This window comes from Devosia sp., assembly GCF_036563435.1.
In the GTDB taxonomy this organism is placed as follows: Bacteria; Pseudomonadota; Alphaproteobacteria; order Rhizobiales; family Devosiaceae; genus Devosia.
Window position 1 is genome coordinate 399,117 of record NZ_DATCMJ010000001.1, and the last position, 56,453, is coordinate 455,569.

Consider the following 56,453-nt stretch of genomic DNA (forward strand, 5'->3'; position numbering starts at 1 on the left):
CCGGACTTGACCACGAGGACGCCTTCGTCGATCAGCGGCTGCAGAACGCTCATGGCGCCGTCATAGAAGAAGAAGGCGTTGTTGTCGTCGGGCGAACCGCCGAAGAGCTCGATGTTGAACGGACCCTTGTTCTCGGGATAGCCGAGACCCTTGAGGATCGAGTTGGCCTGCAGCACGCCAACCTGGAAGTTGTCGAAGGTGGTGTAGTAGTCGACATTGGCGGTGTCGCGGATCAGGCGGTCATAGGCGATGACCTTGATGCCGGCGGCGCCCGCCTGCTCCAGCGCAGCGCTGAGCGTGGTGCCGTCGAGCGCGGCGATGATCAGGGCCTTGGAGCCCTTGGTGATCATGTTTTCGATCTGCGACAGCTGGTTGGGAATGTCGTCGCCGGCATATTGCAGATCGACGGTATAGCCCTTGGCTTCGAGCGCAGCCTTGAGTTCGGCGCCGTCCGAGTTCCAGCGCAGGGTGGTCTGCTCCGGCATGGCGATGCCGATCGAGCCCTTGTCCTGGGCCAGAACCGGACCGGCCGCGGCAAGGGCGAGAGCCCCGGCCACCAGGCTGGTGGTGATCGATTTCAGCAAATTCATTGTGGTCTCCCTTCAGAATGGTCTGGTGGGAGATGCTGCGTCCGGACATGAGCAATCACGCTCCGGTTCGCCGCTGGCGCGCCGGGAACAGGTGATTGATCAAGCCTTCCGTCAAGCTCCTCGTGGCGTCTTGCGCCCAGGCCCTCCCAAGCCAGCAAGGCGAGATTAGAAGAAGGGGCAGACTTGCGCAAGCAAATTGAGGTACGTGCATCGGGCTGCCTGAAAACAGTAAAGGCGCCCTGGCTGTCGAGCCGGTCGCCTTGTTGCCTTCGGCAGATCTTGCGATCCAAACTGCCCATGCAGCATGCCCTCAAGAGTTGGGCCCCGCCGGAGGCGAGGCCCAGTTTCGTCTTACTGGATGTCTTCGGGCTTCAGGTAGCCCGAGTCGATCACCAGTTCCTGGTAGTTGGTGGCGTCGACTTCGTAGGGGGTCAGGAGCACCGACGGCACAACCTTGACGCCATTGTCATAGGTGGTGGTGTCGAGGTTTTCCGGGGTACCGCCCGAAACCAGCGTGTCGACGAGGTCGGCAGTGGTCTTGGCCAGTTCACGAGTGTCCTTGTAGATGGTCGAGTACTGCTCGCCAGCCACGATCGCCTTGACGGACGGAGCTTCCGCATCCTGGCCGGTGATCACGGGCCATGGCTGATCGGCCGAGCCGTAGCCAACGCCGCGCAGCGACGAGATGATACCGCGGCTCAGGCCGTCATAGGGAGCCAGAACGCCATGGACAACCGAGCCGTCCGAGTAGTTGGCGGAGAGGATGTTGTCCATACGGGCCTGTGCAACAGCACCGTCCCAACGCAGGGTACCAACGGTGTCCATGCCCTGCTGGCCGGACTTCACGACGATGTCGCCCGAGTCGATCATCGGCTGCAGAACGGACATGGCGCCATCATAGAAGAAGAAGGCGTTGTTGTCGTCCGGCGAACCGCCGAAGAGTTCGACGTTCCACGGCTTGGTGTCGGGGAAGCGTTCCTTGAGGCCCTTCACGAGCGAGTTGGCCTGGAGCACACCGACCTGGAAGTTGTCGAAGGTGGTGTAGAGGTCAACGTTCTCGGTTTCGCGGATCAGGCGGTCATAGGCGACAACCTTGATGTCCGCATCGGCGGCCTGCTGCAGAACAGCCGACAGCGTGGTGCCGTCGATCGAGCCGATCACGAGGGCCTTGACGCCCTTGGTGACCATGTTTTCGATCTGGGCGAGCTGGTTCGGGATGTCGTCTTCCGCGAACTGCAGGTCCACGGTGTAGCCCTTGGCTTCAAGAGCAGCCTTGAGCTCGTTGCCGTCCGAGATCCAGCGCAGCGAAGACTGCGTCGGCATGGCAATGCCGATCTGGCCCTTGTCCTGGGCGAAGACTGCAGTGGAAGCAGTCAGGGCCATGGCGCCGACCGCCAGCACGGTGGCAAGCGTATTGATGATCTTCACGTCTCGACTCCCTTAGTTATTCGAGTTCAGAAGCTTTGGAATGGTCGTCAGGGGAGAAGCCTGGGCAGACATGCACACGCCAGTGGCGCAGATGAGCGCGGCGGACACCTTGCGGTGCGAAGCCGATCTGTCTTGCATGAAGTCCTCCTGCTTGACGGCAGCTGCCGCCGGGCCCTCCCAAGCCCACGGGCCGGAACCTAGGATAATCAGATAAGGCTGTAAAGCCGATTCCCGTGCTCCGGGCAGCGTGGCCGGAGGTTTCTCAGTTAAGGATAACGGCCTTCTGCCAGTGATTGCGCCCCTGAGGAGTTGTCGCTAACCTTACCAGACCGCATGAGGTACGTGCCCGACCAAGATCGCGAAGCGACATGGGCACCGCAAAGGTATCAGATACCTGAGGAGGGATCGTGAGCGTCGGCGAGGGAGACCTGCGCGTCGAGCAGCCCAGCGCAGCCATGGCTGTGTCGGAGGCGCTGGCCCGCATCATTCTAACGGAGATGAGCCCCGGCATCAGCCTGCCCAGCGAAGCGGACCTGGCGGCGCGCTACGACGTGAGCCGCCTTACCATTCGCGAGGCGGTGAAACTGCTCGAGGGGCGCGGGCTCTTGGCCATCGCCAAGGGCCGTCGCGCGGTGGTGCGGGAGCCCAGTGGCGCCGCCTTCGGGGACTTCCTCACCACGGTCAGCCGCTACGATTCCAAGGGCTTGCTCGACCTGATCGAAGTGCGCCTCTCGCTTGAAGTGCAATCAGCCACGCTCGCGGCAAAACGGGCGACGCGCGCCGGCATCGCCGCCATCGAGAGCGAATTGCAGGGCATGCGCGAGGCAGCGGGCGCGCCGGGCCAGCCCATGTCCCGCCAGCAGGAAGGCGAGTTCCATTCCCATGACCTCGGTTTCCACGAGGCGGTAGCGCTGGCGAGCGGCAATCGCGTTCTTGGTTACCTGTTCGAGGCCATGTCCGTGCCATTGCGGGACGGATTTTTCATCAGCCGGCGGGGCAATGATCAGCGCGGGCAGACGCTCCACGACACAATCGCGGCGCATCAGCGTATCCTCGATGCCATCAAGGCGCGCTCGAGCCGCGCTGCGGCAGACGCCATGCGCAGCCATCTCAAGGACAGCCAGAGCGACCTGCGCGCCGCACTCAACCAGCCGCCGTTGCGGCGCCATGGCGTCGAGTAACGACAAACGGGCTTGCAGGCCGACGCTACTTGGCTGAAAACTCCCCCCGAACTGACGGGCGGCTCATGGCGCAGCGAATAGACACATCCAGCACCAGGCTCGACGACGCAGCGCGCGCCGGCTGGCTGTACTATGTCGCCGGCAATACTCAGGAAGAAATTGCCGCAAAGCTCGGCATATCGCGGCAGTCGGCACAGCGCCTGGTGTCGCTTTCGGTCAGCGAAGGCTTGATCAAGGTGCGCCTCGACCACCCGATCGGGCGCTGCATGGACCTGGGGCAACGGTTGAAGACGCGCTTCGCGCTTGACCTGGTGGAGGTCGTGCCCTCCGACCCGACCAGCCAATCCACCACGATCGGGCTGGCGGAAGCCACGGCGGCCGAGATCGAGCGCTGGCTGCGCCGCCCCGAGCCGATTGTCATGGCGGTGGGCACGGGCCGTACGCTCAAGGCCGCCGTGGAGCAGCTCATGCCCATGGAGGCGCTCCACCACAAGGTGGTCTCGCTCACCGGCAATATCGCCCCCGACGGCTCGGCCGCCTATTACAACGTCATCTTCAACATCGCCGACGCGGTCAAGGCGCGCAGCTTTCCCATGCCGCTGCCGGTGATCGCCTCCTCAGCCCGTGAGCGCGAGCTGCTGCATGCGCAGCCCATGATTCGCGAAACGCTGGCGCTGGCGGCCAAGGCCGACGTCACCTTTGTGGGCGTGGGCCATATCGACGCCGATGCGCCGCTTTACCTCGACGGCTTCATCACCGATGCCGAACTCGCGGCGCTGCAGAAGGCGGGTGCCGTGGGCGAGATCTGCGGCTGGAGCTTTGACAAGGATGGCCGGTTAATCGAGGGAATCATCAATGACCGCGTGGCCTCCGCGCCCCTGCCCGCCCTCGACGGATCGCTGGTGGTGGCCATTGCCATGGGCAAGCGGAAGCTGCCCGGCATCCGCGCCTCGCTGAACCGGCACCTGGTCAACGGCCTGATCACCGACGAGCGCAGCGCCGAGAGCCTGCTCGCCGACTAAGCACCTGATCGGACAATCTATTTTCCTCCCGAACTCGCCGGGCGGGCCGCTGCGCCACGCTGTGGGCGCATAGCAGGCTTGACTCTTGTTCATCGCTGAGTGAACATTTGCCCACGGCTGGAACAAATGCCCGTTCTAGCCTCGGGAGGTATACAATGAAACTGACACCGCTTTTCGTGGGCGCGTTTACCCTTGCGCTGGCAACATCGGCCTCGGCGCAGACGCTCACCATCGCCACCGTCAACAATGGCGACATGGTCCGCATGCAGGGCCTGTCTTCGGCCTTCACCGAAGAGACCGGCATCGACCTCAACTGGGTCGTGCTGGAAGAAAATACGCTGCGCCAGAACGTCACCACCGACATCGCCACCAATGGCGGCCAGTATGACGTGATGACCATTGGCACCTATGAGGCCCCGATCTGGGCCAAGCAGGGCTGGCTGAGCCCGCTGACCAACCTCAGCAGCGATGCCGACTACGATGTCGACGACCTGCTGCCGCCGATCCGCGACGCCCTTTCCTATGAAGGCGAGCTCTATGCGGCGCCCTTTTATGGCGAAAGCTCCTTCATCATGTACCGCAAGGACCTGATGGAGAAGGCCGGGCTCGAGATGCCCGCCGAACCGACCTGGGAATTCATCGGCGAGGCGGCGCGCGCCATGACCGACCGCGCCAATGACATCAACGGCATCTGCCTGCGCGGCAAAGCCGGCTGGGGCGAAAACATCGCCTTCCTTACCGCCATGTCCAATAGCTTCGGCGCCCGCTGGTTCGACGAGAACTGGCAGCCCCAGTTCGACTCGCCACAGTGGAAGGAAACGCTCGACACCTACCTGTCGCTGATGGCCGATGCCGGCCCGGCCGGTGCTTCGAGCAACGGCTTCAACGAGAACCTGACGCTGTTCCAGCAGGGCAAGTGCGGCATGTGGATCGACGCCACGGTCGCGGCGTCCTTCGTGACCAACCCGGACGATTCCACCGTCGCCGACCAGGTCGGCTTTGCCCTGGCGCCCGATACCGGTCTCGGCAAGCGCGGCAACTGGCTGTGGGCCTGGTCGCTCGCCATTCCGAACTCCTCGCAGAACAAGGAAGCCGCCGAGCAGTTCATCAACTGGGCGACGAGCAAGGACTATCTCGCGCTGGTGGCCGAGAACGAAGGCTGGGCCAACGTGCCGCCGGGCACCCGCACCTCGCTCTACGAAAACCCGGAATACCAGGAAGCGGCGCCCTTCGCGCAGATGACGCTCGACGCCATCAACGCGGCCAATCCCAATGAGCCCACCGTCGATCCGGTGCCCTATGTCGGCGTCCAGTATGTCGCTATTCCGGAGTTCGCCGGCATCGGCACCAATGTGGGGCAATTGTTCTCGGCGGCTCTCGCCGGCCAGATGTCGGCCGACGACGCCCTGGCCCAGGCCCAGGAAGCGACGACGCGCGATATGACCCGGGCTGGGTATATCAAGTAGCCATTACTCAAAGCGTGGGGATGCTCCGGCACCCCCACCCACCCTCCCCCTGAGAGGGGGAGGAGCCGATCGTGCCTCTGGCAGCATCCTGCCACCGAGTGGAGCCACCCCTCCCCTCCCAGGGGGAGGCTGGGTGGGGGTTCTCTCCACAAAGGAGATCTAAACAATTGGCCACCGCCCAAACCCGCACGCTTTCGCGCATCATGATGGCGCCGGCCGTCATCGTGCTCTTTATCTGGATGATCGTGCCGCTGGCGATGACCCTGTGGTTCTCGTTCCAGAACTACTCGCTGATCAACCCCATGCTGACCGGCTTTGCCGGCTGGGCCAACTACCTCTATGTGATCGGTGACCCGAGCTTCACCCAGTCGCTGGTCAACACGCTGATCCTCGTGGGCGGCGTGCTCGCCATCACCGTGATCGGCGGCACGTTCCTGGCGCTGCTGCTGGACCAGCCGATCTGGGGCCAGGGCCTCCTCCGCATCATCGTCATCTCGCCCTTTTTCGTCATGCCGCCGGTGGCCGCGCTGATCTGGAAAAACGGCTTCATGCATCCCGGCTACGGCATGCTGGGGCACCTCTGGAAGGCCTTCGGCCTCCAGCCGGTCGACTGGTTCAACCAGTATCCGCTGTTTTCGGTGATCGTCATCGTGGCCTGGCAGTGGCTGCCATTTGCCACGCTGATCCTCCTGACCGCCCTCCAGTCGCTGTCGGAAGAGCAGCGCGAGGCCGCGGAGATGGACGGCGCCAATGCCGTCAACCGCTTCCGATTCATCATCCTGCCGCACATGGCGCGGGCGATCACCATCGTGATCCTGATCCAGACCATCTTCCTTCTGGGTATCTTCGCCGAAATCCGCGTCACCACCGGCGGCGGCCCGGGCTATGCCTCGACCAACATCACCTTCCTGGTGTTCCGTACCGGTATCTTGTCCAACGACATCGGCGCGGGTTCGGCGGGCGGCGTGGTCGCCGTGGTCATCGCCAACATCGTCGCCTTCTTCCTGATGCGGGCCGTGGGGAAGAACCTGGATGCGTAGCGCACTCGGTCACTCCCTAGACCTCATGGTGAGCCTGTCGAACCACGAGATCGCAGCCACCGATCTCGCCACGACCTCGTCCTTCGACAAGCTCAGGATGAGGTCTACTGAAGTTCCTGCGAGGGAAAGATAATATGGCCCGTAACGTTTCCGTCCGGACCCGCATCGGCTTCACCGCCCTCGCCTGGATCATCGCGCTGATCCTGTTCTCACCCATTCTTTGGGTCGTGCTCACCGCCTTCAAGACGGAAGCCGAGGCCATTGCCAACACGCCGACCTTCCTGCCGCAGACTTGGACGCTGGAAAACTTCGGCGCCGTGCAGGACCGCTCCGACTACATCAAGCACGCCACCAATTCGGTGCTCGTGTCGGTGGGCTCGACCCTCCTGGGTCTCGTCATCGGCATTCCCGCCGCCTGGGCCATGGCCTTCGCGCCCACCAAGCGGACCAAGGACGTCCTGATGTGGATGCTCTCCACCAAGATGATGCCGGCGGTGGGCGTGCTGATCCCGATCTACCTGATCTTCCGCGACCTGCGCCTGCTCGACACGGTGCATGGGCTGACGCTGATCATGACCCTGATCAACCTGCCGATCATCATCTGGATGCTCTACACCTACTTCAAGGAAATCCCGGTCGACATCCTCGAGGCCGCGCGGATGGATGGCGCCGAGCTGTGGAACGAGATCGTCCATGTGCTGGTGCCCATGGCCGTGCCCGGCATCGCATCGACGCTGCTGCTTAACGTCATCCTTGCCTGGAACGAAGCCTTCTGGACCATCACGCTGACTTCCGGGCGTGCGGGGACACTGACGGCGTTCATCTCGAGCTTTTCCTCACCCCAGGGCCTGTTCCTCGCCAAGCTCTCGGCGGCATCGCTCTTGGCAATCGCCCCGATCCTGCTGATGGGCTGGTTCAGCCAGAAGCAGCTGGTGCGTGGGCTGACCTTTGGGGCGGTGAAGTGATGATGGGGGAAGGCACTGATCGTAGGCTCCCCTTCCCCTTGAGGGGAGGGGTGGGGGTGGGGGTTCCGGCTCATCCGCAGGCTCCGCGCTCATGGAGCCGCCAGAACCCCCACCCTCGATCCCTCCCCTCAAGGGGGAGGGAGGCGCTAGCCCTGCTCTCCTTGCTCAAGAACATCACCGAAGGACTTTGAAAAATGGGCTCCATCTCCCTCCGCAACGTCAAGAAGTCCTTTGGCGAAGTCCAGATCATCCCGGACATCTCGCTCGATATCGAGGACGGCGAATTCGTGGTTTTCGTCGGTCCGTCCGGCTGCGGCAAGTCTACGCTGTTGCGGCTGATCGCCGGGCTCGAGGACACGACATCGGGCCAGATCCTGCTCGACGGCGAGGACATGACCAAGGCGCCGCCGGCGCGGCGTGGGCTAGCCATGGTGTTTCAGTCGTACGCGCTTTATCCGCACATGACGGTGCGCGACAACATCGCCTTCCCGCTCAAGATGGCCAAGGTCGGCAAGGACGAGATCGACCGCAAGGTCGACTATGCCGCGCGCACGCTCAACCTCTCTTCCTATCTCGATCGCCGGCCCCGCGCCCTCTCGGGCGGCCAGCGCCAGCGCGTCGCCATCGGCCGGGCCATCGTGCGCGAACCCAAGGCCTTCCTGTTCGACGAACCCTTGTCGAACCTCGATGCCGCGCTGCGCGTCAACATGCGGCTCGAGATCACCGAGCTGCACCAGCAGCTCAAGACCACCATGATCTACGTAACCCATGACCAAGTGGAAGCCATGACCATGGCGGACCGCATCGTCGTGCTCAATGCCGGCAATGTGGAGCAGTTCGGCTCCCCCCTCGAACTCTACAAGAAGCCCGCCAACCGTTTCGTCGCCGGCTTCATCGGCTCGCCCAAGATGAACTTCGTCGATGGTCCGGAAGCGGGGAAGCACAACGCCCATGCCATCGGCGTGCGCCCGGAGCACTTCGCCCTGTCGAGCGCGCCGGTGACCGGCGCCTGGAAGGGTAAGGTAGGCGTGGCAGAGCAGCTGGGCTCCGACACCTTCCTCCATGTGCACGTGGACGGGCTGGAGCTGATGACGGTGCGCACCGATGGCGACCAGACCTTCAGTCATGGCGACGATGTGTATCTCACGCCCGATCCGGCGCGGATCTACCGCTTCGATGCGGCGGGGAAGGCGATTTGAAGCACAACCACGGCGTCATTCCCGCGAAAGCGGGAACCTCCCTTTCGGAGCCACAAGAGAGATTCCCGCTTTCGCGGGAATGACGCCGGGGCAGAGCCGGATGTGAGAATAGGACGACCAGAATGACCATCAAACTCTCCGCCGCCGCCCTGCCCGGGATCGCCACCGCCACCGTACCTGCCTATGATCGCGCTGCGCTTACCCCTGGCATCGTTCACTTCGGGGTGGGCAATTTTCATCGGGCGCATCAGGCGGTCTATCTCGATGCCTTGTTCAATCGTGGCGAGGGCCATGACTGGGCGCTGATCGGAGCAGGCGTGCGCGAGGCCGACGAGGCCATGCGGCAAAAGCTTAGGCAGCAGGATTGGCTGACCACGGTGGTGGAGCAGGAAGCCGATGCGAGTTCCGCGCGTATCACCGGCGCGATGATCGATTACCTCCAGCCCGGCGACAGCGCTGCCGTCATCAGCCAGCTCGCCGATCCTGCCATTCGCATCGTTTCGCTGACCATCACCGAGGGCGGCTACTACATCGATCCGGCTTCGCAGAAGTTCGACCCGACGCATCCCGACATCGCCCATGACGCTGCCCATTTCGACGAGCCGAAGACGGCCTTCGGGCTGATTCTGGCGGGTCTCGTCAAACGCCGCGAGGCGGGCGTCACGCCCTTTACCGTCATGAGCTGCGACAACATTCCGGGCAATGGCCATGTCACCGAGAACGCGGTAGCCGGGCTTGCCGCACTGATCGACCCCGCGCTGGCCGAGTGGGTCAAGAGCTCGGTCGCCTTCCCCAATGGCATGGTGGACCGCATCACGCCCGCCACATCCGAGCGCGAAAAGACGCTTCTTGCCGACAACTTTGGTATCGACGATGCCTGGCCGGTGTTGTGCGAAAGCTTCAAGCAGTGGGTACTCGAGGACAACTTCCCGGCGGGACGTCCGGCGCTCGAAAAGGTCGGGGTGCAGTTCGTTCCAGACGTGGCGCCCTACGAGCATATGAAGATCCGCATCCTCAACGGCGGACACGCCACCATTGCCTATCCGGCGGGCCTAATGGACATCCACTTCGTTCACGAGGCGATGGAGAACCCGCTGGTTGCCGCCTTCCTGCGCAAGGTGGAGCAGGACGAAATCCTTCCCGTCGTGCCGCCGGTGCCCGACACGGACCTCGGTGAGTACCTGGCGCTCTGCGAGCGGCGCTTTGCTAATCCCAAGATCGGCGACACGATCCGGCGCCTGGCGCTGGATGGCTCCAACCGGCAGCCCAAGTTCATCATTCCCTCGGCGCTAGACCGGGTCAGTGCCGGGCAATCGGCCGTGGGCCTGGCCCTAGTATCGGCGCTTTGGTGCCGCTATTGCTTCGGCACAACCGAAAGCGGCGCGGAGATCGAGCCCAACGATCCCAACTGGGACCGCCTGACGCGGCAGGCCAAGCTCGCCAAGGACGATCCCAAGGCCTGGCTCTCCATGGTCGATATCTATGGCGACCTGGCGCGGCAGCCGAGCTTTGTGGTCGCCTTCAGCAACGCGCTGACGACGCTCTGGGCGATCGGGACAAAGGCGACGCTGGAGCGGTATCTGGCGGAGGAGCTTTAGGGAACGTTCTGGGGACGCGCGTCACCTCGGGCTTGACCCGAGGGCTCTCCACTTGCAAAGCGGCCGGCAAGTGAAGTCTCCTCGGGTCAAGTCCGAGGATGACGATCTCGCCTCTGGCACGACCTTGCCACGGCCACCGCCCAAGCTTCCCCCTCCTCCAGGTGCCCCCTAGCCGCCCTCTGGCGCTTCGGCTACCTTCGCGCCCAACCGAGAAGAGGGCACGGTCTATGCAAAGCCTCCTGGTGGCAGTGGACGTGGGCACGGGGAGTGCCAGGGCGGGGGTTCTGACGGCGCAGGGCGTGTTGATCGGCCGGGCTGAACACCCAATCGCCATGAACCGCACCGACGCCAATCACGCCGAACACGATAGCGAACAGATCTGGCAGGCCGTCTGCACGGCCGTGCGCGAGGCCATGACGGCTGCGAAGGCTGAACCGGTCGCGGTGGCGGGGATCAGCTTCGACGCCACGTGCTCGCTGGTGGTGCGCGACGCTCGGGGTGCACCGGTGAGCGTCTCGACCAATGGGGAGGACCGCTGGGACACCATAGTTTGGCTCGATCATCGCGCGCTGGCGGAAGCGGAAGAGTGCACCGGCACCGGCCATGAAGTCTTGACCTATGCCGGCGGCGTCATGTCGCCCGAAATGGAAGTGCCCAAGCTGATGTGGCTCAAGCGGCACATGCCGCAGAGCTGGACCCGTGCCGGCATGATGCTGGACTTGTGCGATTTCCTGTCCTGGAAAGCCAGCGGGTCGCTCGACCGGTCGCAATCGACGCTGACCTGTAAGTGGACCTACCTGGCGCATCGCGAGCAAGGTTGGCAGCACGATTTCCTGGCAGAGGTGGGTCTCGATGACCTGCTGGAAAAGGCGGCCCTGCCCGCTCGTGCCAGCCCCGTCGGCACCGACCTCGGCCCGCTGACGACAAAGGCAGCTGGGGAACTCGGCCTCACTATCACCTGCCGCGTCGGGGCTGGGCTGATCGATGCCCATGCGGGAGCGCTGGGCCTGCTCGGGGCCTTCACGCCCGATGTCAGCACCATCGACCGGCACCTGGCGCTGATCGCCGGAACCTCCAGCTGCGTTATGGCCCTGTCGGCCGAGGACCGCCCGACCACCGGCGTATGGGGCCCCTATTTCGGCGCGGTGCTGCCCGGCGTCTGGCTCAACGAAGGCGGGCAATCGGCAACGGGCGCCCTGCTCGACCACCTGATCCGCTGGCATGGCGCCGGTGGCGAACCGACCGCCGAGATGCACCGGCGCATTGCCGAGCGCGTCGCGACGCTGCGGGCGCAGGAAGGCCCAAGCCTTGCCAGCCGCCTTCATGTTCTGCCCGATTTCCATGGCAATCGTTCACCCTTGGGTGACCCTTTCGCGCTGGGTGTGATTTCGGGATTGACGCTGGACAGCGACTTCGACTCCCTCTGCCGCCTGTATTGGCGCGCCGCCGTATCGATCGCCCTTGGCGTGCGGCATATTCTCGAGACGCTCAATGGGCGCGGCTACGCCATAGACACGTTGCATGTCGCCGGCGGCCACACCAAGAACCCCATCCTGATGGAGCTCTACGCCGACGCCACCGGCTGCACCGTTGTCGAGGCCGAGGCGGGGGATGCGACGCTGCTGGGCGTGGCCATGGTGGCCGCGACGGCGGCCGGCCTTTACCCCAGCCTCGAGCGGGCCTGCATCGCCATGCAGCAGTCCGGGCGGGAACGCGCTCCGGATCCCGGAGCGCGCAGGCAGTTCGACCGGGATTACCGGATCTTCCTTGAAATGCTGCGGCAAAGGCAGGCGCTGGACGCCATGGCGTGAGCCGGGTCATTTCATCAAACTGTCCCTACAGCAGGCGCGGAACCAATATCGCGGTCGCCCCGTTACTTGGCCATGCGCAATAGCGCGGCTAAGGGAGGTAGTTGATGACCAGCCTGGACATCAAGGCACTGGAGAATGCGGGTCGCGATACTCTGGTGTGGGTCGACGGTTACGATGGGCAGACGCACCAAGCGCATGTCCTCAAATCCCTTGCCCCGGCCCTGCTGATCCTGGCGATCGCCGCCTGCCTCCTTGTCGCTATGCTCTAGCGGCACCTCAAAGCGTCACAATAACAAGGAGAGCTCCCATGGGCTTGGGTACAATTCTCATCATCATTCTGATCCTGCTGTTGATCGGCGCGCTGCCCAATTGGGGCTATTCGCGCGGTTTCGGCTACGGACCATCCGGTATTCTGGGTGTGGTTCTCGTGATCGTCCTGATCCTGGTTCTCATGGGACGTATCTAGCACCCGGCACACAAAACAGGCGCAGCCAGCAACTGGTTCTCAGATCATGAGACGCGCCCGCGGGTTGAAAGTCGCCCCCCTTTCACCCGCCCCTTGCCACCCCAATGTGCCTCGCGCGCATTGGGGTGTCTTCTTTGGGCAATGGAACCGGGCCAGAATAGCTGCGTTGATGCCACGCCAACCATAGGAGCGTCACATGGCCCAGACTTCCGATCTTGCCCCCGACAACGAAGCCACAACCGCAGCCGCAGCGCGCGTCAACCGCGCCAGCGCCAAGGCGCGCGAGGCCCAGCTCGAAGAGCAGGTTGCGCAACTGCAGAACGATCTCAAGGGCATTGCAGCGACCCTGGCCAAGCTCACGAGCGATCGGGTCAACGAGGCCAAGGCCGTCGCCAAGAACGAGGCGCATAATCTGCAGCGCCACGCCGAAAATGCCGTGGATGAGGTGCAGTTGCGCGCCATGGACATGGAAGAGCAGCTCAAGGCCTCGATCCGCGAAAAGCCGCTGACCGCCGTCGCCAGCGCCCTGGGGATCGGCTACCTGCTCGCCCTCCTGACCCGCCACTAGGCCATGAACCTCCTGGTTCCGCTTGCCGGCCTGCTTGGATTCGAGATCAAGTCGATCACCAAGCAGGTCCGCAATGCCATCATCATCAACGTTGTCATTGCGCTGTTCGGCTCGGTCGGTCTGCTGTTCCTGGTGGCCGCCGGTTTCCTCGCCCTAGGCGATGCCGTTGGGGTCATCTACGCAGCGCTGATCTTTGCGGCAGCCTTCCTGGTGCTCGCCATCGGCGTCTACCTGGGCAGCATGATCTCGAGCAACCGGCACAAGCGCGAAGTCGCCGAGCGGAGGCGTTCGACCGAAAGCACGGCCTTCGTGACCACCGCTGCGGTGACGGCCCTGCCGACGCTGATGAAGTCGCCGGCACTTCGTACGCTTGCCCTGCCGGCAGCGGCCCTCGCCGCCTATATCTGGCTCGGTCGCAATCACAAGACTGACGAATAGTCGGAGCCGCCGCCTGGGCGGCGGCTCTATACCTGCTGCTCGGGCAGCGGCATCCATACGCGTGCGACGACGCCTTCCGGCTCGAAGCTGAGCTTGACCTCGCTGTCGAGCACCTTGGCAAGACTCCGCTCGATCAGCCGCGTACCCAATCCCACTTCCTTTGGTGGGGTGACCTGCGGACCACCCGTTTCCCGCCAGGTGAGGGACAGCCCGCGAACCGGCTCCTCGACCACGTCCCACTTGATTTGCACAACGCCTTCCGGTCCGGCCCAGGCCCCATGGCGGTGAGCGTTCGTGGTAAGCTCATGGAGGATCAGGCCAAGGCCGAGGGCATGGTCAGCCGGCAGGGCAACGTCATCGCCCTTTATATCGGCGCGATCGGGGTTGGTGCGGAAGCGGGGACCCAGTTGGGATCCGATGACTTCAAAGAGCTGCACACCGCTCCAGTCACGATCGGCAAGCAGCACATGGGCGTCGGAGATGGTGCGCAACCGACCGGAGAAGGCATCGATGAAGTCCTGCGGATCCGGGTTCTGCCGGATGGTCTGGCGGGCGACCGACTGGATCATCGCCAGCGTATTCTTGACCCGGTGGTTGAGCTCGCGCAGCAGCAGGCGCGTATGCTCGGCCGTGAGCTTGCTTTCCGACACGTCGATGGCGGCGCCCATCATCACCAGCGGCTTGCCTTCGGCATCGCGCTGGTAGACGCGGCCGCGCATGGTCAGCCAGCGGTTGGAGGCGGCAGAGCGCGCCTCGGCCTCGAAATCGACGCCCTCGTCGAAGCTGGCCCGGATTGCGGCCCGGAGCTTTTCAGTGTCGGCTGGATGGGTGGCGGCGAGGACGTCATTCACCTGGATCGCCGTATCCTCGGGCAGGTCATACATGCGGCGGAACATGTCGTTGCAGGTGAGCTCGCCGCTGGGCACATCCCAGACCCAGCTTCCCACCTGCCCTGCTTCCAGCGTCAAGGCGTGGCGCCATTCCTCGCGCATCAGGGCTGCGGCAGTGCGGCGGCTGACGCGTGCCTCGCTCTTGAGTTCGCAAAGGGAGGCGGCCAGATGCGCCAGCTCGACCAGCTGTTCGCCCAGCATGGGAGAAATCTCGTCGCGCGCGCGCTGGTCGAGGGCATAGATGGCGCCCACTTTCTGGTTGCCCACCGTGATGCTGGCGCCGGCACAGAAGCGCAGGTTGGGGTGTTCGGCAAAGGTGCTAGGGTCGAAACGGGTATCTTCGGCGGCATTGGAGACGATCAAGGCGGCGCTGGGCTCCAGCGCCAGGGCATGGGCGCCGACCGAATGGCCGCCGGGCAGGTCCAGCACCGGCGCCGGCCCGAAGTGACCCAGCACATGCTGCTGGTGTTCGCCGAGCAGCGCCACGACGGCCGAACTGGTTCCAAGGACCTGCGCAGCCATGCGGGCCAAGCGAGCGAAGTCCGCGTCGCCAGGTTCGTCGGACAGCAGAGCCGCCACAGCTTCGAGCCTTGCAGGGTTACTCAGAACGTGCTGCACATCGGCCGGAAAAGAACGGCTGCTATCTGTCACTTCTGAACTTCACGCTGGGGTACCCTAACGCTGCATAGATGCAGCCGCCAATCCTGCGAAACGCAATGGAGGCCGGAGGGTTCCACATCTTCAATGCTGGTCGTCGGCGGGAACGACGACCTTGAGCCCGCGCGGGTGGATGCGCAAGGTGACCGCATGGTCGAGGTCGGTGAGTTCCCCGTCGACGACCGCCTGCGCTCCGCCCTTGCGCCTGGGGAAGGCGAGCCTAACCTCCTCCACTTCCCTTTCGGAGACCATGGAGCTCTCGCGCCAGGTGCCAAGGAACAGCTTGGCGACCAGACGCAGGAGCGACCCTGTGGTCAGCGGCGCTGCGATATAGACGCCGAGGACTCCTGCCTGGAGACCGCCGGCATGGATCTGCCCGTCGCCGAGCGGATTGTTGGAGACCGCGATCCCTGAGACCACGCGCCGCTCGATGCCCTGCCTGGTCTGGAGCTCGACCTCGAAACGCGGCGGGCGCATCGCTGCGGCGGCAATGGCGCGGAGGCTCGCCAGCATCTTGCCGATCCGGCTGCGGTAATGCATGCCGTCGCGGATGCGAACCAGCCGCGCATGGACGCCCACACCGAACTGGTGGACGAAAGGCCGGCCGTTGGCGGTGGCGATGTCGATCTCCCCGATGGTGCCGGCGGCAACGGCATCGACCGCCTCGTTCAGGGTCAGCGGCAGCTTGAGGGCGCGGGCGAAGAGGTTCATCGTCCCGGCCGGCAGGATGGCCAGGGGACGGCCGCTGGTAAAGGCGATCGCCGCGGCCGTGGAAATGGTGCCGTCGCCGCCGGCGACCAGCAATGCATCTGCATCGTCGGCGGCGGCGCGCTCGAGTTCCGCGGTTACGTCGCGGCCGGCGACGACACGGCAGTCGACGCTATGGCCATGGCGCGCGAGACTGGTGGAGATAGTGGCGCAAAAATCGTCGAGATCCATGGTGCGCAAGGTACCGCCGTCGCGGTTCAGCACGGCGATGAAGCGCACCGATGTTCCCCTCTGCCTAAACCGCCCGTTCGCTGGCTAGCGACGGCATTGGCACCGTAACGCGCAAGCCCCCGCCTTCGGCCGGTTCGTAGCGCGGATGGCCGCCGAATTGATTGGCCAACTGGTTGACGATCACTGAACCAAGGCCACCTTCACCCGGCTGCCTGTCGCTGGCAAGACCCACGCCGGTATCGGTGACGGTCAGCGCCGGAATGCCCTCCTCGTTGCGTTTGAGCGCGCAGATGATCTTGCCACAGCGGCCATCCGGAAATGCGTGCTTGAGCGCATTGGTCACCAGTTCGCCCACCAGAATGCCCATGGTGGTCGCATCGCGGGTGCCCACCACCACCGGCTCGAAATCGCCTTCGATCACGATGTCCTTGGCATCGGCTGCGGTGAGGACGATGTCGTCGACCACAGCGCCGAGGAACTCGTCGGCGCGGGCCGTTTCCATGTCGTCACCCAGGCGCAGGCGGCGGTGGGCCGAGGCAATGGCATGCACCCTGGTGCGCGCAGACTCAAGCGCTTCCTTGACCTCTTCGGACCGGCTGCGCAGCAGTTGCAGGCCGAGGAGCGAGGACACGGTTGCGAGCGAATTGCCGATCCGGTGATTGGCATCCTGCAGCAGTGCCTCAACGCGCTGCCGTTCCTGCTCGGCATGGTGGCGAGCCTCTTCCAGTGCCTGGGTGCGTTCCTGCACCCGCGCTTCAAGGAGGGCGTTTTCGCTATGGAGCCGGCCGGCGCTGTGGGTAAGCTCGCTGACACGGCGCTGCGTGCGCGTGAACAGGGCCCAGGTCAGGGTGACCGCGCCGGCGAGCGCCGTGATGATGGCGGCCACCAGGCTACGCCGATAGCCATCAATGGCGTGGTTGCGTTCGATGAGCTTGCTGTTCTCTTCGTCAACGAACTGCTGCAGCTTTTCCTGGAGCCGCGCGGTGACGCGTTCGCCGGACTGCTCCAGCGCGGTGCCGGCAGTGCCCTGGCTCTCAACCAGTCCGACACTGCGATCCATCTCCTCGGCCTTGGCGACGATTTCGGCGGCGATGCTGCGCACCTGTGCCGCCTGCTGGTTGTCATCCGCGGCAAGGGCGGCCAGGCGCATCAGGCGGTCGCCGATGGTGACAGACAGCGCGCGATAGGTCTGGCTGTAGCTCGTTTCGCCGGTCAGCAGGAAACCGCGCTGCGCACTTTCGGCTTCGCTCAACACGGTGCGCAGCTCGGAAGCCTCGTTGCGCACTTCATAGGTGCGCACGACGTCGGTGATCTGTCCGTTGATGCCCTGGAGCAGGATCAGGGCGGCAAGGGCCGCGAGAACCACAAGGGCAAGGGAGGTGAACACGGCAACGCGCTTGACCAGGCGTCCATTCCAGCCAATTACCAGCCGCCGGGCAGGTTGCGGTTCAGTCAAGTCGATCGCCGTCATCTGTCGCATGCTCGCAGCACACTGATTGCATGATTCTGGTTAACCACGCCGGATGGCTTATTTGAGGCGAGCTAAGTCTATATCAGGGGACGCTTTCTTGCCACCGGGCCTTCCCAGCTGGCCGCCTCCATCAGCCCTTCGATATCGAGAACCTCGCAGGAGCGATCGAGCCAGCGGATCAGGTTCCGGTCCTGCAGTTTTCGCAGCGTCTTGTTGGTGTGAACGATCGAGAGGCCCAAGGTGTCGGCGACGTGCATCTGGGTGATGGGCAGGTAAAGCACGCTGGGCGATGCCAGGCCAACCGAGGCGGCGCGGTGATAGAGAAAGGCGATCAGGTAGGCGGCGCGTTCCACCGCCGAACGCCGTCCAAGGCTGAGCAGATGGTCGTCCAGCATGCGCTCTTCCTGCGCCGCCAGCCAGGTGATGTCGAAGCTCAGGCCAGGGTGGTTGCGAAAAAGCTCGTGGAGCCGGTTGCGCTCGAATACGCAGAGGACCAGCGGCGACAGCGCCTCGACCGAGTGCTGCATCTCGCCGATGACCGAGCCCTGCAGCCCGATCAGGTCGCCCGGCAGGAGGTAATTGAGGATCTGCCGCCGACCATCGGAGAGGGTCTTGTAGCGGAAGGCCCAGCCGGACAGGAGCGTATAGAGGTGGGAGTTGTGGCTGCCCTCGTCGAGCAGCGTCGTGCCGGTTTCCGCAACCAGTTCACCCATCTTGAACGAGGAGACGAAGCGCAGCTCTTCCGGCTCGAAGTCGCGGAAGCTGGGCATGGCACGGAGGGGGCACTGCTCGCACGGCACCCGGCGTCCGGAACTGGGTAGAACAAGACTCAAGGATCACACCGTAGGTGTCAGCGGCTGCGGCAAGCAATTGGCCGTAGCCATCGCCCTCCTACATGTCAAACTTAAATGACAGAAGCACGCATCCGCCGCATGGAAGGGACCCAAGCGCGCGGAAAAACAATGCTCAACGGACGGCCTGCCCTCATCGTGGAGGAGGAATTCCTCATTGCTCTCGACCTTCAGCGCATGCTGGAGAGCCTTGGCGTTGGCGAAACCCTGTTCGCGCGCAATGCCGAGGAAGCGCGGCGCCTGACCGCACAGCGTGCCGACATTGCCATTGCCATCGTGGAATTGCGGATCGACCAGCCCGAGAACCACGCATTGGCCGGAGAGTTGAGGGCCAGGGCCGTGCCCATGGTCGCCATGACCAGTGATACGCGCCTTTTTACCAGAAACCTTGAAGACGCGCCTGTTCTGCGCAAGCCCATTCCGGAAGAGGCTTTGGCAAGCGCTGTTCGGACAGCGCTTGCCGGTTCACGCTAGAAGCTGTGGTTGGACGTGGTGACCTGGGCCGACACCGCGTCAGGACCGTAATCGGCTTCGCCGCTGATCTTGAGAATGTCCTGCAGGCGCGTGCGCGCCCGGCTCACGCGGCTCTTCATGGTGCCCACGGCGCAATCGCAGATGGCCGCGGCTTCCTCGTAGGAAAAGCCTGAGGCGCCGATGAGAATCACCGCTTCGCGCTGATCATCCGGAAGTTGCGACAGGGCCTTCTTGAAGTCCTGCATGTCCATGGAGCCATACTGGGCCGGATGGACCGACAGGCGCTCGGTAAAGGCGCCATCGCTGTCCTGCACCTCACGGCCGCGCTTGCGCATCTGCGAATAGAATTCGTTGCGCAGGATGGTGAACAGCCAGGCCTTGATATTGGTGCCCATCTCGAAGCTGGTCTGCTTGGCCCAGGCCTTCATGACCGTGTCCTGCACCAGGTCGTCGGCCTTGTCGTGCTTGCCGGTAAGGGAAACGGCAAAGGCGCGCAGGCTCGGGAGCGTTGCAAGCATTTCGCGCTTGAACGAAGTCGGCTCGGTCATGGCCGCTACTCTCCGTCACGCGCTGGGTTCTTGGCCTGCTGGGCCTGCTCTGCACTGTCGAGCTTTTCCAGCAGGTCGAGAAGCTGCTCGGGCACGCCTTCGTCCTGAACAGCTCCATAAAGGGCGCGCAGACGATTGCCGATGTCCGTATTCGGACCTAGCCCATCATCTGCCCGCCCCGCCTGCGTACGCATACGTTGCTGGCTCACCAGTTTGTCCTTCATCATGCCGTAAATAGCCGTCAATTCGTGATTGCCCCACTTAGGGTGAGGAAATGCGCCTTCGGAAAAAAAGTTCCCTCCCCTTCGGAACTTTCTTTTTCGGGCGCCGTTTTGCGGTTTCGTGCTGTCACGAGCCTTAAGCGTCACTGGGAGTTCAGACTAATGACATTGTCTACGCGGATTGCTCCGCATCTGCCGTACCTGCGGCGGTTTTCGCGCGCCGTTACCGGGTCTCAGACCTCTGGTGACGCCTATGTGGCGGCGACACTGGAAGCTCTCATCGCCGACATTTCGCTGTTCCCCCAAGCTTCGAACGATCGCATCGCGCTTTACAAGCTGTTTTCCGCGCTCTTTTCTTCCTCGGCCGTCAAGGTTCCTGAACCGACCTCGACCTTCGCCTGGGAAAAGCGCGCCGCCAGCAACCTGGCAAACCTCGCCCCACGCCCCCGTCAGGCCTTCCTGCTGGTCGCCGTGGAAGGCTTCACCCATGCCCAGGCCGCTGAGATCCTTTCGGTGTCGGATGCGGAATTCTCGTCTCTCCTGGACGAAGCCTCTGTCGAGATCTCGCGCCAGGTTGCCACCGACATCATGATCATCGAGGACGAACCGCTGATCGCGATGGATATCGAGCAGCTGGTGGAAAGCCTCGGCCACAAGGTGGTGAGCGTTGCCCGCACCCACAAGGAAGCGGTCAACCTGTTCAACCAGACACAGCCGCGCATGATCCTGGCCGATATCCAGCTGGCTGATGGCAGCTCGGGCATCGATGCGGTCAACGACATCCTCAACACCCATTCGGTGCCGGTGATCTTCATCACCGCCTTCCCCGAACGCCTGCTGACCGGCGAGCGTCCGGAACCGACCTTCCTCGTCACCAAGCCGTTCAATCCGGACATGGTGAAGGCGCTGATCAGCCAGGCGCTGTTCTTCGACGAGGGCTCGCGCGCCGCCGCCTGATCGGGGCACCAGCAGAGTTGGTGAAGGCCGGGTTTTCCCCGGCCTTTTCTTTTGCCTTACAGGAACCTGACCACAGCCACTCCGTTGATATGACACTGGTTTCGAAAGGCTGCAAAGATGCTGTACTACGCTCTTGTCTTCCTGGTGATTGCCCTCATTGCTGGCGTCTTGGGGTTCGGTGGTATCGCCGGCGCGTCAGCGGGGATTGCCCAGATCCTGTTCTTCCTGTTCTTGGCATTCCTCGTGATTTCGCTGGTCATCGGCTTCTTCCGCCGCACCTGACTTTCAGCATGTGCCTCTGGAAGGCATAAGGCATGTGACTCCCGACGCGTCCGGGGCACCTGAAGGGTTTTGCAGATGTCCCCTCTTCCACCCCCCGCCGAGGCGCCCGAGAAGCTGCGCGCGCTATTGCGCGGGCTAGCAATCCGCGGGGTCTGCGTGTTGCACCAGACCCCGGACCACCGCTTCGACATCGCCGAGAATGCGCCGGCGGCCTGGCCGGTGACCGATCTCGTCGGTCGACAGGAGGCGGATGTATTTCCCTCGCCCGTCGCTCGCCTGATCCGCGAGTCACACGACCAGGTTACCCGCAGCGGGGAACCCCGCACCGTGGAATTCGAGATCGGCGAGGGCCTGAGGCGGCACCTCTACGAGATGGAGCTGCAGCGCGACGAAACGGGCGTGCTGATCGTCGTGGCCGATGTCACAGAGACGCGGCGGCGCGAAGCGGCGGTGACGGCCCTGCTGCGTGAGGTCAGCCATCGCTCCAAGAACCTCCTCGCCATCGTGCAGTCGGTCGCGATGCAGACTGCCAACCACAGCCGCACCATCCAGGATTTCCTCGACAAGTTCCGCGGACGGCTGCATGCCCTGTCGAGCACGCAGGACCTGGTGACTGAAAGCGACTGGCGCGGCACCTATCTTCATGCCCTGGTCACGGCCCAGCTTGCACGGGTCGGCAGCAGCCAGCTCGCCCATGTCTGCATTACCGGGGCCAATCCCCTGCTCGGGCCCAACGCTTCGCTCCATGTTGGTCTGGCCATGCACGAACTCGGCGCCAATGCCGTGCTGCATGGGGCACTAGCCGAGAACGCCCGCGGCGAAGTTAGGATCGAGGCGCGCATCGCCGATAGCCCAGATCAACCCGCTGACCTGATAATCGAATGGATCGAGGTGGGCGTCGGCGTGGCCGAGGGCGGGCTCCGGCCGCGCTTCGGAACTTTGGTACTGGAGCGCATCGTGCCGCTCTCGGTGGGCGGCACGGCCCAGTTCCAGGTCATGCCGGAAAGCGTCCACTACCGCCTTGTCGTGCCCGCCGATCAGTTCGAGGTCTGAGCCGGAAACACGGTGTCGATCCGTCCGGTGAGGGCGTAGGCGAGCAGGCCGATCCATTCCTTGAGCGCGACCGTCGTTATGTTGAGGCTGTGCACCGGATTGGCAAAGTCGAAGGTAAAGCTCTCGGCACCCGAACCGCGATAGTCGGTGGGCCACGGCACCACCTCGATGCCGACGCGACGGAAGAGCCCGACAGAGCGCGGCATGTGGAATGCCGACGTGACCAGCAAGGCCGTGCCCTCCCTGTCGCCGAGGAGATCGGCGGTCAATTCGGCATTCTCGTCGGTATTGCGCGCCTGCGCCTCCAGCTGCAGCCGTTCGGGCGCGATGCCCATAGAAAGGAACAGGCGTTCGGCCGTCACCGCTTCCGCCTCGCCACCGTCGAGGAGCCCTGTGCCGCCCGTGAAAACAATGGTCGCTTCGGGATAGCGCATGGCCAGGATCACCGCTTCCGTCAGGCGATCGCCCGCCTCGTTGAGTTCGGCGACGCCGCGCGCGGTGCTGACTCGCGCCAGCGTCGATCCGCCCAGGACGATAATCGTGTCGACACTTTCGGGCATGGTGGCGGGTCGCTCGAAGCGCTGTTCCAGCGGCCGGATGAGCAGGGCGCCGAAAGTAGTGAAGCTCGACAGGCAGAGCACCAGTACGGCCAGGACCTGTGCTGCTATGGCCAAGCGCCGGCGTCCGAGCCAGAAGCAGAAGAGCGCAAGCAGGGTCAGCAGCGCGACGATGCTGAGCGGTTGGGCCAGGACCCAGAAGACCTTGGACAGAAAATAGAACATGGCAGCTCCACAAGGAGAGGCAGCAGGGCACATCCCCAGGCACGTCACGCGATCACGCGTTTTCTCCTTGCTATCTCCCCCGCTTTTGCTTTTCTAGCGGGCGGTCGAGATTGCCAGCCTCATGACTAGGCAATCACCGTATCTGAATGCGCCCGCCTGTGGGCCGAAGGTGAAGATGGCGCAAGCTGCCGCTCAAGCGGACAAGTCCCCGGTCGTGTCGATAACCGGTCTGCACAAGTCCTTTGGTGAGCTCGAAGTTCTCAAGGGCATTTCCTTTTCGGCGCGCGAGGGCGAAGTCGTTTCGCTGATCGGCTCGTCCGGTTCCGGCAAGTCGACCTTGCTGCGCTGCATCAACATGCTCGAAGTGCCCGATCGCGGCACCGTCATGATCGATGGCGAAGAGATCGCGCTGCGCGGTGCCGGCTCTCGCCGCCACATCGCCGACGAAGGGCAGATCCGCCGCATCCGCTCCGAACTGGGCATGGTGTTCCAGAGCTTCAACCTCTGGGCGCACATGACCATTCTTGAAAACGTCATGGAAGCGCCGCTGATCGTGCAGCGCCGCCAGCGCGCGGAAGTGGAACAGCAGGCGCTCGAAACGCTCGACAAGGTCGGCATACGCGACAAAGCGGGCAGCTATCCCAACCAGCTTTCAGGCGGGCAGCAGCAGCGCGCCGCCATTGCCCGCGCGCTCTGCATAAATCCGCGCGTCATGCTGTTCGACGAGCCCACCTCGGCACTTGATCCTGAACTGCAGGTCGAGGTGCTGCGCGTTATCAAGGTGCTCGCCGACGAGGGGCGGACCATGATCCTGGTGACCCATGACATGGACTTTGCCCGCAGCATCAGCGATCGTGTGATCTTTCTCCACCAGGGGCTTATCGAGGAGGAAGGGGCGCCCGAGGAAGTGTTCGGCGCCACCAAGTCGGCTCGCCTCAAGCAGTTCCTCAACGCCAGCCATCACCCTTAGCCAAACCGACCCGGAAACCGGGCGAAGACACAACAAGGAGACGTTTATGAAGAAGCTCATTCTAGCGGCCGCTGCGCTACTGGCGCTCGGCTCGGCACCTCAGGCGCAGGAAACCGTGCGGATTGCCACCGAGGGCGCCTATGCCCCGTGGAACTTCCTCAACGACGCCGGCGAGCCTGCAGGCTTCGAGATCGAGCTGGGCAATGCCATCTGCGAAAAGGCCGGCTTTACCTGCGAGTGGATCATCAATGATTGGGATTCGATCATCCCCAACCTCCTGGCCGGCAACTACGATGTGATCATGGCCGGCATGTCGATCACCGACGAACGCCGCGAAACCATCGACTTCAGCGACAACTACTTCCCGCCCGATCCGTCCAAGTTCGCTGCAGCCGCTGGCGCCGGCCTGGACCTCAGCGCGCTTGAAGGCAAGCGCATTGGTGTCCAGGGCGGCACGATCCAGGCCGCCTATGCCGAAGAAAACTACGGCAGCAACAACACCGTCGTCTCCTTCGGCACCGCCGATCAGGCCATGGCTGACCTTGCCGCCGGCAATCTCGACGCCATCCTTGCCGATGGCGCCTATCTCGATCCGGTGATCGCCGCATCGGGCGGCGCAATGGAGTTTGTCGGCGAAGACATCATGATCGGCGACGGCTATGGTGCCGGCCTGCGCAAGGACGAAGCCGAGCTCAAGACCAAGTTCAACGAAGCCCTGGCAGCCCTCAAGGCAGACGGCACCGTGGACAAGCTCATTGCCCAGTGGTTCGAGGGCCGCGGCCCCTTCTTTACCGAGTAACACGTCTGCCGGGGTGGGTTCGCCCACCCCGGACTCCCTCCAGGGCCTGCCGATGCTTCCTTTCCCGAAAGCCAGTTCATGAGCGACGACTTCGTCTTCTGGCTGGGCTACCTGACCAATGGCAAGCACCTGACCTGGTATGCGAGCTTCCAGTTCACCATTTTCGCCGCGCTTGCCGGCGGCGCGCTGGCCATCGTCTTCGGCCTGATCGGCGCCACGCTCAAGAATTCGCGCCACGCGCCGCTGCGCCTTGTCGGCACGATCTATTCCTCGATCGTTCGCGGTGTGCCCGATGTCCTTTTCTTCCTGTTCTTCCCGCTGGCCTTCGAGCAGGGCGTGGAATGGCTGGTGGCGACGCAGGTCTGTACGCCCGAATTGATCGCCGCGCAGTCGGCGGCCTGGCCGCCATGCAAGGAAGCCAATTGGTTTCTCGGCACGCCTGAATACCTGATCCTGGCTTCGGTCTCGCTGGGGCTGGTCTATGGCGCCTTCGCCACCAATGTCATCCATGGCGCCCTGCGCTCGGTGCCCAAGGGGCAACTCGAGGCGGCACGCGCCTTCGGCATGTCGGCAAGGCAGGTGCTGTGGCGCGTCCACATTCGGCAGATGTGGGTCTACGCCCTGCCCGGCCTCTCCAATGTCTGGATGCTGATCATCAAGGCCACGTCCCTCCTGTCGCTGCTGCAGATCGCCGACATCGTCCTCTGGGCTGACCGGCTCGGGGCGCCGAACTTCCTTCCTGCTGTCGGCCTCGTGCATGAGGACTGGCGCTGGCGCTATTACCTCGTGCTTTTCGTGTTCTATATCCTCGTGACCTGGCTCTCGGAAAAAGGCTTCGATGCCATCACAAGACGCGCCGGCCGCGGCATCGTGAGCGAGGCCCGCTGATGCAGCGCTTCCTTGAAGAACTCGCGATCTTTGCGCCGGCAGTGGTGTTCAACCTCTATTTTGCTGCCGCCTCCATCCCCCTGGGTTTCCTCTTCGCCATCATGCTGGCGCTGGGCAAGGCCTCGGGCAATCCGCTGATCAACCGCCTGAGCCGCGGCTATATCTACGCCTTCCGCGGGTCGCCGCTCTTTATCCAGTTCTTCATGCTTTATTCGCTGGCGCTGTCGTTCAACGTCTCGCTTTGGAAGCCGCTCGACATTTCCTGGTTCGTGCTGCACCCGCTGTTCATCGGGCCGCTGGTGCTGACGCTCAATACCGCCGCCTATACGGCCGAGATCTTCTATGGTGCGCTGCGTGCGGTGCCGCGGGGAGAACTGGAGGCGGCGCGGGCCTATGGCATGAGCCGGCGGCAGCAGTTCCGGCAGGTGATCTGGCCCAATCTGATCCGGCTGGCCTGGCCCGCCTATACCAACGAGATCGTCTTCCTGTTCCACGCCACCGCCATCGTCTACCTTGCCCTGCCGGTGATCGGCCTGCAGAAGGACCTGATGATCACGGCAAAGGAGCTGTTCGAGCGCGACTACAATGCGTTCCTGCACTTCTCGGTGGCCGCGGTCTACTTCCTGGCCGTGTCGCTGGTTGTCTTCTTCCTTTGCGGCCTGGTCTACAGCCGCCTCATGCGCCACATGCCGGCCGGGCCACGCCTGCGCTTCGTGCCGACCTGGTGGCGATAGGAGACAAGATGAAGATCATCGCCGACCTCTGCATCGTGCCCATGGGCTCTGGCCCATCGGTGTCGCACTATATCCGCGAAGTGCGCGACATCATCGATGCGTCGGGCCTTGTCTACGAGATGCACGCCAACGGCACTAATATCGAGGGGGAGATGGCGGAGGTCAGCGCTACGATCGAGGCCTGCTGCCAGCGCCTCCACGCCATAGGCGTGGAGCGCATCTTTTGCACCATGTCCTTCTCGACCCGCACCGACAAGGCGCAACGCATGGCCGACAAGCTGGCGAGCCTTGGCTAGAAGGCGCTAGCGCGCCAGACCCCATTTGGCGTGCTCCAGCGCGGTCATGACCCCGCGCAGTTCTGCCAGCCCCTTCATGCGGCCGATGGTCGGATAGCCCGGCTGCGAACGCCGGCCGAGGTCGTCGAGGATGTCCTGCCCGTGGTCGGGACGCATGGGGATGATGTAATCCTTGCGCCCCTCCGCCTTTCGGCGGCGCTCCTCGCGGACTACGGCGGCAATCACCGCGACCATGTCGGTATCGCCGGCCAGATGCTCGGCCTCGTAGAAGGAGCCGAAAACGGCATCGGTGTCGCGCCTGACGTTGCGCAGGTGGAGAAAATGCACCTTGCTGGCAAAGCGCTCGAACATGGAAGGCAGGTCGTTGTCCGGGCGAGCGCCGAGCGAGCCGGTGCAGAAGGTCATGCCGTTGGCCGGGCTGTCGACGGCGTCGAGGATATGGGCGTAGTCGTCTGCCGTGGACATGACGCGGGGCAGGCCCAGAAGGGCAAATGGCGGATCGTCGGGGTGGCAGCAAAGGCGCAGGCCCAGATCCTCGGCGGTGGGAACGACCTGCTCGAGGAAGTCGATGAAATGCCTGCGCAGCTGGTCCCGGCTGATCTCGCCATATTCAGCCAAGTGCGCGCGAACGTCTTCCAGCGTCATCGACTCGGTCGAGCCCGGCAGGCCCATGGTGACGTTGCGTGCCAGCTGCTTGCGGGCCGCGTCGTCCATATCGGCAAAGCGGCGCTCGGCCTCGTCGGCGATGGCATTGGTATAGTCTGCTGGAGCGCCGGGGCGTTCCAGAACGTGAATGTCGAATGCGGCGAAATCGTTGATGTCGAAGCGCATGCAGGAGCCGCCATTGGGGACGGTCCAGCGCAGGTCTGTGCGCGTCCAGTCCAGCACCGGCATGAAGTTGTAGCAGATGACCTCGATGCCGCAATCGGCGAGGTTGCGCATCGAGATCTTGTAGTTCTCGATATGCTCGCGCCAGCTGTTCTTCTGCTTCTTGATGTCCTCGCTGACCGGGAGGCTTTCGACGACGTCCCAGGTGAGGCCGGAGGGGGTACCGTCCTTGCGGGTGGCGATTTCCTGGTGCCGCTTGCCAATCTCCTCGGGCGACCAGACCACGCCGTTGGGGATGTGATGCAGGGCGCTGACGACGCCCTCCGCCCCCACCTGCGTGACGTCGTCGATGCTGCACAGGTCTTTGGGTCCGAACCACCGCCAGGTCTGTCGCAAATCAGGCACTCCATTCTTGTATGGTAGTGCTTGCCATAGCTTCCTTGCGGCTGGAAGCCTTATTCGTTGGCCACAACCAGCAAATTGTCGACGTGGCAGGGCGTGCCGGCACGGCACCAGCAGGCAAGGTTCTTGCCCCCGAGTTGCCGGCGCAGCTCGGTGAGGTCCGGTGCTGGTTTCGGTCCTGCAAATTCACCGCGCAGCCACTTGCCGTGACGCGCCACGGCCTCCGCCTGAGCCTGCATGCGGTCGACGCCAAGTTCCTCGGCGACGGCGTCGATGGTGAAAGGATTGCCCCAAGGACCCGGCCGCGCCACCGACTGTGCAGGCAGGCCGTTCAGCGCCTGCGAAAGCGCCTGGAGATCGAAGCCAGCGCGGCGGGACAGGACGATCCGCTGCGGCTTCATTTGCGCATCTGCGGGTCGAAGACAAACTTGGGCATTTCCCACTTGAAGTAGATGGCGACGACGCGCAGCGGGAAACCCACGGCAAGGGCCACCAGCACCATGAGGTCGGTGGCAATGCCGGCCAGGAGCCCAAGGTAGTAAACGATGCCGGTGACGATCGACACGGTGGCGTAGAGTTCACTGCGGAACACCAGCGGCACGTCGTTGCAGAGGACGTCACGCAATATGCCCCCGACGATGCCGGTGACCATGCCCGAGACGATGACGATGATGGGATGGGCGCCCGTATCGATGGCGACATTGCAGCCGACGATGGTGAAGACGACGAGGCCCAGCGCATCGAGCAAGAGGAAAGGCCAGCGCAGGCGGTAGACGAGGCGAGCCGTGGCGATGGTCAGGAGGGCCGCGCCGCAGACAAGAACGAGGATATAGGGATTGCCCACCCAATAGAGCGGGAAATGGCCGAGGAAGACGTCCCGCGCCGTGCCGCCCCCCAGGGCAGTAACGCAGGCGAGAATGCAGACGCCGAACCAATCCATGCTGCGCCGGCCCGCCGCAAGCGCCGCCGTCATGGCCTCGGCCGTGATGGCCACGTAAAACATGATGCTCAGCATGCGCGCTGATATCCCTGACGTCAAAACCGGCTGTTGTTGACCCGGTTTAGCGAGGAAGCTCGGGGGAAGCTAGGGAGAGCTGCCGATGCGGGCACCCAAAACCGTTGCGTCGCTGGAAGAACTGGGACGCGTCCGTCTCAGCCCCAACTTCTTCCTGCGCGACTTCCTCCATTCCGAGATCGCCCAGATGCATGGTTTGCGCAATGTTCCCGATGATCTGGACCTCGCTATCGCTGCGGGCAAGGCCCTCTGCAAAAACCTGCTGGAGCCGCTGCAGGAGCGCTTCGGCCGCATCTCGATACGGTCGTCCTACCGTTCGCCCGAGGTCAACCGGTTCGGCAACGAGAACGGGTTGAACTGCGCTACCAACGAGAAGAACTACGCCCATCATATCTGGGATCGGCGCGACGCCGCGGGCCGCATGGGCGCAACGGCCTGCATCGTCGTCAACCGCTTCATTCCCTACTACGAGCGCACGGGCGACTGGGAAGCCATGGCCTGGTGGGTGCATGACCACCTGCCCTATTCGGCAATGGAGTTCTATCCTCGTTACGCTGCCTTCAACCTCAACTGGCGCGAAGAGCCGTTGCGCCGGATATCCAGCATGATCCCGCCGCGACGTGGCGTGCTCACCAAGCCCGGGATGGGGAACTGGGAGGGGCGGCACGAGGCGGCGTATGCGGGGATGCTGGAAGAACTCGGGAAGTGAAGCAGCCCCGGCCGTCACCCTCGGGCTTGACCCGAGGGCTCTGTACTTAAAGCGTAGTCCAGCGAGGGAAGAGCCCTGGGGTCAAGCCCGAGGGTGACGATCGAGGTGTTGGGCGATCCCGGTAGGGTACGATCGAGGTCAGACAAAGTCCTGCCGCATGGGGGTGAAGACGTCCACCAGCCGGCCGCGGGTGAGGGCCACGACGCCATGTTCGAGGCCGGAGGGCACGATGAAGCTGCCGCCCTGCTCGACAACCTGGGTTTCGCCGTCGATGGTGACCTCAAACCGGCCCTCTGCAACATAGCTGACCTGGACATGCGGATGGCTATGGAGCGCGCCGACGGCGCCTTGCTCGAAGCCGAACTCCACCTGCATCAGCTCGGGGGTGTGGATCAGCACGCGGCGGGTATTTCCCGGCTGCAGTTCGACCCAGTCGGTTTCGTTCGGTTGCGCAAAGAACTTTTGGTCAGACATGATCACCTCGCCAGCCAGCCGCCATCCACCGGGATGACGGCGCCATGCATGTAGTTGGAGGCCTGCGACAGAAGAAACACTGCCGCATCGCCAATATCGGACGGTTCGCCCCAGCGGCCCGCCGGTATGCGGCCAAGGATGGCGGCGGAGCGGTCAGGATCGGCGCGCAGGGCCTCGGTATTGTTGGTTTCGATATAGCCGGGAGCGATGGAATTGACGTTGATGCCCTTGGCCGCCCATTCGTTGGCGAGGAGACGGGTGATGCCCAAAACGCCGCTCTTGGACGCCGTGTAGCTTGCGACGCGAATGCCGCCCTGAAAGCTCAACATCGAGGAGATGTTGACGATCTTGGCTTGTCGGCCGGCCTCGAGCGCCCGCCTGCCCAGGGCCTGGGAGAGAAAGAACATCGTCTTGAGGTTGATGTCCATCACCTGGTCCCAGTCGGCCTCGGTGAAGTCGACGGCATCGACACGCTTGATGATGCCGGCATTGTTGACCAGACCATCGATGGGGCCGTGCTGATCCCAGGCAGTTGCGAACATGGTCTGCGCTTCGGCCGTGGAGCCGAGATCGGCCCTCACTTCGGCGAAGTCGGCGCCCTGCCCGGCCATCAGCAAAGCCGTCTGCTCCATGCTGGAGCGGCCGGCGCCGATGACCTTGCCCCCGGCCCGGCCGATGGAGAGGGCGATGCCCTGCCCGATGCCGGTATTGGCGCCGGTCACCATCACCGTCTTGCCGGAGAGGGAAAAGGCGGAAAGGTCCGTCACAGCAGTTCGTCCATGCCGATCTTTTCGGCGTCGGTATAGTCGATGTTGTCGCCGGCCATGGCCCAGATGAAGGTATAGGAGCCCGTACCGGCACCCGAATGGATCGACCACGGCGGCGAGATCACCGCCTGCTCGTTGCGCACGATGATGTGGCGCGTTTCTTCCGGTTCGCCCATCAGGTGCACGACAAAGGCATCGGGCTTGAGGTCGAAATAAAGGTAGGCTTCCATGCGCCGGTCATGCAGGTGCGCCGGCATGGTGTTCCAGACCGAGCCGGGGGCAAAGCTGGTGAGACCCACGACCAGCTGGCAGGTCTTGACGCTGTCGGCGTTGACGAACTGGAAGATGGAGCGCTCGTTGGCCGTTTGCTGCGAGCCCATGTCGAGCCGCTTGGCATCGGATTGCCGGATCAGCGTGGTCGGATGGCTGGCATGGGCAGGGGCGCTCAACAGGTAGAACTTGGCGCCTTGGCCACCGAAAGTGACTTCGGTGGCGCCCATACCGATATAGAGCATGTCGCGCGGACCGACGGCGTGCTCGGTGCCGTCGACGGTGACGGTACCCGCATCGCCGATATTGGCGGCGATCAGTTCGCGCCGCTCGAGGAAGTTTGCGGTGCCGGTCGGCTTGATGGGGTCCAGCCGCAGAGGATTAGCGCCCGGGACGGCGCCGCCGACCGCCATGCGGTCATAATGAGTATAGGTCCAGTTTACCGAGCCGGTCATGAACAGGTCATCGATCAGGAACTGCTCGCGCAACTCGGCAGTGTTCATGGTTGCAGCGCTGACGGGGTCAACGGCGAAACGGATGTCGTAATCGGTGGTCATGGGCTTGTCCTAGTTGCCGATTGCTGCTCGCGCAGCCGGTTACGGTAGCGTTCCTGGCTAAGCGACAGGTGCTGTCGCATGGCCTCACGCGCGGCATCGGCATCCTGTGCCGAAATGGCTTTAAGTATTTCGAGGTGTTCCTGCTGCAAGCCCGCCTGGTACTCGAAGGTCAGAACGCTTTCAGTGCCCCAGGGCGAGGCGACGTCGCAGGGTATGGTGCGGCTGCCCAGGCCATCCAGCACTTCCATATAGAATGGATTGTTGGTGGCGGCGGCAATGGTCCGGTGGAACATGAAGTCGGTCTTGCCGGTGGGCGTGCCCAGCTTAAGGAGACGATCGAACTCGTTCCAGGCTTCCTGGATCGCCGCCTCCTGGCTGGCGCTGCGGCGCAGTGCTGCAAGTCCGGCGGATTCAATTTCGATCCCCATGCGCACTTCAAGGACGTTGATGGCGACCGATATCTTGTTGGACTTGTCGGCGCCGATCGCGCTGAACGGCGTCGCCGCCCCGGCCACGACAAACACGCCGGCGCCCTGACGGGACTGGACGAGCCCATCGGCCGCAAGGGCGGCAATGGCTTCGCGCACCACGGTGCGGCTGACGCCGAATATGGTGGTCATCTGCGACTCGGTCGGCAGCTTGCCGCCGGCGCGGTATTCGCCCGCGGCGATGCGCTTGCGCAACGTGCCGATCACCAGGTCGGCGAGCTTGGGCCGCCGGGCCGCCGCGATGCTCTCGTCATGCAGGCTCATCGCGTCAGCCCCTGAACAGCGCCGGCAGCCACAGCGACAGCGCCGGGATGTAGGTCACGAGGCCAAGCACCGCGAGACCGGCGAAGTAGAAGGGCCAGACTGAGCGCATCGCCTCCATGACCGAGATCTTGCCAACGGCGGCGGCGACGAACTGCACCGGGCCAAGGGGCGGCGTGTTGAGCCCGATGCCGAGGTTGAGGATCATGATCACGCCGAAATGCACCGGGTCGACACCGAAGCTTTGCACCATGGGCAGGAAGATCGGGGTGGTAATGACGATTAGCGGGCCCATGTCCATGAACGTGCCTAGCACCAGCAGCAGGACGTTGATCAGCAAGAGCACCATCAGCGGGTCCTGCGTCAGTTGCCCGATGGCTTCGGTCAGGAGCGGCGCGACGCGCAGATAGGCCATCAGCCAGCCGAACGAGGCTGCAGCGCCGATGATGAATAGGACCATGGCGGTAGTGCGCACGGCGCCGGTGACGCAGTGAACAAAGGCGCGCCAGCTCATGCTGCGATAGATCAGCAGCGTTACGAGGAAGGCGTAGATCACCGCGATGCAAGAGCTTTCCGTGGCGGTGAAGATGCCGGAGCGGACGCCGCCGAAGATGATACCGATCAGGAGGAGACCGGGGATCGAGATCAGGAAATACTGCAGGGCCTTGCCGAAGCCGGGGAAAGGTTCGGTCGGGTAGCCGCGCTTGACCGCTACCACATAGGCAGTGACGCTGAGCGCCAAGGCCAGCAGGAGGCCCGGGATGATGCCAGCGGTGAAGAGGTCGGCAATGGAGATGCGCCCGCCGCCGGACAGCGAATAGATGATCATGTTGTGGCTGGGCGGCAGCAGGAGGGCGATTAGCGCCGCCATGGAGGTGACGTTGACGGCATAGTCGGCGCCATAGCCGCGCGCCTTCATCTGCGGGATCATGATGCCGCCGACGGCCGCAGCTTCGGCAACGGCCGAGCCGGAAATACCGCCAAACAGCGTCGAGGCAGCGACGTTGACCTGGCCCAATCCACCGCGCACATGTCCGATCAGCGAACCGGCGAACTGGATGATGCGGGCTGCAATGCCGCCGCGCACCATGAGGTCGCCGGCGAAGATAAAGAAGGGCACGGCCATCAGCGTGAAGACGGAGACGCCCGAATTGAGCTGCTGGAACACCACGATGGCCGGGCGGCCGATATAGACGATGGTGGCAAAGCTCGCGATGCCCAGGCAGAAGGCGATCGGCGTGCCGACCAGCATGAGGGCGGTGAAGACGCCGAAGAGGATCCAGTATTCCATCATAAACCTCAGTCGGCCGTGACGACGTCGTCGGTGGCGGGTTCATCCACATTCTCGCCGGCCATGCGCAGCAGGAGGCGCTCCAGCGAGAACAGGCACATCAATACGCCCGCAAGGACGATCGGCAGGTAGGTGAAGGTGGTGGGAATGCCGAGCACGGGAATGCGCGTGGTCCAGTAGCGGAGGGCGAGTTCCCCGCCATAGTAAGCCATGCCGAAGGCGAAGGCGAAAATGGCGAGGTCGGTCACCGCGCGCAGCCATGGCTTGGCGCCTGGCGGCAGCACATAGATCAGGACATCGAAGCCCATGTGGAAGTTCTCGCGCACGCCCACAGCGGCGCCGAGGAAAATGAACCAGCTCATGATCATGATCGAAGCGGCCTCGGTCCAGGGCGGCGAGGCGTTGAGCACGTAGCGGGTAAAGACCTGATAGGCGACGATCAGCGTCATGGTCACAAGGCCAATGCCCGCAATCCAGAGGGCCGCGGTTGACAGGGCGTTGAGCACGCGACTGGCGCGCAGGAGGGTGGATTTCATTGACGTAACCTTTGCCGTCTCAACACTGCCCCACCCACGGCGTCGTTCCCCGCGGAGGCGGAATCGCCCCGGGTCAGGGAGAAGGTGGATCCCCGCTTTCGCGGGAATGACGCTGTGGTCTATTCGTCCGAGAGGGATCGGGGTGACGGCGAACCGCCACCCCACTTGATCAGCCTTCGGTGGCGCGGATGCGCTCGACCAGGTCCTGGAGCTTGGGGTCGGTCACGTATTTCTCGTAGACCGGCGCCATGGCGTCGATGAAGGGCTGCTTGTCGACTTCGTTGATCGTGGCGCCGAGCGCCTCGACGGCGGCCTTGGATTCGGTTTCCTTGGCGGCCCAGAGTTCACGCTGCTTGGCGACGGACTGCTTGGCAGCTTCGCGGAACAGGGCCTGATCCTCGGGGGTCAAACCATCCCAGACGATCTTGGAGATCACCAGGACCTCGGGCACCATCAGGTGCTCGTCGAGCGAGTAGTACTTGGCGACTTCGGCGTGGCCCGCGGTGTCATAGCTCGGATAGTTGTTTTCCGCGCCTTCGATCACGCCCGTTTCGATCGCCGAATAGACTTCGCCGTAGGGCATGGGCGTGGCATTGGCGCCGAGGGCCCCAACCATGTCCACGAAGATGTCCGATTGCATGACGCGGAACTTCATGCCGGCCATGTCTTCGGGCGAGTTGATCGGCTTTTCGCTGTTGTAGAAGGAGCGGGAGCCGCCGTCATAGAAGGCAAGCGCCACCACATCCACGGCTTCGAATGCGGCCAGGATCTCTTCGCCGATCGGGCCATCGAGCACATTGTGGAAGTGCTCGGTGGAGCGGAAGATGAAGGGGAGTTGGGTGACGGTGGCTTCTGGCACCTGGGTGCCGAAGGCGCCGATGGAGATGCGGTTCATGTCGACAACGCCGAACTGCGTCTGTTCGATCGTATCGGCTTCCTGGCCGAGCTGGGCGGAGTGGAAGACCTCGACCGAGTAGCGGCCGTCGGTCTTTTCCTTCAGCAGCTCGCCGAAGTGCTTCACAGCTTCGACGGTCGGATAGCCGTCGGGATGGGTATCGGACGACCGCAGCACCGTCTGGGCACTAGCGGTCGAAACCATCAGCGATGCAGCGACAAGCGCGGTCGCTGCCAGTTTTGGCAGTTGAAACATTGGTGTCCTCCCAAGAACAGCGGTCCGGCTCGTCCTCCGCGCCGAATGACCGTGTCGGTTTCACAGACCTGCTCGCCGCCTCATGGGCGGAGAGGATCTGTTAAGAAACTGGTATGGAAGAAGCATGTGTAAGTCAACATACAATGGTTCGCATGTTGTATGATGACTGTAGGGAACGTCGGCACGCGTCCGGAGAATCGTGCCGACGCTGGATGCTAGATGTGGATAGCGCCGTCGCCCAGCGACAGGGCCGCTTCGCGGACCGCTTCCGAAAGCGTCGGATGCGCGTGGGTGCTGCGGGCAAGGTCTTCCGAGGAGCCCGAGAACTCCATCAGCACCACCAGCTCGTGGATCATCTCGCCGGCATTCTTGCCGACGATATGGGCACCCAGCACGCGGTCGGTCGCCACATCGCTCAGGATCTTCACGAAGCCCTGGGTGGCCAGCATGGCCTTGGCGCGGCCATTGGCGGTGAAGGGGAACTTGCCGATCTTGTAGTCGACGCCCTCAGCCTTGAGCTCGTCCTCGGTCTTGCCGACCGAAGCCACTTCCGGATTGGTGTAGACCACGGCGGGAATAGCCGCGTAGTTCACGTGGCCGGCCTGGCCGTTGAGGATTTCGGCCACGGCAATGCCTTCGTCCTCGGCCTTGTGCGCCAGCATCGGACCGGCGATGACGTCGCCGATGGCGTAGATGCCGTCGACCGAAGTCTTGTAGTGCTGGTCGACGCGCACGCGGCCGCGCTCGTCCAGCGCCACGCCGACAATGTCGAGGCCGAGGCCCTCGGTGAATGGCTTGCGGCCGATGGCGACGAGCGCGACGTCCGCGTCGAGGATCTCCATGTCGCCGCCCTTTGCAGGCTCCACGCGAACCTTGAGCGCGCCGTCGTCCTGCTTGTCGATGCCGGCTACCTTGCTCGAGAGCTTGAACTCGATGCCCTGCTTCTGCAGCATGCGCTGGAACTGGCGGGCCACTTCGCTATCCATGCCGGGCAGGATGCGGTCGAGATATTCGACCACTGTGACCTTGGCACCGAGGCGCGCCCAGACCGAGCCCAGCTCGAGCCCGATGACGCCAGCACCGATCACCAGCAGCTTGCCGGGGACCCGGTCAAGGGTGAGCGCGCCGGTGGAGGTCACCACGGTCTTTTCGTCGATCTCGATGCCCGGCAAGCTGGCTGAAACAGAGCCGGTGGCAATGACGATATTCTTGGTCTCGATTTCGGTGGGCGCGCCGGTCTGCGGCGTCACCAGAACCTTGCCGGGAGCCACGATGGTGCCGATGCCACGGATCGGGGTGATCTTGTTCTTCTTGAAGAGGTAGTCGACGCCGCCGACATTGCCGGCAACGACCTCGTTCTTGTGGTTCATCATCTGCGGCAGGTTAAGGACCGGCGCCGGAATATCGATGCCGAGGCCCTTGAAGCTATGGGCGGCTTCCTCAAACAGTTCCGTGGCGTGAAGCAGGGCCTTCGAGGGAATGCAGCCGATATTGAGGCAGGTGCCGCCATGGGTGGCCCACTTTTCGACCACCGCAACCTTCATCCCCAGCTGTGCCGCGCGGATCGCCGCGACATAGCCGCCCGGACCCGAGCCGATGATGGTGAGATCGTACGCGTCTGCCATTTGGAGCCCCAAAAGTGTTGTGCTGCCGGCGATCTGCCAGCAGGATCAATGTAGTGCTGCCAAGACGTTTAACCCACAGGCCGCCGCGGAAAAAGCCCCAGCATGCGTGCCCCGCATTATGCATAAGGCCTATTCAGAAGCGATGGCCTGCGCCTTGGCCAGGGAGTCGGGAAGCTGGGTGTTGATGTCGAGCGCCCCGCTCTCGACCTGTTCAAGAAAGGCGCGGCAGAACACGTCCTTGTCCTTAGCCTGATTGTAGGCGCTCATGATCTGCTCGCCGCCATAGTTTTCCGCCGCCAGCTTCTGCCCCTCGGCGGCGCCGCCGAGACGGGCGATGACGCGGTCGGCAAGGTCGAGAAAGCCGATATTGCGCAGGTACCAGTTCTCGCCGGCGGTCTTGTAGGCGCTGTCAAGGCCGGTGGTTTCGTAGCAATGCGTGGTCATTGCGGAGACGATGACCTTGGAGCCGTGGAAGGCGATGAGTTCACCGATAAGCTCGGCATTGTCGGCATCCTGTGCGTGGGCGGCGACGGAAACATTCAACCAGGCCGCAGCAAGAAGGATGGGAAAACGCACGGGCACGGATACTCCTCTGTGTGACACGACACCCGCATAAGCCGCAAAACTGTTAACCGACTGTTAGCACCAGTTGTCACGGTTTTGTAATGCAAAGGGCCCGCCAATGGCGGGCCCTCGTATGACTGCGTAATGCGGCAGCTTAGAGGTCGAGCACGAGACGTTCCGGTGCCTCGAGCGATTCCTTGACGCGAACCAGGAAGGTCACCGCTTCCTTGCCATCGACGATGCGGTGGTCATAGGAGAGCGCCAGATACATCATCGGGCGGATGACAACCTGGCCGCCGATGGCGACCGGACGCTCCTGGATCTTGTGCATGCCCAGGATACCCGACTGCGGCGCATTGAGGATCGGGGTCGACATCAGCGAGCCATAGACGCCACCATTGGAGATGGTGAAGGTGCCGCCCTGCATGTCGGCCATGGAGAGCTGGCCGTCGCGGGCCTTCTTGCCCAGCGTATTGATCGACTTCTCGATCTCGGCAATCGACATCTGGTCCGCGTTACGGACGACCGGGACGACGAGGCCCTTGTCGGTGCCGACGGCGACGCCGATGTGAGCGTACTGCTTGTAGATCAGGTCATCGCCATTGATCTCGGCATTGACGGCCGGGATTTCCTTGAGCGCGTGAACGACGGCCTTGGTGAAGAAGCCCATGAAGCCAAGCTTGACGCCGTGCTTCTTCTCGAACAGCTCCTTGTAGGAATTGCGCAGGTCCATCACCGGCTTCATGTCCACCTCGTTGAAGGTGGTGAGCATGGCGGCGGTGTTCTGCGCGTCCTTGAGGCGGCGGGCAATGGTCTGGCGCAGGCGGGTCATCTTGACCCGCTCTTCGCGCGAGGCATCGTCGGCAGCGACCGGGGCACGCGGCGCGGCGGGGGCCTTGACCTCGGGTGCCTTGGCCGCCGGGGCCGAGGCCGGGGCCGGCTGATACACGGCCGGAGCGGCACTGGTATCGAGCGCCGGGGCGGGAGCCGAAGCCTGGCCGCCATTGCCACCGATCCGGCTGAGGGCCGACAGGACGTCTTCCTTGAGGACCTGGCCAGACTTGCCCGAACCCTGGATGTCGGCGGCGTTGAGGCCGTTTTCGGCGATCATCTTCTGCGCCGACGGCGCCGGGGCACGGTCGGTGGCCGTCACCGGCTGCGGTGCCGGTTCGGGCTTGATCTCCTCGGGACCGGCGGCGTTGTTGGCGGGGGTCTGCGTCCGGGGCTCGGAAGCCGGCGCAGCACCTGCGCCGGCACCGGCACCGCCGATGGCGCCAAGCAGCGCGCCGACGTCGACGGTTTCACCCGGCTGGGCAGCAATGGCCTCCAGCACACCGGCCGAGGGGGCCGGCACTTCGATGGTCACCTTGTCGGTCTCGAGCTCGACGATCGGCTCGTCGGCGGCAACGGTGTCACCGACCTTCTTGAACCACTGGCCAATGGTTGCCTCGGTGACGCTTTCGCCGAGGGTGGGGACGCGGATTTCAGTCGACATTGGTCTGTCCTTTATTGGCCGAGGGCTTCGTCGAGGAAGGCCTGCAGTTGAGCAAGATGGGTCCGCATCAGACCCGTGGCAGTGGAGGCGGATGCCGGGCGTCCGGTATAACGCACGCGCTGGCCCGAGCGGCCCATCTGGTCGAACACCCATTCAACATAGGGCTGGATGAACGCCCAGGCACCCATGTTCTTGGGCTCTTCCTGGCACCAGATGATCTCGGCATTGGGGAAGCGGCTCAGCTCGTCCAGCAGGGCCTTGGCCGGGAACGGATAGAGCTGTTCGATGCGCAGCAGATAGATATCGTCGATACCCTTCTTCTCGCGCTCTTCCAGAAGGTCGTAATAGACCTTGCCCGTGCACAGCACGACCCGGCGCATCTTGTCGTCGCGCACCAGGTTGATGGTGGTCTTTGGTGCGCCCGGTGCTTCGGCATCGTCCCACAGGAGACGGTGGAAGCAGGAGTCCGGACCCATTTCGACCAGGCCCGAAACCGCACGCTTGTGGCGCAGCAGGGACTTGGGCGTCATCAGGATCAGCGGCTTGCGGAAGTCACGCTGCACCTGGCGGCGCAACACGTGGAAGTAGTTGGCCGGCGTGGTGCAGTTGGCGACCTGCATGTTGTCTTCGGCGCAGAGCTGGAGGAAGCGCTCCGGACGGGCCGAGGAGTGCTCGGGGCCTTGGCCCTCATAGCCGTGCGGCAGGAGCATCACGAGGCCCGACATGCGGAACCACTTGCGCTCGCCCGAGGAGATGAACTGGTCGATGACGACCTGCGCACCGTTGACGAAATCGCCGAACTGGGCTTCCCAGATGGTCAGGGCCTGCGGCTCCGCCAGCGAGTAGCCATATTCGAAGCCCAGCACCGCTTCTTCCGACAGCATCGAGTTGATGACTTCGTAGCGGCTCTGGTCGGGCGCGAGATTGTTGAGCGGCGTATAGGTCTTGTTCTCGACCTGCTGGTCGTTGAGAACGGAATGGCGCTGCGAGAAGGTGCCGCGTTCCACGTCCTGGCCGGAGAGACGCACGGGATGACCGTCGGTCACCAGCGTACCGAAAGCCAGCGCCTCGGCCGTCGCCCAGTCGATGCCTTCGCCCGATTCGATCGCCGCCAGGCGGTTGTCCATGAAGCGCTTGACCGTCTTGTGGACGTTGAAGCCTTCGGGAATGCGCGTGAGGTCGGTACCGATCTTGATCAGGCGATCGAGCTCGACGCCAGTGTCGCCACGGCGCGGGCCTTCCTGATCGGCAGGCTTGAAATCCTTCCAGGCACCGTCGAGCCAGTCGGCCTTGTTGGGACGATAGTCCTGACCGGCCTCGAACTCGGCTTCGAGCCTGGACCGCCAGGCGGCCTTCATGCCGTCGACTTCCTCGGCCGTGACATGGCCTTCGCGGATCAGCTTGTCGGCATAAAGCTCCAGCGTCGTCTTCTGTGCGCGGATCTTGGCGTACATCAGCGGCTGGGTGAAGCTGGGCTCGTCGCCTTCATTGTGGCCGAAGCGGCGATAGCAGAACATGTCGATGACGACAGGCTTGCCGAACTTCTGGCGATATTCGACCGCGACCTTGGCCGCGAAGACCACGGCTTCCGGATCGTCGCCATTCACATGGAGAACCGGCGCCTCGATCATCTTGGCCACGTCCGTCGGATATGGGGACGAGCGCGAATACATCGGCGAGGTGGTGAAGCCGATCTGATTGTTGATCACGAAGTGGATCGAGCCGCCCGTGCGATGGCCCTTGAGACCGGAAAGGCCCAGGCACTCGGCGATGACGCCCTGCCCTGCAAAGGCCGCATCGCCGTGGATCAGGAGCGGCAGGACCATGGAGCGGTCCGGCTTGCCATCGGTGGCGATGTTGACGAGCTTCCCGCCGGGGGAAATGTGCTGGTCCTGCTTGGCGCGCGACTTGCCCAGCACCACCGGATCGACGATCTCGAGATGCGAGGGGTTGGCCGTCAGCGACAGGTGGACCTTGTTGCCGTCGAACTCGCGGTCGGAGGAGGCACCGAGATGGTACTTCACGTCGCCTGAACCCTCGACGTCGTCGGGGTAGAAGGCACCGCCCTTGAATTCATGGAACAGCGCGCGGTGCGGCTTGGCCATCACCTGCGTCAGGACGTTGAGGCGGCCACGATGGGCCATGCCAAGGACGATGTCCTTGATGCCCAGCGCACCGCCGCGCTTGATGATCTGCTCGAGCGCCGGAATGGTGGACTCGCCGCCATCGAGGCCGAAGCGCTTGGTGCCGGTATACTTGACGTCGATGAACTTTTCGAAGCCTTCGGCCTCGACCAGCTTGGACAGGATCGCCTTCTTGCCTTCCTTGGTGAAGGTGATTTCCTTGTCCGGACCTTCGATGCGCTCCTGGATCCACTGCTTGGCTTCGGGATCGGAGATGTGCATGAACTCGATGCCCATCGTGCCGCAATAGGTGCGCTGCAGGATGGCCAGCATTTCCGGGATGGTGGCGTATTCCATGCCCAGGTAGTTATCGATGAAGATCTTGCGGCTGTAATCGGCCTCGGTGAAGCCATAGCTCTTGGGGTCGAGCTCGGGCGCCGGCTCCTCGGCCTTCATCTTGAGCGGATCGAGATCGGCATGGAGGTGGCCGCGCATGCGATAGGCGCGGATCATCATGATGGCGCGGATCGAGTCGCGCGTGGCCTGCAGCACGTCGGCGACGGAGGACTTGGCAACGCCCAGTGCCTCGGCCTTCTTGGCAATGGCCTTTTCGGTCTTTACGGCGATTTCGCCCCAGTTGCCGTCAAGCGCGCTGACCAGTTCGCCATTGGCGCTCTGCGGCCAATCCTTGCGGCCCCAGCTTGGGCCCTCGGCATTCTTTTCAGCGACGCCCTGCTCGTCATCGAGCCGGGAAAAGAAGCTCTTCCAGGTGTCATCGACACTGTCCGGATCGGTCTTGAAGCGGGAATAGAGCTGCTCGATGTAGTCGGCGTTCCCACCATAGAGGAACGAAGTCAGCAAGAACGTGTCGTTCTTTTCCTGTCGTGTCATCGCTTTTTTGTGCGAGGCGCTGGCCCCGCCATCCTTCTCAACAACCGGCGAACCGGTCCATGCGGTCCCTAAATTGTGTCGGATACTGACCGCTTATCCTTAGTATCCTGTTAAGTGTAACGGCCCCTGAGCAGGGCCGCGGCTTATGTTCGGAGCTTAACTGCTTCGGGCAGAGTTGGCGTAACACCAATCTGTGTCCGAAGCGCGACCGACCTTGGTCGCAGTGAACCCTCAACACCCCCACCTAACCTCCCCCTGAAGGGGGGAGGGACCCGCCGGTGCGTGAGGCACCATCGAGACCCATCCCCGATCTGCTCCTCCCCCTAACAGGGGGAGGCTGGGAGGGGGTTCCACACGCTCCGCAGCTTACCCGCGCAGCACTTCGACCAGCGTGGTGCCCAGACGCGCCGGCGAGGGCGAGACGCGGATGCCAGCGGCTTCCATCGCGGCGATCTTGGATTCCGCATCGCCCTTGCCGCCGGATACGACGGCGCCGGCATGGCCCATGGTACGGCCCTTGGGCGCCGTGCGGCCGGCAATGAAACCAGCCATGGGCTTCTTGCGGCCCTTCCTGGCTTCGTCGATCAGGAACTGCGCGGCATCTTCCTCGGCCGAACCGCCGATTTCGCCGATCATGATGATCGATTCGGTGGCGTCGTCAGCCAGGAACATCTCGAGCACGTCGATGAACTCGGTGCCCTTGACCGGATCGCCACCGATGCCGACGGCGGTCGTCTGGCCGAGGCCTTCATTGGAGGTCTGGAACACGGCTTCATAGGTAAGCGTGCCCGAGCGCGAAACAATACCGACGGAGCCCTTGCGGAAGATCGAGCCCGGCATGATGCCGATCTTGCACTCTTCCGGGGTCAGGATGCCCGGGCAGTTGGGGCCGAGGAGGCGCGAGTTTGAGCGATCGAGGCGAGCCTTGACGCGCACCATGTCCATCACCGGAATGCCTTCGGTGATGCAGGTGATGAACGGAATTTCCGCATCGATGGCTTCGATGATGGCGTCAGCGGCACCGGCCGGCGGCACGTAGATCACCGAGGCGTCGGCGCCCGTGCGTTCCTTGGCTTCGGCAACCGAGGCAAAGATCGGCAGGGTTTCGCCGCCCGCACCGGTCCAGGTTTCGCCGCCCTTCTTGGGGTGGATACCGCCTACCATCTGCGTGCCGTAGTAGGCCAGCGCCTGCTCGGTGTGGAAGGTACCGGTCTTGCCGGTGAGGCCCTGAACGAGGACCTTGGTGTTCTTGTTGACGAGAATCGACATCAGTAAAGGTCCTTCAAATTAGCCGTTGATCGCCGCGACGATCTTCTTGGCGGCGTCGTCGAGATCATCGGCCGCCGTGATCGCCAGACCCGACTCGTTGAGGATCTTCTTGCCCAGCTCGACATTGGTGCCTTCGAGGCGCACGACCAGCGGCACCTGGAGGCCCACTTCCTTGACGGCTGCGATCACGCCTTCGGCGATGACGTCGCACTTCATGATGCCGCCGAAGATGTTGACGAGGATCCCCTCGACCTTGGGATCGGCGGTGATGATCTTGAAGGCTGCAGCGACCTTCTCCTTGCCCGCGCCACCGCCGACGTCACAGAAGTTGGCCGGTTCCTTGCCGTAGAGCTTGATGATGTCCATGGTCGCCATGGCAAGGCCGGCGCCATTGACCATGCAGCCGATATTGCCATCGAGGGCGACATAGGCGAGGTCCCACTTGGAAGCCTCGATTTCCTTGCTGTCTTCTTCGCTCTCGTCACGCAGCGCCTTGATGTCGTCGTGGCGGAACAGGGCGTTGCCGTCGAAGCTCACCTTGGCGTCGAGGACGCGCAGGTGCCCGTCTTCCATGACGATCAGCGGGTTGACTTCGAGCAGCGCCATGTCGGTCGCGCTGAAGGCCTTGTAGAGGATCGGGAACAGCGACTTGGCATCTTCGGCGGCAACGCCGTCGAGCTTGAGCGCCTTGACGATGCGCGCCACGTCCGCGTCGGTGACGCCGGCTTCGGGATCGATCGCGATGGTCTCGATCTTTTCCGGGGTGTCGTGGGCAACTGCTTCAATGTCCATGCCGCCTTCGGTCGAGACGACAAAGGCCACCTGGCCGACCGAACGATCGACCAGCAGCGAGCAGTAGAGCTCACGGGCGATATCGGCGCCGTCTTCGATATAGAGACGGTTGACCTGTTTGCCGGCTTCGCCGGTCTGTGCCGTTACCAGCGTGTTGCCCAGCATCTCGCGGGCGTGGGAGACGACTTCTTCAATGGAGCGGGCGAGACGCACGCCGCCCTTGGCATCGGGACCGAGTTCCTTGAACTTGCCCTTGCCGCGGCCGCCGGCATGGATCTGCGACTTGACCACATAGAGCGGGCCGGGCAGCGAGCGGGCCGCAGCTTCGGCCTCGTCGGCCGAAAAGATCGCGACGCCGGCAGCAACGGGTGCGCCGTAGCCCTTCAGCAGCTCTTTGGCCTGGTGTTCGTGGATGTTCATTGAAAAGTCCCCTTGGATAGGCAAAGCGGTGCAGGATGATCTCAACGCACCGGGGTGACTGAAACGGAACATCCCCGCTCGCGCGGGGATGTCTCGGGTCTTGGATCAGGCCAGCTTGGGCGCGATCTTCTTACAGGCTTCGATCAGCCCTTCCACCGCGCCGACCGACTTGTCGAAGGCCTTCTGCTCGGCAGAGTTGAGCGAGATCTCGATCACCTTCTCGGCGCCACCGGCACCGATCACCACCGGCACGCCGACATAGGTGCCCTTCACGCCATATTGGCCATCAAGGAAGGCGGCAGCGGGGAGGACGCGCTTCTTGTCCTTGAGATAGCTCTCGGCCATGGCGATGGCGGAGGTGGCGGGCGCATAAAAGGCCGAACCGGTCTTGAGCAGGCCCACGATCTCGGCGCCGCCGTCGCGGGTGCGCTGGATGATTTCCTCGAGGCGTTCCTTGCTCATCCAGCCCATCTTGACGATGTCGGTGAGCGGAATGCCGGCAACGGTGGAATAGCGGGCCAGCGGCACCATGGTGTCGCCATGGCCGCCCAGCACGAAGGCGTTGACGTCTTCCACCGAGACGTTGAGCTCGTCGGCGATGAAGTGGACGAAGCGCGAGCTATCGAGCACGCCGGCCATGCCGATGACGCGGTTGGTGGGAAGGCCGGAGAACTTCTGCAACGCCCAGACCATAGCGTCGAGCGGGTTGGTAATGCAGATCACGAAGGCATTGGGGGCATATTTGGCGATGCCGGCGCCCACCTGCTCCATGACCTTGAGGTTGATTTCCAGGAGGTCGTCGCGGCTCATGCCCGGCTTACGCGGCACGCCGGCGGTGACGATCACCACGTCGGCGTCCTTGAGGTCCTCGTATTTGGAGGTGCCGCTGATCTTGGCGTCGTAGCCTTCGACCGGGGCGGACTGCGAAATATCGAGCGCCTTGCCCTGCGGCACGCCATCGACGATGTCGAACAGGACGATGTCGCCGAGGTCCTTGAGTGCCGCCAGGTGGGCCAGTGTCCCACCGATCTGACCCGAGCCGATAAGAGCGATCTTTTTACGCGCCATAAGTCCTCATCCCGCCACTGCGTTGAATTGGCGCACCTCTTACCCCCCTCAGTCGGGAGGGGCAAGTGAACCCTTCGTCGTAAAGCCCTTTTCGCCCTTGCTGATGGGCGAAGGGGTGATGCCGGATGGGCATTGGCTGCGCTCAGCTTGCCGCAGGGGCGTCGCGCAGGCCCTTGCCGAGGTAGTCCTCGGAGCGCATCTCATCGAGCCGGGAGATGGTGCGCTGGAATTCAAAGGCGGTGCGGTCGTCCTTGCCCAGCTGCTCGAGCGGTACGGCAAAGCTTGCGCCGAGCTTGACGCCGCGGTCGTAGAGGTTGTCGATCAGGAGGATGAAGCGCTTGGCGGCATCGGACCTGGTGCGGTCCATCTGCGGCACGTCGTCGATGACGACGGAGTCGAACTGATGGGCGATGCGGACGAAGTCGCGCGAGCCCAGTGGCTTTTCGCAAAGGTCGGCAAAGCCGAAGCGCGCCGCGCCCATGGCCATCTGCGGCACGGCGATTTCGCGGCCGATGCTGGTGACCGTGCCGGGCATGCCCTGCTCACCGCCGGTGATGCGCAGCCAGAGCCGGTCCATCTCGGCACGCACCTCGGGACCGGTGCCGAAGGCATAGACCTGCTGGCCGGCAAACTTCATGCGGCGATAGTCGCGCTCGGCAGCGAGGCTGGCCACGACACAATGCTGCTTCAGGAGCTCGATGAAGGGGAGGAACAGCTGGCGGTTGAGCCCGTCCTTGTAAAGCTCGTCGGGCACCACATTGGAGGTGGCGACCAGCGTCACGCCCTGGGCGAAAAGCTTGTCGAACAGGCGGTAGAGCAGCATGGCATTGGTGATGTCATGCACGTGGAACTCGTCGAGGCAGAGGAGGCGCAGCCCCGAGCGAATGATGGGCTTGACCACCGCCTCGACCGGGTCGCTGTCGCGCCCCTTGTCGCTCTGGCGGAACGCCGCCATGCCGGCATGCATCTCGTCCATGAACTCGTGGAAGTGTACGCGCCGCTTGCCCCTGATCGGCACTGCGGCAAAGAACAGGTCCATCAGCATGGTCTTGCCGCGCCCGACTTCGCCATGAAGATAAAGGCCGCGCACCGGCTCCGGCTTGTCGAAGAACTTGCTGAACAAGCCCTTCGGCTGCTCGGCGGCAAGTGCCTGGAGCACCGCGTCGAGATGCTGCGCCGCTTGGCGCTGAGCCGGATCGGGCGTCAGCACGCCCCGTTTGGCGAGGTCGTCATAGGCAGCGGAAACAGGAGGAGCGGATGTCATGGGTGGCATCCATGGAGTCCGCAGCGCGGGCGGTCAAGCCGCTAGGCGCGCGGTGACGCTGTGGAACCGGAAATGAAAAAGCCGGCCCAGGGGCCGGCTTTATACTTTAGCGCGACATCGAGACGGCCTGGCCGCCGCTGATGGTGCCGATATAGCGGCCAGAGCTTGGGGCGAGGAAGGCGGCGATGTTGCCGTTCTCATCATAAAGCTGCAGTTGCGAACCCACCTGCTGCCAGCCGGTGACCGAGGCGATCTGCGGCACGGTGCAACCCGGCGCCGAGGCGCGGTAGTAGCTGGTGCCGGTCTTGGCAGTCATGGGCAGGTTGATGCGGCAAGTGGCCGAACCTGCAACCACGTTCCAGGTGCCTTCCGGACCGGTGCTGACGCCGCCAGCCATGGGCTGGTTAAGCGAAACGATCGAGCTGCCGGGAGCGGCAGGAGCGGTTGTGCCCAAAGCCGGAGAGGTCATGCCTGGCGTGGTCATGCCGGGCGTGGCCATGGCGATCTGAGTCGGAACGCCACCGAGAACCGGCTGGCCCGAGAGGCCCGGCGCCGGAGTGCCGGTCGCGCCAATGGCGGGCAGCGTGCCCTGCTGGACCGTTGAATTCTGGACCGGCTGCAACTGCGATGGTGCGCCGATCGTATTGAGGTTCGCCGTATTCGAGCCGGTGGACTGGCATGCTGCCAGAACCACGGCGATTGCCGCCACGCCTACCGCGGACAACGATCCGCGCATCCAAACCGTCATGGGTTCGCTCCTGCCCGAAGGCTTAATAAAGGTTAACAGCTTGGCTGGCTTATAGCCAAAGGTCGCGCCGCGTTCAACCGCCCGGTCCGCCCGCAATGCAAAGGCGCAACATTGTGGCCTTTATTGGTCGGACGCCGCCATGTCCCTCAACAACTGTTCCGCCAGAACAGTTGCATCCGCCGCCTCTTCTTCGGGAACCTCGACCGGAACACCGTCAGGACCGAAGAGATTGCGCACGCCGGGCAGGCCGCCCTGCCCCCGCTCCAGCGGATGAAAGCCATAGGCGCGCAATGCCACCTCCAAGGCACGCGCCTCCGCATCGTTCTTTGCTTGGGCAATGATCTGGTAGGCCATGGGGGCTCCTATGTTTGGGGGAGTTTGACCGGTGCGGTGACAGTGAGCAAGAGCTTGAGCGGCGCAAGGTCCACCACCCTCCCCTGGGGGAGGAGCAGATCGGGATTGTGGCACCAAGTCGCCAAACGCGTTGCGCGGCCCGTCCTAGGTGCTTTGGGTTCGGGTTGTGCCCTGCGGGACATATCCGCCATTCGGCCATAGGCCTCATGGCCTTCTCCATTCAAAACGCGCCACTGGCGCGTTTTGCCCTTCGGGACATATCGAAGTTGCAAAAGCTTCATCAAAGTGCTGCATTTGCCGCTAAGTCACTTTCACCGCATGTTGATTTGCTGGCGTACACCCGCGCGCGCTTAGCTGAACAAACAACAGTCTGCCCGGAGACCCGATGGGCGCCTATATTCTTCGCCGGCTGCTGCTGATGATCCCGACCGTCTTCGGCATCATGGCGATCTCCTTCGTGATCACCCAGTTCGCCCCCGGCGGCCCGGTGGAACAGGCCCTGGCAAATCTCTCCGGCCAGAACGTTTCGATTACCGAGCGCATCAGCGGCGGTGGCGGGGGCGACCTGGCCGGCCAGGCACCCGCTCCCCGCCCGGGCGCGACAACGACCGGCTATCGCGGCAGCCAGGGCCTGCCGCCTGAACTGGTGGAGCGGATCGAAAAGCAGTTCGGCTTCGACAAGCCGCCGCTCGAACGCTTCGGCATGATGTTGTGGAACTACCTGCGCTTCGACTTCGGCGAGAGCTACTACCGCGATGCTTCCGTCATCGAGCTCATCGTGGAGAAGATGCCGGTCTCGATCTCGCTCGGGCTCTGGATGACGCTGATTGCCTATGGCATTTCGATTCCGCTTGGGATCAAGAAGGCGGTGACCGACGGCTCGCGCTTCGACGTCTGGACCTCGACCATCGTCATCATCGGCTATGCCATTCCGGGCTTCCTCGTCGCGATCGCCCTGGTCATCCTCTTCGCCGGCGGCAGCTTCTGGTCGATCTTCCCCCTTCGCGGCCTGACCTCGCCTGGCTTCGAGAACTTCCCCTGGTGGCGGCAAGTCCTGGACTATTTCTGGCACCTGGTCCTGCCCATCGTCTCCATGGGTCTGGGCGCCTTTGCCACAACGACCCTGCTGACCAAGAACTCCTTCATCGACGAGATCGGCAAGCAATACGTCACCACGGCCCGGGCGAAAGGCCTGACGGAGCGGCAGGTGCTCTATGGCCATGTTTTCCGCAATGCCATGATGCTGATCATCGCCAGCTTCCCCGGGGCTTTCGTGGCGGCCTTCTTCGGCGGCTCGCTGCTGATCGAGACCATCTTCTCGCTTGACGGCCTTGGCCTGCTCGGCTTCCAGTCGGTGGCCAACCGCGACTATCCGGTGGTCTTTGCCACGCTCTATATCTTCAGCCTTCTGGGGCTGGTCATCGCGCTAATTTCCGACCTCGCCTATATGTGGGTCGACCCGCGCCTCGATTTCGAGAGCCGCGAAGTATGAGCGAAATGGCAGGACAGGCCGCCGTCATCGAGGCGCCGCGCAACAGGTTTCTGAGCCCCCTGGGTCAACGCCGGCTGGACAATTTCCGCAAGAACCGGCGCGGCTGGTGGTCCTTGTGGATTTTCCTCGCACTTTTTGCGGCAACGCTCGGCTCCGAGTTCATCGCCAATGATCGGCCGATCCTCGCCTCCTACAAGGGCGAGTTGCTGTTTCCGGCGCTGGTCGACTATCCCGAATCCAAGTTTGGCGGCTTTCTCGCCGTCACCAACTACCGTGATGAGTTCAATGCCGCCGAAATCGAAGCCAATGGCTGGATGATCTGGCCGCCGGTGCGCTTCAGCTACCAGACTGTCGATACCTTCCTGCCCGCCTCTGGTGCCGTCGCGCCCAGCTGGACCATGACCCATGCCGAGAACTGCGCCGGCTACCCGCTGCAGGAAGCGGATCCGCACTGCCACTGGGGCAATTTTCACTGGCTGGGCACCGATGCCAGCGGCCGTGACGTGCTGGCCCGCCTCCTCTATGGCTTCCGCATTTCCATCCTGTTCGGGCTGACGCTGACAGTGATCTCCTCGGTGATCGGCGTCTTCGCCGGTGCCGTGCAGGGCTATTTCGGCGGCTGGGTCGACCTGATCTTCCAGCGGGTCATCGAGATCTGGACGTCGATCCCGGCGCTCTACCTCTTGCTGATCATCTCGTCGGTGATCACGCCCAATTTCTGGGTGCTGCTGGGGATTCTGCTGTTGTTCTCCTGGGTCTCGCTGGTGGGTATCGTGCGCGCCGAATTCCTGCGCGGGCGGAACTTCGAATATATCGCCGCCGCACGGGCGCTCGGTGTCTCCAACCTCACCATCATGTTCCGGCACCTGCTGCCGAACGCCATGGTGGCGACCCTGACCTTCATGCCATTCATCATGTCCGGCTCTGTGGTGACCCTGACCTCGCTCGACCTCCTCGGCTTCGGCCTGCCGCCAGGTTCGCCGTCGCTGGGTGAGCTGCTCGCGCAGGGCAAGAACAATCTCCAGGCGCCCTGGCTCGGCCTCACCGGCTTTTTCACCATCGCTATCATGATGACCCTTCTGGTGTTCATCGGCGAGGCGGTGCGCGATGCCTTTGATCCGCGAAAGTCACTGGCATGACTGCGCCACTCCTTTCCATCCGCGATCTGACCATTGCCTTTGGCACTACTAGGGCGACGAACGGCATATCTTTTGATATCGCGCCGGGTGAAACGCTGGCGCTGGTGGGCGAGAGCGGGTCGGGCAAATCGGTCACCGCGCTCTCCGTGCTCAAGCTCCTGCCCCCCTCGGCCCGCATCACTGGGCAGATCCTGTTCAAGCAGCAGGATCTGGTGACGGCACCGCCGGCGGAGCTGCGCGCCGTGCGCGGCAACGACATATCGATGATCTTTCAGGAGCCGATGAGCTCGCTGAACCCGCTGCACACCATCGAACGCCAGATCGGCGAGGTTCTCGCCATCCATCGCGGGCTTCGGGCGACGGCCGCCCGCAAGCGGACGCTCGAACTGCTCGATGCCGTTGGCATTCCCGATCCTGCGACCCGGCTCAACGCCTATCCGCACCAGCTTTCGGGCGGGCAGCGCCAACGGGTGATGATTGCCATGGCCTTGGCCAACGAGCCCGATCTCCTGATTGCCGACGAGCCGACCACGGCCCTTGACGTCACGGTGCAGGCGCAGATCCTGCAGCTTTTGAAAGATCTGCAGCAGCGGCTGGGCATGGCCATGCTGTTCATCACCCATGACCTGGGGATCGTGCGCAGGATCGCCGACCGTGTCTGCGTGATGACCAGGGGCGAGATCGTCGAGACGGGCTTGGTGGAGCAGGTCTTTGGCGATCCGCAGCACGCCTATACGCGCCACCTGCTGGCGGCGGAACCACGCGGCACCCCGCCGGAGTCGGACCCGGATGCGCCGCGCATTGTCGACGTGGCGGACCTCAAGGTCTGGTTCCCGATCAAGCGCGGCCTCTTGCGGCGTACCGTCGGGCATGTGCGCGCCGTGGACGGTGTGGACCTCTCGATCCGTCAGGGAGAGACGCTGGGCGTGGTGGGTGAAAGCGGTTCGGGCAAGTCGACGCTCGGCTATGCGCTCCTGCGACTGATCCCATCAGAGGGACGCATCGTGGTGCTGGGCAGCGAGGTGCAGGCCCGCTCCTGGAAGGCCATGCGCCAGCTGCGCAAGGACATGCAGATCGTCTTCCAGGATCCCTTCGGATCGCTCAGTCCGCGCCTGTCGGTGGATCGGATCATTGGCGAAGGCCTGTCGGTGCATGCCCCGCATATCGGCGCTGGCGAGCGGCAGGAGCGCGTCATCCGCGCGCTGGAGGAAGTGGGGCTGCCGGCCAATAGCCGCTTCCGTTATCCGCACGAATTCTCGGGCGGGCAGAGGCAGCGTATCGCCATTGCCCGCGCCATGGTGCTGGAACCAAAATTTGTGGTGCTCGACGAACCGACCTCGGCCCTCGACGTATCGATCCAGGCGCAGGTGGTGGACTTGTTGCGCGACATCCAGCAGCGGCGTGGACTGACCTACATGTTCATCTCGCACGATCTCAAGGTGGTGCGGGCTTTGGCCAACCAGCTGATCGTCATGCGCAGCGGCCGGATTGTCGAACAGGGCGAGGCCGCGGCGGTTTTCGCGCAGCCGCAATCCGATTACACCAGGAGGCTGATGGCGGCCGCCTTCGACACACAAGTTCTCGAGGCCACCTTGCATGGCGCGTTACCTCTTGAGCCGCAATGAAATTGTCGCCTAGTCTTACCTTGTTGTTTCTGACCGGAGCTGTCCGATGAAGTTCGTGCCCTTCCTTGCTGCAGCCCTGCTGTGTGGTCTCGCCGTTCCAGCCGCAGCCCAGACCGCGCCCGGCGAGTGGGTCCACGCCTTCGCCATGGAAGGCGAGCCGAAATACGGGCCGGACTTCACCCACTTCGACTATGTCAATCCAGAAGCTCCTAAGGGCGGCACGGTGCGCATGGGGACGATGGGCGGGTTCGACACCTTCAATCCCATTCTGCCCAAGGGCGATCCGGCGGGCGGCATCGGCCTCCTCTACGAGACGCTGATGACGCCATCGCTCGATGAGCAGAGCGTCTATTACGGCCATCTGGCCGAGGCGCTCAGGATCGGCGACGACTATGGCTCGGTGACCTTCCGCATGGATCCGGAAGCCAGGTGGCACGATGGCCAGCCCGTCACGGCCGAGGACGTGGTTTGGACGTTCAACAAGCTGATCGAACTCAATCCGGACCAGGCGCAATACTATGCCAGCATCGAGAAGGCCGAAGTCACGGCGCCGGGCGAAGTGACCTTCACCATCAAGCAGAAGGGCAACCGCGAATTGCCGCTGATCCTTGGCCAGATGCTGGTTCTGCCGCAGCACTGGTGGGAAGGGCAGGATGCCAGCGGCACGCAGCGCGACATCGGCGCATCGACCCTCGAGCCGCCAATGGGATCGGGCGCCTACGAGCTCGCGAGCTTCGACGCGGGCCGCACCATTACCTATAAACGTGTCGAGGACTATTGGGGCGCCGACGAGCCGACGCAGGTCGGCACCAACAATTTCGACGAGTACCGCATCGAGTCGTTCCTCGACGAAACCGTCTGGTTCGAGGCGTTCAAGGGCGATCAGTTCGACTTCTGGGCCGAGTCCACGGCCCGGCGCTGGGCCACGGGCTACGATTTTCCGGCTGTCACCGAAGGCCGGATCATCAAGGAAGAATTCCCGCAGGACTATGCCGGGTCCGGCGTGATGGTTGGCTTCGTGCCCAACCTGCGCCGCGAGAAGTTCCAGGACGAGCGGGTACGCGAGGCGTTGAACTATGCCTTCGATTTCGAGACGCTCAACAAGACGCTGTTCTATGGGCAGTATGACCGCATCGACAGCTTTTTCTTCGGCTTGCCGTTCAAGGCCACCGGTCTGCCCGAGGGCGAGGAGCTCGAAATCCTCAATTCGGTCAAGGACCTAGTGCCGCCGAGCGTCTTTACCGAACCCTATACTAACCCGGTCAACGGCGATGCCGCCAACCTGCGCACCAACCTGCGCAAGGCGCTGGAGCTGCTCACCGCGGCCGGCTACACGCTGAACGGCACGCAACTGGTCGATGCCAACGGGCAGCAACTGACCGTCGAAATCTTGACGCAGCAGGCCGGATTGGAGGCAATGTTCCAGAACCTTGTGACCAACCTTGGCAAGATCGGGGTCCTAGCCACCATCCGCATTGTCGACAGCCCCCAATATATCAATCGGGTGCGCAGCTTCGACTACGACATGCTCTATACGTCCTGGACGCAATCCTGGTCGCCAGGCAATGAACAGCGCTTCTTCTTCGGCTCGGGCAGCGCCAACGAAGAGGGTTCGCAGAACTATGCCGGCATCGCCGATCCAGGCATCGACGCGCTGATCGACAAGCTCGTGGTGGCCGACGATCGCGCGACGCAGGAAGCCGCCAGCAAGGCGCTGGACCGCGTGCTGCTGCATCACCACTTCGTCGTGCCCGGCTATACGCTGCGTAGCCTGCGCACCGCCCGTTGGGATCGCTTCAGCCGTCCCGAGAACCTGCCGGAGTTTTCGTCCGGTTTCCCCACCATCTGGTGGTGGGATGCGGAGAAGGCGGCCAAGACCGGTGGGGCTGGAGGCTAGAGCCCCCACGTAACCTCCCCCTGAAGGGGGACGGACTGGCCGGTGGATGGGCACGATGGTGCCATAAGCCAGATGGGCTCGTCCCCTATCAGGGGGAGGGTGAGTAGGGGTTCTTCACCGAACCAGGCCCTTGTGGCAAGTCGCTCTCAGTAGTCCTTTTCGTAGAACACGCCGAGGCTTGAATTGCCGTCCTGCCCGGCGGCACCGGTGACCTTGAGGTCGTCGGTGACGTCGAGGTTGATGGTGACGCGGCTTTGCCCGCCTGCGCCTGCCTGCACGCCCAGATAGACATTGTCCTGGATATAGGTGCCGGCCTGTACTGCAACATTGCCCTGCTCGTCGGTGACCACATCGAGGTCGTCGAGGCCAGCGGCACCGCGGAGGCTGTCGACGAGGCCACCGCCGCCGCCGCCACCGCCCACCAGTTCCGCAGCGGCGCCGGCAAGGCGGGCGAGTTGCAGGGGCGAGAGTTCGCCCATGGATCGCTTGAAGATCAGGCGGCTCAGCACCTCGTCCTGCGGCAGCTGCGGGCTGGAGGTGAAACTGACATCGATGTCAGACGCGCGCCCCGAAACGGTGACATAGACGGTGATGTCATCGCCCTGCGTTTCGGCCACCAGGTTGAGCACCGGATCGAGATCGCCCACCAGGGTGACGAGGCCGCTCTGGAAGGTGACGCGCTGGCCGAGGATGGCGAGGCGCCCGCGGATCAGCGAGAAGGCGCCCACGGGCTGGATGTTGTTGACCGGGCCAGTCAGCCGCACCGAGCCGCCCACTTCCGCATCGAGGCCACGACCGCGGATGAAGATCTGGTTGGGTGCATTGACGTTGACGTCGAGCAGCACGCCGGCCGGCCGCGTCTGCGGGATCGGGGCGCCAGTGGCGTCGTCGATCTTGGCGCGTTGCAGCGTCTGCTCGACGGCCGGCGGGGTGTGCACGTGTTCCACATCGATGAGTTGCGCACCGCCGCCGAAGCTTTCGGGCACGGTGATATTGGCCTCTTCCACGAAGACATCGCCGGCCAGCAGGGGCGACCCGGTGAGGTTGCCGGTCAGCGCCAGATTGCCGTCCACGGTGGCGACAAAGAGGTCGCCATCCGCATAACGGGCGGAGTCGAGTGCCAGCCGGATGTTTGCCGGCAAATTGGCGGTGAGGCCAACGGAGCCGGAGGCGGAAACGGAGCCGCCGGTGGAGAGGCCCGCCGACAGGGTGTCGATGACGAGGTTCTGGCCGTTAAGGCTGGCGGAGCCGGTGATGCCCGCAAGACGGAGGTTGAGTTCGGGATCCACATAGCCGGCGCCACTTGTGGAGACACGGCCACCGAACTGCGGCTGTCCGAGCGAGCCGGTTACCCGCGCATCGAGATTGAGGACACCACTGAATTGGCTGCCCCGGGCGGCGACGAAGCGGTTGGCGAGAGCGAGAGGAGCCGAGCCCTCCAGCGCCAGGTTGAGACCGTCGCCGGACAGCGGGATCGTTCCCGAGCCGCTGACGGTCAACCCGCCAGAGCCGGAGGCGCGCAGCGTTGCCAGAGAAACCGTGCCCTGGCTGAACGTGCCGCTGGCGGAGGCCGACAGGCGGGCGATGCCGAAGCCGCTGATCGCCTCTGCATCGACGCCACCGACCTGGGCATCGAAGCTCACCTGTGGATCGCTGCCCGTGCCAGCGATGTTCACACGCCCGTCGAGCATACCGGCGAGCCCGAGGCTGGGCACGACAGCATTGGCAATCGAGAGCGGCAGCGCGTTGACGTCGAGTACGATATTCAGCGTTTCGCCCGTGGAGCCGTTGGCCGTGATCGATCCCGATCCGACGTCGAAGCGCACGGCGTCGAGCGCAACGCTGGAGCCGGCGATCTGCAGCACGGTCGGCTGCGCCAGCCGCGCCGCGAGCTCACCCTGCTGTAATTCCGCTCGATCGAGCGCCAGGCGATAGCCGTCTTCTACCGGTGCAAGGGAGCCCGCGACATCGACATCTGTTCCTATCGCCAGTGCTGCCCTCGCGGCAAAGGACGTGGTGGAGCCGCTCTGGCTGGCCTCAGCACTCAGCGTGCGGATGGTGACGCCAGCAACGGCAACGTCGCTGGCCTCGGCCCTCCCTTCAATGGCGGGAACGCCAAAGAGATCGGTAATCGTGGCCTGGAGATCGGCAGCGCCGACCGATAGGCCGTTGACCACGAGGTTCTGCACGTCGCCTGCAAGCCTTGCGCCCTGCACGAAGTCAGGCTCCGAGCCGACGGCTTCGAGCGCGATGTCGATATCGACGGCGCCTTGCGCATCCAGCAGCGCCAGGGCTGCTGCAATGGCGATATCAGGCGAGCGAAGGGCGAGCTGGCCGTCGATGAGCCCGGACACG

General features: G+C 63.6%; 55 protein-coding genes and 2 pseudogenes (2 of these 57 cut by a window edge). 27 read left to right on the forward strand and 30 right to left on the reverse strand.

Features of this window, described 5'->3' with window-relative positions:
• A protein-coding gene (gene chvE / locus VIL88_RS01915; RefSeq protein WP_331985711.1) for a multiple monosaccharide ABC transporter substrate-binding protein crosses the window boundary here: on the reverse strand, window positions 1-581 show its 5' portion. Its footprint begins 484 nt before the window's first position; the window shows 581 of its 1,065 coding nt (coding positions 1-581); its start codon is at window positions 579-581; its stop codon lies off the left edge, out of view.
• 360 nt (window positions 582-941) lie between these two features.
• Entirely contained in the window at window positions 942-2,018 is a 1,077-nt protein-coding gene (gene chvE / locus VIL88_RS01920; protein ID WP_331985356.1) for a multiple monosaccharide ABC transporter substrate-binding protein, read from the reverse strand.
• Between the two features lie 407 nt (window positions 2,019-2,425).
• On the opposite strand from chvE (VIL88_RS01920), the gene VIL88_RS01925 reads away from it, so the two are divergent.
• The 12 genes from VIL88_RS01925 to VIL88_RS01980 all read left to right on the forward strand — a co-directional run bounded on the left by VIL88_RS01925 (window position 2,426) and on the right by VIL88_RS01980 (window position 13,772).
• Window positions 2,426-3,199: a FadR/GntR family transcriptional regulator gene (locus VIL88_RS01925; protein ID WP_331985358.1), complete on the forward strand. Its 774-nt coding sequence runs from the start codon at window positions 2,426-2,428 to the stop codon at window positions 3,197-3,199.
• Window positions 3,200-3,264: 65 nt separating this feature from the next.
• A complete protein-coding gene (locus VIL88_RS01930) occupies window positions 3,265-4,221 on the forward strand; it encodes a sugar-binding transcriptional regulator (RefSeq protein WP_331985360.1) in 957 nt (318 codons plus the stop codon).
• A gap of 155 nt (window positions 4,222-4,376) precedes the next feature.
• The gene (locus VIL88_RS01935; RefSeq protein ID WP_331985362.1) at window positions 4,377-5,687 is read left to right on the forward strand and encodes a sugar ABC transporter substrate-binding protein; all 1,311 of its coding nucleotides are present in this window, start codon (window positions 4,377-4,379) and stop codon (window positions 5,685-5,687) included.
• A gap of 167 nt (window positions 5,688-5,854) precedes the next feature.
• Window positions 5,855-6,727, forward strand: a complete 873-nt coding sequence (locus VIL88_RS01940; RefSeq protein ID WP_331985364.1) for a sugar ABC transporter permease — start codon at window positions 5,855-5,857, stop codon at window positions 6,725-6,727.
• Between the two features lie 134 nt (window positions 6,728-6,861).
• Window positions 6,862-7,692, forward strand: a complete 831-nt coding sequence (locus VIL88_RS01945; protein WP_331985366.1) for a carbohydrate ABC transporter permease — start codon at window positions 6,862-6,864, stop codon at window positions 7,690-7,692.
• A gap of 194 nt (window positions 7,693-7,886) precedes the next feature.
• Window positions 7,887-8,891 (forward strand): ABC transporter ATP-binding protein, encoded by a 1,005-nt coding sequence (locus tag VIL88_RS01950; RefSeq protein ID WP_331985368.1) that lies wholly within the window; start codon window positions 7,887-7,889, stop codon window positions 8,889-8,891.
• A gap of 122 nt (window positions 8,892-9,013) precedes the next feature.
• Window positions 9,014-10,489, forward strand: coding sequence for a mannitol dehydrogenase family protein (locus VIL88_RS01955; RefSeq protein WP_331985370.1), 1,476 nt, complete (start codon window positions 9,014-9,016; stop codon window positions 10,487-10,489).
• 227 nt (window positions 10,490-10,716) lie between these two features.
• Window positions 10,717-12,300 (forward strand): FGGY-family carbohydrate kinase, encoded by a 1,584-nt coding sequence (locus tag VIL88_RS01960; RefSeq protein ID WP_331985372.1) that lies wholly within the window; start codon window positions 10,717-10,719, stop codon window positions 12,298-12,300.
• A gap of 104 nt (window positions 12,301-12,404) precedes the next feature.
• The gene (locus VIL88_RS01965; protein ID WP_331985374.1) at window positions 12,405-12,569 is read left to right on the forward strand and encodes a hypothetical protein; all 165 of its coding nucleotides are present in this window, start codon (window positions 12,405-12,407) and stop codon (window positions 12,567-12,569) included.
• A gap of 38 nt (window positions 12,570-12,607) precedes the next feature.
• Window positions 12,608-12,766: a DUF3309 family protein gene (locus tag VIL88_RS01970; protein WP_331985376.1), complete on the forward strand. Its 159-nt coding sequence runs from the start codon at window positions 12,608-12,610 to the stop codon at window positions 12,764-12,766.
• Between the two features lie 196 nt (window positions 12,767-12,962).
• Entirely contained in the window at window positions 12,963-13,334 is a 372-nt protein-coding gene (locus VIL88_RS01975) for a DNA gyrase subunit B (protein WP_331985378.1), read from the forward strand.
• 3 nt (window positions 13,335-13,337) lie between these two features.
• Complete coding sequence (locus VIL88_RS01980) at window positions 13,338-13,772, forward strand: hypothetical protein (protein ID WP_331985380.1); 435 nt, start codon at window positions 13,338-13,340, stop codon at window positions 13,770-13,772.
• A gap of 26 nt (window positions 13,773-13,798) precedes the next feature.
• On the opposite strand, the gene VIL88_RS01985 is transcribed toward VIL88_RS01980, so the two are convergent.
• The 4 genes from VIL88_RS01985 to VIL88_RS02000 form a co-directional block, all read right to left on the reverse strand.
• A complete protein-coding gene (locus tag VIL88_RS01985) occupies window positions 13,799-15,313 on the reverse strand; it encodes a sensor histidine kinase (RefSeq protein ID WP_331985383.1) in 1,515 nt (504 codons plus the stop codon).
• 90 nt (window positions 15,314-15,403) lie between these two features.
• Complete coding sequence (locus VIL88_RS01990; RefSeq protein ID WP_331985386.1) at window positions 15,404-16,306, reverse strand: diacylglycerol/lipid kinase family protein; 903 nt, start codon at window positions 16,304-16,306, stop codon at window positions 15,404-15,406.
• A gap of 16 nt (window positions 16,307-16,322) precedes the next feature.
• Window positions 16,323-17,729, reverse strand: coding sequence for a sensor histidine kinase (locus VIL88_RS01995; RefSeq protein ID WP_331985388.1), 1,407 nt, complete (start codon window positions 17,727-17,729; stop codon window positions 16,323-16,325).
• Between the two features lie 77 nt (window positions 17,730-17,806).
• Window positions 17,807-18,562, reverse strand: a complete 756-nt coding sequence (locus VIL88_RS02000) for a Crp/Fnr family transcriptional regulator (RefSeq protein WP_414650099.1) — start codon at window positions 18,560-18,562, stop codon at window positions 17,807-17,809.
• 129 nt (window positions 18,563-18,691) lie between these two features.
• On the opposite strand from VIL88_RS02000, the gene VIL88_RS02005 reads away from it, so the two are divergent.
• Window positions 18,692-19,054 (forward strand): hypothetical protein, encoded by a 363-nt coding sequence (locus tag VIL88_RS02005; protein WP_331985393.1) that lies wholly within the window; start codon window positions 18,692-18,694, stop codon window positions 19,052-19,054.
• On the opposite strand, the gene VIL88_RS02010 is transcribed toward VIL88_RS02005, so the two are convergent.
• Window positions 19,051-19,602: an RNA polymerase sigma factor gene (locus VIL88_RS02010; protein WP_331985395.1), complete on the reverse strand. Its 552-nt coding sequence runs from the start codon at window positions 19,600-19,602 to the stop codon at window positions 19,051-19,053. The genes VIL88_RS02005 and VIL88_RS02010 overlap by 4 nt on opposite strands.
• 5 nt (window positions 19,603-19,607) lie before the next feature.
• A complete protein-coding gene (locus VIL88_RS02015; protein WP_414650100.1) occupies window positions 19,608-19,811 on the reverse strand; it encodes a NepR family anti-sigma factor in 204 nt (67 codons plus the stop codon).
• Window positions 19,812-19,985: 174 nt separating this feature from the next.
• On the opposite strand from VIL88_RS02015, the gene VIL88_RS02020 reads away from it, so the two are divergent.
• From VIL88_RS02020 to VIL88_RS02030, 3 genes are all read left to right on the forward strand, one after another.
• Window positions 19,986-20,780 (forward strand): response regulator, encoded by a 795-nt coding sequence (locus VIL88_RS02020; RefSeq protein WP_331985397.1) that lies wholly within the window; start codon window positions 19,986-19,988, stop codon window positions 20,778-20,780.
• 117 nt (window positions 20,781-20,897) lie between these two features.
• The gene (locus tag VIL88_RS02025) at window positions 20,898-21,062 is read left to right on the forward strand and encodes a DUF1328 domain-containing protein (protein ID WP_220304415.1); all 165 of its coding nucleotides are present in this window, start codon (window positions 20,898-20,900) and stop codon (window positions 21,060-21,062) included.
• 156 nt (window positions 21,063-21,218) lie between these two features.
• The gene (locus VIL88_RS02030) at window positions 21,219-22,115 is read left to right on the forward strand and encodes a sensor histidine kinase (protein ID WP_331985402.1); all 897 of its coding nucleotides are present in this window, start codon (window positions 21,219-21,221) and stop codon (window positions 22,113-22,115) included.
• Here VIL88_RS02030 and VIL88_RS02035 read toward each other — a convergent pair.
• The gene (locus tag VIL88_RS02035) at window positions 22,100-22,897 is read right to left on the reverse strand and encodes a YdcF family protein (RefSeq protein ID WP_331985404.1); all 798 of its coding nucleotides are present in this window, start codon (window positions 22,895-22,897) and stop codon (window positions 22,100-22,102) included. The genes VIL88_RS02030 and VIL88_RS02035 overlap by 16 nt on opposite strands.
• A 175-nt stretch (window positions 22,898-23,072) precedes the next feature.
• Between VIL88_RS02035 and VIL88_RS02040 the strand changes: the two genes are divergently transcribed.
• The 5 genes from VIL88_RS02040 (at window position 23,073) to VIL88_RS02060 (ending at window position 26,584) form a co-directional block, all read left to right on the forward strand.
• Window positions 23,073-23,867 (forward strand): amino acid ABC transporter ATP-binding protein, encoded by a 795-nt coding sequence (locus VIL88_RS02040; RefSeq protein WP_331985406.1) that lies wholly within the window; start codon window positions 23,073-23,075, stop codon window positions 23,865-23,867.
• A gap of 46 nt (window positions 23,868-23,913) precedes the next feature.
• A complete protein-coding gene (locus VIL88_RS02045) occupies window positions 23,914-24,666 on the forward strand; it encodes a transporter substrate-binding domain-containing protein (protein ID WP_331985408.1) in 753 nt (250 codons plus the stop codon).
• Window positions 24,667-24,744: 78 nt separating this feature from the next.
• Window positions 24,745-25,554 (forward strand): ABC transporter permease subunit, encoded by an 810-nt coding sequence (locus VIL88_RS02050; protein ID WP_331985410.1) that lies wholly within the window; start codon window positions 24,745-24,747, stop codon window positions 25,552-25,554.
• Entirely contained in the window at window positions 25,554-26,288 is a 735-nt protein-coding gene (locus VIL88_RS02055; RefSeq protein ID WP_331985412.1) for an ABC transporter permease subunit, read from the forward strand. Before VIL88_RS02050 ends, VIL88_RS02055 begins: the two co-directional genes overlap by 1 nt.
• 8 nt (window positions 26,289-26,296) lie before the next feature.
• The gene (locus VIL88_RS02060) at window positions 26,297-26,584 is read left to right on the forward strand and encodes an MTH1187 family thiamine-binding protein (protein WP_331985414.1); all 288 of its coding nucleotides are present in this window, start codon (window positions 26,297-26,299) and stop codon (window positions 26,582-26,584) included.
• Between the two features lie 6 nt (window positions 26,585-26,590).
• On the opposite strand, the gene uxuA is transcribed toward VIL88_RS02060, so the two are convergent.
• The 3 genes from uxuA to VIL88_RS02075 are packed head-to-tail and all read right to left on the reverse strand — an operon-like array spanning window position 26,591 to window position 28,829.
• Window positions 26,591-27,808 carry a mannonate dehydratase gene (uxuA, locus tag VIL88_RS02065; RefSeq protein ID WP_331985416.1) on the reverse strand — a complete coding sequence of 406 codons (1,218 nt, stop codon included), beginning with the start codon at window positions 27,806-27,808 and terminating at the stop codon, window positions 26,591-26,593.
• A 59-nt stretch (window positions 27,809-27,867) separates the two neighbouring features.
• A complete protein-coding gene (locus VIL88_RS02070; protein ID WP_331985418.1) occupies window positions 27,868-28,215 on the reverse strand; it encodes a DUF4326 domain-containing protein in 348 nt (115 codons plus the stop codon).
• On the reverse strand, window positions 28,212-28,829 hold the full coding sequence (locus VIL88_RS02075) for a trimeric intracellular cation channel family protein (protein ID WP_331985420.1): 618 nt from the start codon (window positions 28,827-28,829) through the stop codon (window positions 28,212-28,214). Before VIL88_RS02075 ends, VIL88_RS02070 begins: the two co-directional genes overlap by 4 nt.
• A gap of 85 nt (window positions 28,830-28,914) precedes the next feature.
• Here VIL88_RS02075 and VIL88_RS02080 point away from each other — a divergent pair, with 85 nt between their 5' ends.
• Window positions 28,915-29,538, forward strand: coding sequence for a hypothetical protein (locus tag VIL88_RS02080; RefSeq protein ID WP_331985422.1), 624 nt, complete (start codon window positions 28,915-28,917; stop codon window positions 29,536-29,538).
• A gap of 138 nt (window positions 29,539-29,676) precedes the next feature.
• Here the strand turns inward: VIL88_RS02080 and VIL88_RS02085 are convergent, their stop codons facing one another.
• From VIL88_RS02085 to VIL88_RS02165, 17 genes are all read right to left on the reverse strand, one after another.
• Window positions 29,677-30,012, reverse strand: coding sequence for a cupin domain-containing protein (locus VIL88_RS02085; RefSeq protein ID WP_331985424.1), 336 nt, complete (start codon window positions 30,010-30,012; stop codon window positions 29,677-29,679).
• Window positions 30,013-30,014: 2 nt separating this feature from the next.
• Entirely contained in the window at window positions 30,015-30,779 is a 765-nt protein-coding gene (gene kduD / locus VIL88_RS02090; RefSeq protein ID WP_331985426.1) for a 2-dehydro-3-deoxy-D-gluconate 5-dehydrogenase KduD, read from the reverse strand.
• Window positions 30,776-31,606 carry a 5-dehydro-4-deoxy-D-glucuronate isomerase gene (kduI, locus tag VIL88_RS02095; protein ID WP_331985428.1) on the reverse strand — a complete coding sequence of 277 codons (831 nt, stop codon included), beginning with the start codon at window positions 31,604-31,606 and terminating at the stop codon, window positions 30,776-30,778. The genes kduD and kduI overlap by 4 nt, the downstream gene beginning before the upstream one ends.
• Window positions 31,603-32,358 carry a FadR/GntR family transcriptional regulator gene (locus VIL88_RS02100; RefSeq protein ID WP_331985430.1) on the reverse strand — a complete coding sequence of 252 codons (756 nt, stop codon included), beginning with the start codon at window positions 32,356-32,358 and terminating at the stop codon, window positions 31,603-31,605. Before VIL88_RS02100 ends, kduI begins: the two co-directional genes overlap by 4 nt.
• 4 nt (window positions 32,359-32,362) lie before the next feature.
• On the reverse strand, window positions 32,363-33,646 hold the full coding sequence (locus tag VIL88_RS02105) for a TRAP transporter large permease (RefSeq protein WP_331985432.1): 1,284 nt from the start codon (window positions 33,644-33,646) through the stop codon (window positions 32,363-32,365).
• A gap of 8 nt (window positions 33,647-33,654) precedes the next feature.
• Window positions 33,655-34,182, reverse strand: a complete 528-nt coding sequence (locus VIL88_RS02110; RefSeq protein ID WP_331985434.1) for a TRAP transporter small permease — start codon at window positions 34,180-34,182, stop codon at window positions 33,655-33,657.
• Window positions 34,183-34,351: 169 nt separating this feature from the next.
• A complete protein-coding gene (locus VIL88_RS02115) occupies window positions 34,352-35,332 on the reverse strand; it encodes a TRAP transporter substrate-binding protein (protein WP_331985436.1) in 981 nt (326 codons plus the stop codon).
• A 215-nt stretch (window positions 35,333-35,547) separates the two neighbouring features.
• Window positions 35,548-36,957 carry a dihydrolipoyl dehydrogenase gene (gene lpdA / locus VIL88_RS02120; RefSeq protein WP_331985438.1) on the reverse strand — a complete coding sequence of 470 codons (1,410 nt, stop codon included), beginning with the start codon at window positions 36,955-36,957 and terminating at the stop codon, window positions 35,548-35,550.
• A 129-nt stretch (window positions 36,958-37,086) separates the two neighbouring features.
• Complete coding sequence (locus tag VIL88_RS02125) at window positions 37,087-37,533, reverse strand: hypothetical protein (protein ID WP_331985440.1); 447 nt, start codon at window positions 37,531-37,533, stop codon at window positions 37,087-37,089.
• A 142-nt stretch (window positions 37,534-37,675) separates the two neighbouring features.
• Window positions 37,676-39,016, reverse strand: a complete 1,341-nt coding sequence (odhB, locus tag VIL88_RS02130; protein ID WP_331985442.1) for a 2-oxoglutarate dehydrogenase complex dihydrolipoyllysine-residue succinyltransferase — start codon at window positions 39,014-39,016, stop codon at window positions 37,676-37,678.
• Window positions 39,017-39,027: 11 nt separating this feature from the next.
• The gene (locus VIL88_RS02135) at window positions 39,028-42,030 is read right to left on the reverse strand and encodes a 2-oxoglutarate dehydrogenase E1 component (protein ID WP_331985444.1); all 3,003 of its coding nucleotides are present in this window, start codon (window positions 42,028-42,030) and stop codon (window positions 39,028-39,030) included.
• Window positions 42,031-42,396: 366 nt separating this feature from the next.
• On the reverse strand, window positions 42,397-43,299 hold the full coding sequence (gene sucD, locus VIL88_RS02140; RefSeq protein WP_331985446.1) for a succinate--CoA ligase subunit alpha: 903 nt from the start codon (window positions 43,297-43,299) through the stop codon (window positions 42,397-42,399).
• Between the two features lie 18 nt (window positions 43,300-43,317).
• Entirely contained in the window at window positions 43,318-44,511 is a 1,194-nt protein-coding gene (gene sucC / locus VIL88_RS02145) for an ADP-forming succinate--CoA ligase subunit beta (protein WP_331985448.1), read from the reverse strand.
• A 105-nt stretch (window positions 44,512-44,616) separates the two neighbouring features.
• Window positions 44,617-45,579: a malate dehydrogenase gene (mdh, locus tag VIL88_RS02150; protein ID WP_331985450.1), complete on the reverse strand. Its 963-nt coding sequence runs from the start codon at window positions 45,577-45,579 to the stop codon at window positions 44,617-44,619.
• A gap of 142 nt (window positions 45,580-45,721) precedes the next feature.
• Window positions 45,722-46,843, reverse strand: coding sequence for a cell division protein ZapE (gene zapE / locus VIL88_RS02155; RefSeq protein ID WP_331985452.1), 1,122 nt, complete (start codon window positions 46,841-46,843; stop codon window positions 45,722-45,724).
• A 106-nt stretch (window positions 46,844-46,949) separates the two neighbouring features.
• Complete coding sequence (locus VIL88_RS02160) at window positions 46,950-47,591, reverse strand: AprI/Inh family metalloprotease inhibitor (RefSeq protein ID WP_331985454.1); 642 nt, start codon at window positions 47,589-47,591, stop codon at window positions 46,950-46,952.
• Window positions 47,592-47,711: 120 nt separating this feature from the next.
• Window positions 47,712-47,945: a hypothetical protein gene (locus tag VIL88_RS02165; RefSeq protein ID WP_331985456.1), complete on the reverse strand. Its 234-nt coding sequence runs from the start codon at window positions 47,943-47,945 to the stop codon at window positions 47,712-47,714.
• A 385-nt stretch (window positions 47,946-48,330) separates the two neighbouring features.
• On the opposite strand from VIL88_RS02165, the gene VIL88_RS02170 reads away from it, so the two are divergent.
• The 5 genes and pseudogenes from VIL88_RS02170 (at window position 48,331) to VIL88_RS02185 (ending at window position 54,098) form a co-directional block, all read left to right on the forward strand.
• Complete coding sequence (locus VIL88_RS02170) at window positions 48,331-49,437, forward strand: microcin C ABC transporter permease YejB (protein ID WP_331985458.1); 1,107 nt, start codon at window positions 48,331-48,333, stop codon at window positions 49,435-49,437.
• Entirely contained in the window at window positions 49,434-50,576 is a 1,143-nt protein-coding gene (locus VIL88_RS02175; RefSeq protein ID WP_331985460.1) for an ABC transporter permease, read from the forward strand. The genes VIL88_RS02170 and VIL88_RS02175 overlap by 4 nt, the downstream gene beginning before the upstream one ends.
• A pseudogene (locus VIL88_RS18060) lies at window positions 50,573-51,346 on the forward strand (ATP-binding cassette domain-containing protein); the annotation flags it as partial. The gene VIL88_RS02175 and the pseudogene VIL88_RS18060, both read left to right, overlap by 4 nt.
• A 39-nt stretch (window positions 51,347-51,385) precedes the next feature.
• Window positions 51,386-52,201 (forward strand): annotated as a pseudogene (locus VIL88_RS18065) (ATP-binding cassette domain-containing protein); the annotation flags it as partial.
• 46 nt (window positions 52,202-52,247) lie between these two features.
• A complete protein-coding gene (locus VIL88_RS02185; protein WP_331985464.1) occupies window positions 52,248-54,098 on the forward strand; it encodes an extracellular solute-binding protein in 1,851 nt (616 codons plus the stop codon).
• Window positions 54,099-54,244: 146 nt separating this feature from the next.
• Here the strand turns inward: VIL88_RS02185 and VIL88_RS02190 are convergent, their stop codons facing one another.
• On the reverse strand, window positions 54,245-56,453 hold the 3' portion of the coding sequence (locus tag VIL88_RS02190; protein ID WP_331985466.1) for a translocation/assembly module TamB domain-containing protein. Its footprint extends 2,141 nt past the window's final position; only the last 2,209 of its 4,350 coding nucleotides appear in the window; its start codon lies beyond the right edge, outside the window — the gene reads right to left on this strand; the stop codon is at window positions 54,245-54,247.

Excerpts from the sequence above, each read along its gene's own strand:
- VIL88_RS01930 (WP_331985360.1), top strand. The coding sequence starts at position 3,265 with ATGGCGCAGCGAATAGACACATCCAGCACCAGGCTCGACGACGCAGCG.
- VIL88_RS01935 (WP_331985362.1), top strand. The coding sequence starts at position 4,377 with ATGAAACTGACACCGCTTTTCGTGGGCGCGTTTACCCTTGCGCTGGCA.
- VIL88_RS01945 (WP_331985366.1), top strand. The coding sequence starts at position 6,862 with ATGGCCCGTAACGTTTCCGTCCGGACCCGCATCGGCTTCACCGCCCTC.
- VIL88_RS01950 (WP_331985368.1), top strand. The coding sequence starts at position 7,887 with ATGGGCTCCATCTCCCTCCGCAACGTCAAGAAGTCCTTTGGCGAAGTC.
- VIL88_RS01955 (WP_331985370.1), top strand. The coding sequence starts at position 9,014 with ATGACCATCAAACTCTCCGCCGCCGCCCTGCCCGGGATCGCCACCGCC.
- VIL88_RS01960 (WP_331985372.1), top strand. The coding sequence starts at position 10,717 with ATGCAAAGCCTCCTGGTGGCAGTGGACGTGGGCACGGGGAGTGCCAGG.
- VIL88_RS01965 (WP_331985374.1), top strand. The coding sequence starts at position 12,405 with ATGACCAGCCTGGACATCAAGGCACTGGAGAATGCGGGTCGCGATACT.
- VIL88_RS01970 (WP_331985376.1), top strand. The coding sequence starts at position 12,608 with ATGGGCTTGGGTACAATTCTCATCATCATTCTGATCCTGCTGTTGATC.
- VIL88_RS01975 (WP_331985378.1), top strand. The coding sequence starts at position 12,963 with ATGGCCCAGACTTCCGATCTTGCCCCCGACAACGAAGCCACAACCGCA.
- VIL88_RS01980 (WP_331985380.1), top strand. The coding sequence starts at position 13,338 with ATGAACCTCCTGGTTCCGCTTGCCGGCCTGCTTGGATTCGAGATCAAG.
- VIL88_RS01995 (WP_331985388.1), bottom strand. The coding sequence starts at position 17,729 with ATGACGGCGATCGACTTGACTGAACCGCAACCTGCCCGGCGGCTGGTA.
- VIL88_RS02005 (WP_331985393.1), top strand. The coding sequence starts at position 18,692 with ATGCTCAACGGACGGCCTGCCCTCATCGTGGAGGAGGAATTCCTCATT.
- VIL88_RS02010 (WP_331985395.1), bottom strand. The coding sequence starts at position 19,602 with ATGACCGAGCCGACTTCGTTCAAGCGCGAAATGCTTGCAACGCTCCCG.
- VIL88_RS02020 (WP_331985397.1), top strand. The coding sequence starts at position 19,986 with ATGACATTGTCTACGCGGATTGCTCCGCATCTGCCGTACCTGCGGCGG.
- VIL88_RS02025 (WP_220304415.1), top strand. The coding sequence starts at position 20,898 with ATGCTGTACTACGCTCTTGTCTTCCTGGTGATTGCCCTCATTGCTGGC.
- VIL88_RS02035 (WP_331985404.1), bottom strand. The coding sequence starts at position 22,897 with ATGTTCTATTTTCTGTCCAAGGTCTTCTGGGTCCTGGCCCAACCGCTC.
- VIL88_RS02040 (WP_331985406.1), top strand. The coding sequence starts at position 23,073 with ATGGCGCAAGCTGCCGCTCAAGCGGACAAGTCCCCGGTCGTGTCGATA.
- VIL88_RS02045 (WP_331985408.1), top strand. The coding sequence starts at position 23,914 with ATGAAGAAGCTCATTCTAGCGGCCGCTGCGCTACTGGCGCTCGGCTCG.
- VIL88_RS02050 (WP_331985410.1), top strand. The coding sequence starts at position 24,745 with ATGAGCGACGACTTCGTCTTCTGGCTGGGCTACCTGACCAATGGCAAG.
- VIL88_RS02055 (WP_331985412.1), top strand. The coding sequence starts at position 25,554 with ATGCAGCGCTTCCTTGAAGAACTCGCGATCTTTGCGCCGGCAGTGGTG.
- VIL88_RS02060 (WP_331985414.1), top strand. The coding sequence starts at position 26,297 with ATGAAGATCATCGCCGACCTCTGCATCGTGCCCATGGGCTCTGGCCCA.
- VIL88_RS02070 (WP_331985418.1), bottom strand. The coding sequence starts at position 28,215 with ATGAAGCCGCAGCGGATCGTCCTGTCCCGCCGCGCTGGCTTCGATCTC.
- VIL88_RS02075 (WP_331985420.1), bottom strand. The coding sequence starts at position 28,829 with ATGCTGAGCATCATGTTTTACGTGGCCATCACGGCCGAGGCCATGACG.
- VIL88_RS02080 (WP_331985422.1), top strand. The coding sequence starts at position 28,915 with ATGCGGGCACCCAAAACCGTTGCGTCGCTGGAAGAACTGGGACGCGTC.
- VIL88_RS02085 (WP_331985424.1), bottom strand. The coding sequence starts at position 30,012 with ATGTCTGACCAAAAGTTCTTTGCGCAACCGAACGAAACCGACTGGGTC.
- kduI (WP_331985428.1), bottom strand. The coding sequence starts at position 31,606 with ATGACCACCGATTACGACATCCGTTTCGCCGTTGACCCCGTCAGCGCT.
- VIL88_RS02100 (WP_331985430.1), bottom strand. The coding sequence starts at position 32,358 with ATGAGCCTGCATGACGAGAGCATCGCGGCGGCCCGGCGGCCCAAGCTC.
- VIL88_RS02105 (WP_331985432.1), bottom strand. The coding sequence starts at position 33,646 with ATGGAATACTGGATCCTCTTCGGCGTCTTCACCGCCCTCATGCTGGTC.
- VIL88_RS02110 (WP_331985434.1), bottom strand. The coding sequence starts at position 34,182 with ATGAAATCCACCCTCCTGCGCGCCAGTCGCGTGCTCAACGCCCTGTCA.
- VIL88_RS02115 (WP_331985436.1), bottom strand. The coding sequence starts at position 35,332 with ATGTTTCAACTGCCAAAACTGGCAGCGACCGCGCTTGTCGCTGCATCG.
- lpdA (WP_331985438.1), bottom strand. The coding sequence starts at position 36,957 with ATGGCAGACGCGTACGATCTCACCATCATCGGCTCGGGTCCGGGCGGC.
- odhB (WP_331985442.1), bottom strand. The coding sequence starts at position 39,016 with ATGTCGACTGAAATCCGCGTCCCCACCCTCGGCGAAAGCGTCACCGAG.
- VIL88_RS02135 (WP_331985444.1), bottom strand. The coding sequence starts at position 42,030 with ATGACACGACAGGAAAAGAACGACACGTTCTTGCTGACTTCGTTCCTC.
- sucD (WP_331985446.1), bottom strand. The coding sequence starts at position 43,299 with ATGTCGATTCTCGTCAACAAGAACACCAAGGTCCTCGTTCAGGGCCTC.
- sucC (WP_331985448.1), bottom strand. The coding sequence starts at position 44,511 with ATGAACATCCACGAACACCAGGCCAAAGAGCTGCTGAAGGGCTACGGC.
- mdh (WP_331985450.1), bottom strand. The coding sequence starts at position 45,579 with ATGGCGCGTAAAAAGATCGCTCTTATCGGCTCGGGTCAGATCGGTGGG.
- zapE (WP_331985452.1), bottom strand. The coding sequence starts at position 46,843 with ATGACATCCGCTCCTCCTGTTTCCGCTGCCTATGACGACCTCGCCAAA.
- VIL88_RS02160 (WP_331985454.1), bottom strand. The coding sequence starts at position 47,591 with ATGACGGTTTGGATGCGCGGATCGTTGTCCGCGGTAGGCGTGGCGGCA.
- VIL88_RS02165 (WP_331985456.1), bottom strand. The coding sequence starts at position 47,945 with ATGGCCTACCAGATCATTGCCCAAGCAAAGAACGATGCGGAGGCGCGT.
- VIL88_RS02170 (WP_331985458.1), top strand. The coding sequence starts at position 48,331 with ATGGGCGCCTATATTCTTCGCCGGCTGCTGCTGATGATCCCGACCGTC.
- VIL88_RS02175 (WP_331985460.1), top strand. The coding sequence starts at position 49,434 with ATGAGCGAAATGGCAGGACAGGCCGCCGTCATCGAGGCGCCGCGCAAC.
- VIL88_RS02185 (WP_331985464.1), top strand. The coding sequence starts at position 52,248 with ATGAAGTTCGTGCCCTTCCTTGCTGCAGCCCTGCTGTGTGGTCTCGCC.